The organism is Microbacterium sp. MYb66, from assembly GCF_002979435.1.
Lineage (GTDB): Bacteria > Actinomycetota > Actinomycetes > Actinomycetales > Microbacteriaceae > Microbacterium.
On the sequence record NZ_PCOV01000002.1, the window covers coordinates 678,218 to 734,175 of the forward strand.

Below are 55,958 nucleotides of genomic sequence, written 5' to 3' on the forward strand. Positions count from 1 at the left end.
GTCCGCAGCCGGTGGCGATCCTCCTGGGCGCGCACGCGGTCGGATCCGGGCTCGCGGCGTTCGGCGTGCAATACGGACTGCTGGCGCTCGAGCATCCGTCTCTGCCCGGCGCGGGTCTGCTCGCTTACGCCGGCGGCTGGGCGTTCGTCCCGGGCACGTTCCTGACCGCGATCGTGCCGCTGCTGCTCCTGCCCGGCCGGCGAGGGATGCTGCGCCGCGTGCTGGTCGGTCTGGTCGCGGTCGCCGCCGCCGTGGCGACCCTCGCCTCGATGACGCAGCAGGGCGACGGGTCTCTCGACAACCCACTCGCACCCGCATGGCCGGCGTATCAGAGCATCCTGCCGGGGACGTACGCCATCGCGGCGGCCTCGACGCTCTGCTCCTCGCTGGTGGTCGCCGGCATCCTGGCACGGCAGGCGGTACGGGCCCCCCGCGAGCAGCGGTCGCCCCTCCTCTGGCTGCTCGTCGGCCACCTCTTCCTCACCGCGTCGTACGTCGTGACGGTGCTGCCCGCCTCGCTCCAGCTCGCGGCGCCGATCTGGGTGTTCGGCACCATCGCCCCGATCGTCGGACAGATCTTCTACCCCGCCGCCGTGCTCGTGATGGGACTGCAGCACCGTCTCCGGGGCATCGACGTCGCCGTCAGCGCCGTGCTCACCACCAGCATCCTCGCCGTACTGGCCGCGGGCGGATACCTGCTCACCATCACTGCACTCGAGAGTCCCGGGCCGGCCACTCCGATCACGGTGTTCACGACCGCCGCCGTGATCGCGATCGCCCTGCTTCCCGCACGCCGTCTCATCCGCGACCGCGTCGATCGACTGGTCTACGGCGAGTCGGGAGCGCCCGAGCGCCTCGTCAACACCCTCGGTGCCGAGGTCGGCGAGATCGCGACCGGAGCCGACGGCCTGCGCGCTCTGGCGTCGGCGCTGCGGAGGACGCTGCGCCTCGGATCGGTGCACATCAGCACTCTCAGCGGGGATGCCGTGGGCGTGCTCGTCGGCTCTCCGCAGGGTGCTCCCGCCCTCTTCCCCCTCCATGCCGGGGGCGAGGACACCGAGGCGGCCGCGGTGCTCGCCGTCACCGGCTCGGACCCCGACCTGCCCGTCGGCCGCCGAGCCCGCGAGGCCATCGCCGACCTCGCCCCCGTCATCGGGGTCGTCGTGCGGCTCGCCACCGCCTCGACCGCGCTGGACGCGGCACGACGCCGGGCAGCCGATGCCCGGCACGCCGAACGACGCGCGCTGCGTCGGGAACTGCACGACGGACTCGGGCCGGCGCTCTCCGGGGCCGGCTTCTCGCTCGCCGCCGCGGCGAACCAGCTCGCACGCGGCGATCGCGCGGCCGCAGAGGCGGCGGCTGTGCGCGTCAACGAGCTGCTGGACGCGCAGACCGTCGCCCTGACCGGCCTCGCGCGCGGCGGCACGGCGGCCGTGCACGACCTCGCGGGCGACCTGGAGCGCCTGGTCGCCTCGTTCGCGGGTGCCGACAGCGGAGTGCGCCTGGTCGTCGACGGCGAGGTACGACCGGATCCTCGACGTTCCGGCATCCTGCTGCGGATGGCCTCCGAGGCGGTGCTGAACGCCGTGCGACATGCCGAGGCGACGTCGGTCGTGGTGACGCTGGGCGGCACGGACGCGATCCTGCGCGTCCGCGACGACGGGCGCGGCCTCGGCCTGCGCTCGGGTGCGGGTGTCGGGCTCGCCTCGATGCGGGAGTGGGCCGAGCAGGCCGGGCTGCAGGTGACGTGGGAGCAGCCGGCGGAGGGCGGCACGCTCGTCGTGGTGCGTGCCGCCGACCGGGTCCGCGCAGAGCGGTCCGCCTGACCCGACAGCGGGAAGACGATCACGATCGGGTGTGCGGGCGGCTCATCGGAGCGGCTCCGCATCGGATGCCGCCGGCGCAGCAGCTCCGACCGAGCGCGTCTGCGCACGGTCGCCGACCGCGACTCCGCGGCGTCCCACCAGCAGCCACAGCGCCGCGAAGGCCAGGCCGAGCCCGCCCACCGGCCCGGCGAGACCGGGCACGCCTGTGACGATGTAGCCGGCCACCACCAGGAGCACGAGTCCCGCGAGCAGGGTGCCGAGGATGCGCGAGACCGAGCGCTCGACCCACGCCATCGCGGCGAGCGCGCCCAGCGAGACGAGCACCCCGAACCACGGGATGAACGCGCCGAAGTCGGTGAGGGCGTAGAACACGAGGAGTCCCTCGTCGTCGAAGCTGCCGAACTCGGGACCTCCGTGACCGTAGAGGGCGAGCGTGCCCTTCCAGGCGTATCCGAATGTCAGGCCGGCGGCGGAGGTCACGAGTCCGGCGGAGAAGACGCGCGAGGCGACCGAGGTCTGCACCCGCTCGGTGCGCACCCGCCAGGCGCCGTGCAGCACCAGAAGACAGGCGACGGCGGCGAACCCGAGGAGGAACCCGAACCGGTTCCCGGTCGGGTCGAGGTTCGGCATGTCCTCCGCGGCGGCGATGAGCACGCCGCCGCGCTCGTAGTCGGCCTCGGTCCAGGGCCGCACGTCGAAGAGGATGGTGGCGGCGAAGCCCAAGAGGCCGGCGGCGACACCCCACAGCAGCCAGAGTCGGCCTCCGCGGGGCGCGGACGGGCGTGAGCCGCGGTCACGTGCGGCGGTGATCTGAGACATTCGTCTCTCCTGTTCTGTCGGTGCGCCCCGAACGGACGCCCGGCCACTCTCCGCGTCCGGGCGTCCCGGTTCTCAGGGGCGGCGGTCACGACTCCGCGGGAAGCTGCCGCTGGGCTGCCCGGAGGATCTCCCCGGCACCCGGGACATCGGTCCCTGCCGCCCGGGACACCGGGACGGCGAGGGTCGAGAGGCGTCGACTCCGGCGCCCGCGCCGAGTGCGCGCGCTCACAGACAAGGACTCCGCATCATGACCGCACCCGCCGTCTCCACACCGTCAGCCCTCACCGGGACGCCTCGCCCCCGTCTCTGGGCGGTGACCGGGGCCCTCGCCGCGATCGGCTCGATCGTGAGCGTCTTCCTCTCCATGTCGCTGTCGCCGGAGTACATCCGCGGCAGTGTCATCACCTCGGAGGCGATCAACGCCGGCCTCATGGACAAACGCCCGCTGCTGATCGCCTTCCACATCGCGACGCTGGCCTCGGGGCTGCTGGTCGTGATCTTCGCGGCGGGTCTGCATCGGCGGCTGCACGCGACCACGGGTCCGCAGTCGATCGCACCGCTCGTCGCCTTCGCCGGACTGCTGCTGGTCGCCGCGGCGCAGGTGCTCGGCAGCGGACTGGACACCGAGTTCCTGTTCGGCGTCGACGACACCGCGATCAACCTGCCGGGCGACATCGGCTTCTACTCGCACTGGATCGCCACCATCCCCTGGCTCTGGGCGGGTGGCGGGCTCGCAGCCCTCGCGGTCGGCGTCGCTTCGCGTGCCGGTGCCGCGCCGCGATGGATCGGGGTCACCGGCTTCGCTCTCGGCGGACTCACGCTGCTGCTCGCCCTCTCGCCCCTCCAGTACATGGCGGCCCTGCCCGGCTCGCTCTGGCTCCTCGTGACGGCGCTCGGGTTCGCTCTCGGCGACCGGCGAGCTTCGCGGATCCGCTGACCGGCAGCGGTTGACGAAGCGGCCGCCCCGGCCTAGAACAGAGCACATGACGACAGCAGGCGAGAACTGGACCAAGGCCTACGTCGAGGCGTGGGAATCGAACGACCCGGAGCACATCGGTGCGCTGTTCACCGACGACGCGCGCTACCTCACCAGTCCCGATTCCGAGCCGCGGGTCGGTCCCGCGGCGATCGTGGCCGGCTGGCTCGACGACCTCGACGAGCCGGGCACCTGGTCATTCGAGTGGAAGATCCTCCACGAGGTCGGCGACTTCGTCGTGGTCCAGGGGCGTACGGAGTATCCGGCGGAGCGCGACTACCTCAACCTCTGGATCATCCGGCTCGCTCCCGACGGACGCGCGACCGAGTTCACGGAGTGGTACATGTCGCGACCGCACGAGGGGTGACGGCACGGCCCGGTCGACCGTAAGGATTCCGTGAGGACGGCGCAGGGGGCCGTAGGGATTCCGTGAGGATCGCGTGAGGATGCCGCTTGCGGGCGTAGTGTCGCCGGACGTGTCGGACGAAAACAGGGAAAGCGCGGATGCACCGCCGCGCGCCAAGCGCATCCTCATCGGGGAGCCGCTGACGAGCCAGCAGGTCGACGACCAGCTGCTCCCGAAGCGGATGGCTCTGCCGATCTTCGCGTCGGATGCATTGAGCTCGGTGGCCTACGCCCCGCAGGAGCTCGTGATGATCCTGCTGATCGGCGGACTCACGTTCCTGTCCTTCACGCCCCTCGTCGCGATCGCCGTCGTGGTGCTGCTGATCGTGGTGGTGCTCAGCTACCGCCAGCTCATCAAGGCCTACCCGTCGGGTGGTGGCGACTACGAGGTGGCATCGAAGAACCTCGGTGAGATCCCCGGCGTGATCGTCGCGGCGGCGCTGCTGGTCGACTACGTGCTGACGGTGGCCGTCTCGGTCGCCTCCGGAGTGGACAACATCATCTCCGCGGTGCCCGGCCTCGACCCGTTCCGCGTCGAGCTGGCCGTCGGCTTCGTGATCCTGATCATCGTCGTGAACCTGCGCGGCGTGCGCGAAGCGTCGCTCGTGTTCGCGATCCCGACGTACGTCTTCATCGCCTCGGTCGGCATCATGATCGTCACCGGCCTGATCCGCACGTTCCTCGGTGACGCTCCCGTCGCCTCCAGCGCCGAGTTCTCGGTGCAGGCCGAGAGCCTCGGACAGGCGGCCGTGATCCTGCTGATCCTGCGCGCGTTCTCGAGCGGATGCTCCGCCCTCACCGGCGTCGAAGCGGTGTCGAACGGCGTTCCCGCGTTCCGCGCCCCGAAGGTGCGCAACGCCCAGTCGACCCTCGTGCTGATGGGGTCGATCGCGGCCTGCCTGTTCGCCGGGCTCACCGCACTCGCCCTGATCACCGGCGTGCACTACGCCGAGAACCCCTGCGACCTCGTCGGCTTCGACTGCACGACTCCGCAGCCCAGCCTGATGGCGCAGATCGCGGCGGCGACGTTCGGCGGCGGCAGCATCGCCTTCTTCATCGTGCAGGCTGCGACCGCCTGCGTGCTGCTGCTCGCCGCGAACACCGCCTTCAACGGCTTCCCGCTGCTGGGCGCCGTGCTCGCCCGTGACGGCTATGCACCGAAGTCGCTCAACACCCGCGGTGACCGCCTCGTGTTCTCGAACGGCATGATCCTGCTCGGCATCGCGGCGATCGCGGTGCTGGTGGTGTTCCAGGCGCGGCTGACGACCCTGATCCAGCTGTACATCATCGGCGTCTTCGTGTCGTTCTCGCTCGGGCAGATCGGCATGGTCCGGCACTGGCGGCGCGTGCTGAGGGGGCCGGTGGAGGACAAGGCGGGATCCGGGATCGACGGAGCATCCGCATCCGATCGTCGGTCGGCGAAGATCGGCCTCATCATCAACTCCGCCGGCGCGGTGATGACCGTGCTCGTGCTGCTCATCGTGACGATCACCAAGTTCACGCACGGCGCGTACCTGGTGTTCTTCGCGATCCCGATCCTCGCCTTCCTGATGCTGGGCGTGAAGCGGTACTACCGCGACGTCGAGCATGAGATCGCGATCGACGACACCACCCGGTTCGGCGCGACCGGCGACCTCGCGATCGTCCTCGTCAACCGACTGCAGAAGCCGGTCGTGAAGGCCATCGACTACGCGATCGCGGCGAAGCACGGCAAGACTCTGGCCGTACACGTCGCCGTGGCCTCCGACGATGCGGCCGCGCTGCAGAAGGACTGGGCCGACCACCTCGTGCCGATCCCGCTCGTGATCGTCGAGTCGCCGTACCGCTCGTTCGCGCAGCCGGTCACGCAGTTCATCAAGCAGTACCGCGAGAAGCACGGCTCCTCGGTCGTGACCGTGTACCTGCCGCAGTACATCGTGGGGCACTGGTGGGAGTCGTTCCTGCACAACCGCCGCGCCCGCCGCCTCGCGAATCAGCTGATGCTCGTGCACGGCGTCTCGATCACGCTCGTTCCGTGGCTGCTCGACTCGTCCGAGCTCATCTACGGTCGCCGCTCCCGCCCGCTGCCGGGTCAGGAGCGCGCAGGGCGCCCGGTGGTCGTGAGCGGACGGCGGGCGCACCGGCCGGGCGGGCCGCCGCAGGAGTAGCCGCAGGGGCGACGCCGCGCGCCCGATCCCGAATTGCCGCGAACTTTCGGGATGGGATCGGACAATACCCAGTGTGACCATCCCCGACGGCGAGATCATCCGCCGCTCCCTCGAGCAGCGCGCCGCGTTCGCCGAGCTCTACGATCGCCACGAGCGCACGGTGTACCGATACGCCGCCCGTCGGCTCGGCGTCGCCCACGCCGACGACATCGCCTCGGAGACCTTTCTCGTCGCCTTCACCCGCCGCGAGGACTTCCGCGGCGAGAACGCGCGACCGTGGCTGCTCGGCATCGCGACCAAGCTCATCCAACGGCACACGCGATTGGAAGCAAGGGCGTGGAGAGGGATGCTGGCATCCGATCTCGCCCGCGTCGACGTCGACCACTTCGACGCCGTCAACGCCCGCATCGATGCGCAGAACACCGCACGCCGTCTCGGGAAGGCGATGGCGCGGCTTCCCGCCGGAGACCGCGACACGATCCTGCTGCACACCTTCGGCGAGCTCGACTACGAGGGCATCGCCTCGGCGCTGGACGTGCCCGTCGGCACCGTCCGCTCACGACTGAACCGCGCCCGCCGCAAGCTGCGCGCCGCCATCGCACCGGCCCTCGGCCGGGAGAGAGAAGAGGACCATGGACGAGATCTCGCTCCTGCGTCGAACGCGGGATGACATCCCGGAACGGGCCCCCGACCAGGTGACGCGCGGACGGGCCGACCTCTTCCGTGCGATCGAGGATGAGTCGCCGTCAGCGACGGCGACCCGATCGCGTCGCCGTCGCCGTGGTTTCGCCTGGGCGGGGTTCTCCACCCTCGGCGCAGGGGCGCTGGCCGTGGCCCTCGTGGCAGGGAACATCCTCGGCGCCGGAGCTCCCGGCGGACCGGGCGGGGCGGATGCCGCAGCAGCGAGCGTCCTGGAATCCGCAGCCCTGGCGACACTGAAAGCCAGTGACCTCGTCGTGGGCCCCGGGCAGTACCTCCTCCTGAAGACCGATGGGGCCCACATCGCCATGAGCGCGGAGGGGGGCGACGACTTCCCCTGGTACATCTCGGGCACACACGACGAGCTGTACATCCCGGCTGATCGCGACGACGACTGGTTCTGGATCCAGTGCGAGCGCTCGGCGCTGCAGACTTTCGGACCCGAATCGGAACGGATGGCCGCGGACTACGCCGCTGCGGACGAGGACACGTTCCGCGTCGCGCCGCACGGCTCCTATTATGAGGGCGCCCCGATCGACAGTTACGACTTCGACGAGCTCCCCCGCGATCCGCAGAAGCTCCTGGAACGGATCTACGTCGAGATCGGGAGCCAGGGGCCGACACGGGAGGATGCCGCGCTCGGGTGGATCGCCGACCTGCTGCGCAACGGCACGGTCCCCGCCGATCTGCGTGCCGCCCTCTACAAGGCCGCGACCGGAATCCCCGGCGTGTCCGTCACCGAGCAGCAGGCCACCCTCAACGGCTCGACCGGGATCGCGATCGGTCGCGAGAGCAGCGACAGGCGCAGAGACCTCATCATCGATCCCGCGACCGGCCAGTACATCGGCTCCCGCGAAGTCTCGATCGATGGATTCGGCTCGGTCCCCGCCGGAACCGTCCTCTCTTCCGAGGCGGTGACCACGAGCGTCGTCGACGCCGCTCCGACCGGCCCCGCGGTATGCGCGCAGTACCGATGAGCGGCGGGAGCGGGCCTCGGAGAACGAACCGTGAACTCTCTGGCCGGAATCGGGCAATACCTGATATGACCATCCACGACGAAGCGATCTTCCGCCCCTCCCTCGACCCGGCTTCCGTCTCCCTGCCCGCGACCATCCAGGTGGATCTCACCTGGCTGTGGGCCGACCTCGAGGCGAAGCCGGAGCAGACGGGGCACCCCCGTCAGGCGTCCGCCAGCACCGAACCGAGGATGCCGGCAGCCTCGGCGAAGCGGCCGGGCTCGGCGTTCGCGTAGTTGAGACGCACGTAGGGGCCGGAAGGCTCGGCGGGGAACCACTCGGACCCCGGCGAGATGATGAGACCGCGCACCTCGCAGTCGCGGACGGTCTGCACGACGTCCGTGCCCTCGGGCAGCCGCATCCACAGGTTCAGACCGCCCGCAGGAACACTCTCGATCCGTGCCGACGGCGCATGCTCGGCCAGACTCGACATCAGCAGATCGCGACGTGCGCGCAGGTGCTCGCGGAATCCGCGCAGGTGCGTGCGCCACGCCGGCTGGGTGACCACGTCGAGCGCGGCCGCCTGCAGCAGGCCGCTCACGTACATCGACTCGGCGGCACGATCCGCGAGAATCCGATCCCGCGCCGGCCCCCGCACGATCACCGCTGCCACGCGCAGGGCGGGAGAGGCGCTCTTCGTGAGTGAGCGCAGGTACACGACATGGCCGTCGTCGTCGGATGCGGCGATCGGCCGCGGTTCGGCATCGATTCCGAGGTCGTGTGCCCAGTCGTCCTCGATCAGGAACGCGCCATGGCGCCGCACGACCTCGAGGACGGCGTCGCCGGTGGCTGCCGACCACTGCGCACCGGTCGGGTTGGCGAACGTCGGCTGCGCGTAGAACGCCCGGGCGCCGGTCTGCGCGAAGGCACGCTCGACCTCTTCCGGGTCGGGACCGTGCGGTCCCGAGGGGACCGGTACCAGGACCACCCCCGCCTGCGCGGCGGCGAGCAGCGCGCCCCAGTACGTGGGCGATTCGACCAGCAGCGGCTGTCCGGGGCCCACGACCGCGCGGAAGATCGAGCTCAGTCCGCTCTGACTGCCCGAGATGATGAGGGCGTCCCGCGCCGACGGAGGCGTCAGGCGCGCCGGCGCGGAGGAGGCGAGCTCGCTCGCGAACCAGGCCTGCAGCTCGGGGCTCCCGGCCGCCGGTGAGCGGGTCAGCGCCGCTTCGGTGCGCGCGGCCCGCGCGATCGCCTGACGCACCAGTCGATCAGGGAGCAGCTCGACCGCGGGGTATCCCGAGTGGAGTCCGATCGCGTCGGGCGCCACCGTTCGCTGTGTCGACGACAGGCCGGCAAGGCCCCCGGGCGCCGCTCCCAGTGCGGCGGTCTGCCAGCCGTAGTCCACCGACCGAGTGGTGCGGACAGCCCGGACGAAGGTCCCCGCTCCCGGCCGCGACTCCACCAGGCCGAGCCGGACCAACTGCTGCATCGCCTTCTGCACGGTCACGGGGCTCGCCCCGTATTCCGCCATGAGCGCCCGGTTCGACGGCACGCGCGACCCCGGAGATGCCGAGGCGACCCATGCGCGGACACCGGCGACGATCCGCTCACTGCTATCCTGACTCATGAAAGAACAGAGTAGCGTTATCGCGCACGTGCGGCCACTGCTATCGACGCCCGCAGGGCTCTGGTGGGGACTTCTCGGCGTCACGGCCTTCTCCTTCACGCTCCCGTTCACGCGCATCGCGGTCGGCGGCCTCTCTCCGCTGTTCATCGGCTCGGGTCGCGCGGTCGTCGCCGCCCTCCTCGCCGGAATCGCTCTCGCCGCTACTCGTCAGCGACCGCCGACGGTGACGCAGTGGCGGCGGCTCGCCGTCGTGGCCGGCGGCGTCGTGGCCGGGTTCCCGCTGCTCACCTCGTTCGCGATGACGACGACGCCGGCGAGTCACGGTGCCGTCGTGATCGGTCTGCTGCCCGCCGCGACGGCCGTCGCCGTGGTGCTCCGTACCCGCGAGCGCCCGAACCGCTCCTTCTGGGTCTTCGCGGTCCTCGGCGCCGCCGCCGCCGTGGTGTTCGCCGCGCTGCAGAACGGCGGACTCGGCGCGCTGCACGGCGCCGACCTGCTGCTGTTCGGGGCGGTGCTCGCGGCCGCGATCGGCTATGCGGAGGGAGGTCTGCTCGCCCGCGAGCTCGGTTCCTGGCAGACCGTATCCTGGGCGCTGATCGTCGCCGCTCCACTGATGGCCGCGCTGACCGTGGTGTCCGCGCTCGAGCAGCCGCCGGCCGCGACGCCGGTGCAGTGGCTCGCGTTCGCCTACCTGGCGGCGGTGAGCATGTTCCTCGGCTTCTTCGCCTGGTACCGGGGGCTCGCGATCGGTCCGATGGCGCAGGTGAGCCAGATCCAACTCGTCCAGCCCGTCATGAGCATCGCCTGGGCGGCGCTCCTGCTTCGCGAGCCGATCGGCTGGGCCACTGCCGTCGGAGGTCTCGCCGTCGTCGCCTGCGCCGCGCTCGCGGTGCGCACCCGTCTGAAAGTCCGCCCCCCGAACCGACCGACCACCCGAGAAGAGGAATCCTGATGCGCCACACGCCCCGCTACCTGATGACCGACCCCGATGAGGTCAAGCGTCTCATCCGCGGCAACCCGTGGGCGACGTTCGTCTCCCCCGTGAGCGGTGGCCTGGTCGCCTCGCACTACCCGGCACTGCTGCTCGAGGACGAAGATGACATCGTGATCGCGAGCCACTTCGGGCGGCCGGATGAGCAGCTCCACGAACTCGGTCGACACGAGGTGCTCGTGATCATCCAGGGGCCGCACGACTACGTGTCGCCGAGCCTGTATGCGCCGGGCGACCTCGTGCCGACGTGGAACCACGTGACCGCGCACCTGTACGGCATCCCCGAGATCCTGGGCGAAGAGGAGAACTACGCCATGCTCACGCGGCTGACCGACCACTTCGAGAACGGACGGGAGCACGGACGCCATCTGTCGGAGGACGAGGCGGGCACACGGCGCGCCGCGAGGGGAACCGTCGGTCTGCGGATGCGCGTCGACCGGTTCGACGCGCGCGCCAAGCTCAGCCAGAACAAGTCGCCGGAGGTGCGCGAGAACATCGCCACGCGGTTCACGGAGACGAACAGCCCGCTCGCGGCGGAGATGCGGCGGGTCGACGGGGAACGGCCGTGATCGGAACCTAGATGCGGGCCCAGCAGTACAGACGGTGGCCGGATGCTCCGGCACGACGCGCGAGGGCGGCGAGGTCGCGCGCGAACGCCGCCAGATCGGCCGGATCCGCGCCCTCGAGCTCTTCGGTCTGCGACCACGGCTCTGCCACCTCGGCCAGTCGGGCATCGTCGGCGGCGGCGAGCGCGGACGTCAGAGCATCCGTCACCGTGATGACGATCCGGTCGTAGTCTTCGCTCATCGCGAGGTTGTGTCCGGCGCGCGGGTCTTCGGTCACCTCGTCGTAGGGGGTGCCGGTGAGCAGCGCCTCGAGCGTGCCCAGCTGCACGACGGGGTCGATGCCGCCGAGCGTTCCCGCGTCGAAACCGGAGCCCGCCTCGGTCGGCCCACCCTCCACGTCGAGGACCTTCACGGCCTCTTCGTCGTTCCCGGCGGAGAAGTAGTCGTAGATCACACTCATGCAGGACATCCTGCCAGTCCGCGCCGGCCACGGTCACACGCGCGCCGGCTGTGAGCAACCCGCATGTATCCGCGCCGGGGGCGTAGGGGAACCGTGAGGATCGCGGTGCAGTGCCCCGCGCGGGAGTTGTATCGGATCCGTGCTCGACATCATCTACATCGCGCTGACTCTCGCGCTGTTCCTCCTCGTCTCCCTGGTGGCCAAGGGGGTGGAGCGGCTTTGATCGTCTTCGAGATCCTCGCCGCCGCCCTCGCGGTCGCCGCCGTCGTCTACCTCGTGGTCGCGCTCGTCGCACCGGAGAGGTTCTGATGGACGCGACAGTCTGGTTCGGCATCCTGCAGGTCACGGCCGTCGTGGTCGTGCTCGTGCTCCTCTACCGCCCCCTCGGCGACTACATCGCCCATGTCTTCATGTCGGCCCGCGACCTGCGGGTCGAGCGCGGCATCTACCGGCTGATCGGCGTCGACTCCTCGTCCGAGCAGACCTGGCGCGCCTACGCCCGCAGCGTGCTCGCGTTCTCCGTCGTCGGCGTGCTCCTCGTCTACGGTCTGCAGCGACTCCAGGCCTTCCTGCCGCAGTCGCTCGGGCTCCCGGCCGTGCCGGAGGGACTGTCCTTCAACACCGCCGCCTCTTTCGTGGCCAACACCAACTGGCAGTCGTATTCACCTGAGCAGACCATGGGCTACACCGTGCAGCTCGCCGGCCTCACGGTGCAGAACTTCGTCTCGGCGGCGGTCGGCCTCACGATCGCGATCGCCCTGATCCGCGGACTCGCCCGTCGCGGCTCGACCACGATCGGCAACTTCTGGGTGGATCTGATCCGCGGTCTCGGCCGCATCCTCCTCCCGATCGCGCTGATCGGTGCGGTCGCCCTGCTCGCCGGCGGCGTCATCCAGAACTTCGCGGGCTTCACCGACGTCACCACGGTCACCGGCGGCGCCCAGACCATTCCGGGCGGCCCCGTCGCGTCTCAGGAGGCGATCAAGCTCCTCGGCACGAACGGGGGCGGCTTCTTCAACGCCAACTCCGCGCATCCGTTCGAGAACCCGACCGGCTTCACGAACCTGCTGCAGGTGTTGCTGATCCTCGTGATCCCGTTCGCGCTCCCCCGCACGTTCGGCCGCATGGTGGGCGACCACCGCCAGGGCTACGCGATCGCCGCCGTCATGGGCACGATCTTCCTCGTCTCGACCTTCGCGCTCTCGGCGCTCGAACTGGCCGGCCGCGGCACAGCCCCCGAGCTCGCCGGAGCCGCGATGGAGGGCAAGGAGGTGCGCTTCGGCATCCTGGGCTCGACGCTGTTCGGCAGTGCCAGCACCCTCACCTCGACCGGTGCGGTCAACTCGATGCACGACTCGTACACGGCGCTCGGCGGCATGATGCCGATGCTGAACATGATGCTCGGCGAGGTCGCCCCCGGCGGCGTCGGCTCGGGCCTGTACGGCATGCTCGTGCTCGCGATCATCGCGGTGTTCGTCGGCGGGCTGCTCGTCGGACGCACCCCGGAGTATCTCGGCAAGCGGATCGGCCCGCGGGAGATCAAGCTCGCGAGCCTGTACATCCTCGTGGTGCCCGCGCTCGTGCTCGGCGGCACGGCCATGAGCTTCGCGATCCCGGGGATCCGGGATGACGTGGAGTCCACCAGCATCCTGAACCCCGGCGTGCACGGCATGAGCGAGGTGCTCTACGCCTTCACCTCGGCCGCGAACAACAACGGCTCCGCCTTCGCCGGGCTCACCGCGAACACCCCGTGGTTCAACACCGCGCTCGGTGTCGCGATGCTGCTCGGCCGGTTCCTGCCGATCGTGCTCGTGCTCGCCCTGGCCGGTTCGTTCGCCGCGCAGGAGCGGATCCCCGCCACCTCCGGCACCCTGCCCACCCACCGGCCGCAGTTCGTCGGCCTGCTCCTCGCCGTGACGGTCATCGTCACCGCACTCACCTACTTCCCCGTGCTCGCACTCGGACCCCTCGCTGAAGGACTCGTCTGACCATGACCCTCATCACCACCCCCTCCGAATCCCCCTCCGAAAGACAGGATGCTCCGGCATCCGCTCCCGCGCAGCCGCCGCGCTCCTTCGGCTGGGCGCAGCTCGTCGAGGCCCTCCCCGGGGCCCTGCGCAAGCTCAACCCGGCAGCTCTCGTCCGCAACCCGGTGATGCTCCTGGTCTGGGTCGGCGCCGTGTTCACCACCGTGCTCGCGATCGCCGAGCCGTTCCTGGGCGGCCCTGCCGACTCCGGCGGAACACCGGTGCCCGCACCTTTCACCTGGGGCATCGCGATCTGGTTGTGGCTGACCGTGCTGTTCGCGAACGTCGCCGAATCGGTCGCCGAAGGCCGCGGCAAGGCCCAGGCCGCGAGCCTGCGCAAGACCCGCACCAGCACGATGGCCCGCCGCGTGGTCGGCTACGACAAGACGACGGATGCCGCCGCCGAGCAGGCCGCGACCGCCGAGGTCTCGTCGGCCGAGCTGCAGCGCGACGACGTCGTGATAGTGACCGCGGGTGAGCTGATCCCCGGGGACGGCGACATCATCGCGGGGATCGCGACGGTCGACGAGTCGGCCATCACCGGCGAGAGCGCGCCCGTGATCCGCGAGTCGGGAGGCGACCGCAGCGCCGTCACGGGCGGCACCCGTGTGCTGTCCGACCGGATCGTGGTGCGCATCACGTCGAAGCCGGGCGAGACCTTCGTCGACCGCATGATCGCGCTCGTCGAGGGCGCCAGCCGCCAGCGCACCCCCAACGAGATCGCGCTGAACATCCTGCTCGCGAGCCTGTCGATCATCTTCGTGGTCGTGGTGCTGGCCCTGAACCCGATCGCGTCCTACGCCGCGTCGCCCGTCAGCATCCCGGTGCTCATCGCCCTGCTGGTCTGCCTGATCCCGACCACCATCGGCGCGCTGCTCTCCGCCATCGGCATCGCCGGCATGGACCGTCTCGTGCAGCGCAACGTGCTCGCGATGTCGGGGCGTGCCGTCGAGGCCGCGGGCGACGTCACCACGCTGCTGCTCGACAAGACCGGCACCATCACCCACGGCAACCGCCGTGCGCACGAGGTGCTGCCCCTTCCGGATGTCAACGGGGAGGAGCTGCTGCACGTCGCGGCGCTGTCCTCGCTCGCCGACCCCACGCCCGAGGGCGCCTCGATCGTCGAGCTGGCCGCAGCGCACGGCATCCGGGTGACCGCGCCGACCGACGCCGTGGTCGTGCCGTTCACGGCGCAGACGCGCATGTCGGGACTCGATCTGGCCGACGGTACGCAGATCCGCAAGGGCGCAGGCTCGGCGGTGCGGGCCTGGCTCGGGCTCGACAGCGACGACGGCGAGCTCACGAGCCGCACGGATGCCGTGGCCTCCAGCGGCGGAACCCCGCTCGTGGTGGCGGTGACGACGCCCGGTGCCGCGGGCCGCATCCTCGGGGTCGTGCACCTCAAGGACATCGTGAAGGACGGCCTGCGCGAGCGCTTCGAGGAGCTGCGGGCCATGGGCATCCGCACCGTCATGATCACGGGCGACAACCCGCTCACGGCGAAGGCGATCGCCGCTGAGGCCGGGGTCGACGACTTCCTGGCCGAGGCGACGCCCGAGGACAAGCTCGAGCTCATCCGCCGCGAGCAGGAGGGCGGGCGCCTGGTGGCGATGACCGGCGACGGCACGAACGATGCTCCGGCCCTCGCCCAGGCGGACGTCGGCGTCGCGATGAACACCGGCACCTCGGCCGCCAAGGAGGCCGGCAACATGGTCGACCTCGACTCCGACCCGACCAAGCTGATCGACATCGTGCGCATCGGCAAGCAACTTCTCATCACCCGCGGCGCGCTCACCACGTTCTCGCTCGCGAACGACGTGGCGAAGTACTTCGCGATCATCCCGGCGATGTTCATGGGGGTCTTCCCCGGGCTCGCCGCGCTGAACATCATGCAGCTGCACTCGCCGGCATCCGCCGTGACCAGCGCGATCATCTTCAACGCGATCGTGATCGTGTTCCTGATCCCGCTGGCCCTCCGCGGAGTGAAGTACCGCCCGGCGAGCGCTTCGCAGATCCTGCAGCGCAACCTGCTCATCTACGGTCTCGGCGGCGTGATCGCCCCGTTCCTCGGCATCAAGATCATCGACCTCGTCGTCAGCCTCATCCCGGGTTTCTGACCCGGCTCGGAAACGGAATCCAGACATGTCCTCCTCCCGCACCACCCTCCGCACGGCCGGAGTCGCCGTTCGCGCGATGCTCGTCCTCACCCTCGTGCTCGGCGTCGGCTACACCCTCCTCGTCACCGGCATCGGCCAGCTGCTGCTCCCCTGGCAGGCGAACGGCTCGCCGCTTCCCGACGACAGGGGCAGCTCGCTGATCGGCCAGTCCTTCACGGATGCCGACGGCGAAGCCCTGTCCGAGTACTTCCAGTCCCGCCCCTCCGCAGCGGGCGACGGGTACGACGGCGCGGGCTCCAGCGGCAGCAACCTCGGCCCTGAGAACCCCGACCTGATCGCAGCCATCGCCGAGCGCAAGGCCGCGATCGCGGAGCGCGAGGGCGTCGACCCGTCGCAGGTGCCGGCCGATGCGGTCACGGCGTCCGGCTCGGGCCTCGACCCGCACATCAGCGTGGCGTACGCGCTGCTGCAGGTGCCGCGCGTGGCCGAGGCGCGCGGGCTGTCGGAACAGGAGGTGCGCGACCTCGTGGAGTCTAGGATTCAAGGGCGGGATCTGGGATTCCTCGGGGCGGAGCGCATCAACGTCGCCGAACTCAACCTCGCGCTCGATGATCGGGAGGGCGAATGACCGCAGCGCCGATCCGTCGACCTCAGGGCCACTCGCGCCGAGGTCGTCTCCGCGTGCTGCTCGGGGCGGCGCCGGGCGTCGGCAAGACCTACGAGATGCTCGCCGAAGGGCGGCGCCTGCTCGACGAGGGCCACGACGTCGTGATCGCGATCGTCGAGACGCATGAGCGCGCCGCGACCCTCGCCCAGACCGTCGGCCTCCCCGAGGTGCCGCGTCGGGTCGATCTCCACCGAGGGGTGCCCCTGTCCGAGCTCGATGTCGACGGCGTTCTGGAGCGGGCGCCGGAGATCGCGCTCGTCGACGAGCTGGCGCACACCAACGCCCCGGGCTCGCGCAACGCGAAGCGCTGGCAGGACGTCGACGAGCTGCTCGACGCGGGCATCGACGTGATCACGACCGTCAACGTGCAGCACGTCGAGTCATTGAACGCCGTGGTCGAGAAGATCACCGGCATCGCGCAGCAGGAGACGATCCCGGATGCCGTGGTGCGCGCCGCCGACGAGATCGAGGTCGTCGACCTCGCCCCGCAGTCGCTGCGTGATCGGCTGTCCGCCGGGCTCGTCTACCCGGCCGAGCGGATCGATGCCGCCCTGTCGAACTACTTCCGCCTCGGCAACCTCACCGCCCTGCGCGAACTCGCCCTGCTCTGGCTCGCGGACGAGGTCGACAGCGCCCTGCGCAGCTACCGCGCCGAGCAGGGCATCGAGGGCACCTGGCAGGCGCGAGAGCGCGTGGTCGTGGCGCTGACCGGTGGCCCCGAGGGCGAGACACTGCTGCGCCGCGGCGCCCGGATCGCCGCACGCTCGGCCGGCGGCGAGCTGCTCGCCGTGCACATCTCCGCCCAGGACGGCCTTCGCGACGAGACGCCGGGAGCCCTCGCCGCACAGCGCACGCTCGTGGAATCGCTCGGCGGCTCGTATCACCAGGTCGTCGGCGACGACATCCCGGCCACCCTGGTCGAGTTCGCGCAGGGAGCCGATGCCACGCAGCTCGTCATCGGCGTCAGCCGGCGCAGTCGTCTCGCGGCCGCACTCACCGGACCCGGCATCGGCTCGGAGGTGATCCGGCGCTCCGGTGACATCGACGTGCACATCGTCACCCACGCGGCGGCGGGCGGACGGATGGTGCTGCCGCGGATGACCGGCGGGGCACTGGGCTGGCGTCGGCAGGTGCTCGGCTTCGCGGTCGCGCTGGTCTTCGGCCCGCTGCTGTCGTGGGTCATGTTCACCTACCGCAGCCCCGAGTCGATCACGGCCGAGGTGCTGGCCTACCAGCTGCTCGTGGTCGTGGTCGCCCTCATCGGCGGCATCCGACCGGCGGTGTTCGCGGCCGTGCTCTCCGGGATCACGCTCGACTTCCTCTTCGTCGCACCACTGTTCACGATCACGATCGCGCATCCGCTGCACGTGCTCGCCCTCGGGCTCTACGTCGTCATCGCGATCCTGGTCAGCCTGATCGTCGACCAGGCGGCCCGGCGCGCCCGGATCGCCCAGCGCGCCGCCGCCGAGGCCGAACTCCTCGCCGCGGTGGCCGGCAACGTGCTGCGCGGTGACAACGCCGTGCTGGCGCTGGTCAGCCGCACCCGGGAGGCGTTCGGGCTGAGCGGAGTGCGCGTGCTCGCCCCGGACGGCGAGGTGCTCGCGAGCGACGGCGAGCCCGTGGCCGACGGCCGCGCCACGACGATCCCCGTCGGCGTCGGACCCGGTGGTGGCCCCCGCGCCGTCCTGGAGCTGAACGGCGAGCCTCTCGCTGGGCCCGAGCGTCGTCTGCTGGATGCGATCGTCGCGCAGCTCGCCGCCGCGATCGAGCACACCGACCTGCGTGCCACCGCGAGCGAGGCGGAAGCCCTGGCCGAGACCGATCAGGTGCGCAGCGCCCTGCTGTCGGCCGTCAGCCACGACCTCCGACGCCCGCTCGCCTCCGCGGTCGCGGCCATCGGCGGCCTCCGCGGTGCGCACGGGCTGTCGGCATCCGACCGCGAAGAACTGCTCGCCACCGCGGACGAGAGCCTCGCGACGCTGTCGACGCTGGTCACCGATCTGCTGGATGTGAGCCGCGTGCAGGCGGGCGTGCTCGCCGTCTCCGCCTCCCGGATGGATGCCGCCGGCACCGTGCTCGCCGCCGTCGACGAGCTGGGCCTCGGGCCCTCTGACGTGGAGCTCGCACTCGACCCCGACCTGCCGCCGCTGCATGCGGACCCGGTGCTGCTGCTGCGGGTGCTGGTGAACGTGCTCGCGAACGCCCACCGTCACGCCCCCGACGGCAGCCGGGTCATCGTCTCCACGAGCGCGCTCGGCGACCGCGCCGAGATCCGCATCATCGACCGTGGCGAAGGCGTCTCCCCCGAACGGCGCGACCGCATCTTCCAGCCGTTCCAGCGCTTCGGCGACACCGACAACACGACAGGGCTCGGGCTCGGGCTCGCCCTGTCGCGCGGGTTCACCGAGGGCATGGGCGGTACCCTGACACCCGAGGACACCCCCGGTGGCGGCCTCACCATGGTCATCTCCCTGCCGCTGGCCGCAGGACTTGCCGACACGGAGGGCACGGAGTGAAGCTCCTCATCGCCGACGACGACCCGCAGATGGTGCGGGCGCTGCGGATCACTCTCGCCGCGCACGGGTACGAGGTGGTGGTGGCCTCCGACGGCGCCGCCGCGATCGCCGCTGCCGCCCAGACCCACCCCGACCTCATCATGCTCGACCTCGGCATGCCCCGGCTCGACGGCATCGAGGTGATCCAGGCGCTGCGCGGATGGACGAACGTGCCGATCATCGTGGTGTCCGGTCGCACCGGCTCGGCCGACAAGGTCGAGGCGCTCGATGCCGGCGCCGACGACTTCGTCACCAAGCCGTTCCAGGTCGACGAGCTGCTGGCCCGGCTGCGGGCGCTCTCCCGCCGGTCGGCCCCGGCGAACGGCGAGTCCGCGGTGGCCTTCGGAGATGTGGTGGTCGACCTCTCGACCAAGACCGTGACGCGCGGTGGGACGCGCGTGCACCTGACGCCGACCGAGTGGCGGATGCTGGAGCACCTGTCCCGACATCCGGGAGCCCTCGTCACCCGCCAGGATCTGCTGAAGGAGATCTGGGGCAGCGAGCAGGTCTCCGACTCGGGCTACCTGCGTCTGTACATGTCGCAGCTGCGTAAGAAGCTCGAGCAGGAGCCGGGCACCCCGGCGCACCTGCTCACCGAAGCGGGGATGGGCTATCGGCTCGTGCTCTGACCCGCTCGTGCACGGCGGCGCAGCACCGCGACGACCCCCGCCGCGACGAGCAGCACGGCGACGATGATCGCGGTGATCGCGGTCGGAGTGCTCTCGGGCTCGCCGGTGAGCCGGCCGACCGCGAGCCAGGCCAGACCCCACGCCGTCGCGAGGGCGGGGGCGATGCGCCCGGTCGCCCAGGCGGCGGCCGCCCCGATCACGAGGACGACGACGAGTACGGCGACGGCCCAGGCATCCGCGGCCTGCGCCCAGCTCTCCGGCGCGATCTGCGTCAGCCACGCGGCGGTGTTCGCGACCGTGGCGATCGTGACCCAGCCGAAGTGCAGACCGTTCGCTCCGTCGGTCAGGATGCGGTCGGCCAGGTTGCGCGCCGGGAAGCGTCCCAACACCACGATCACCCGCGCCAGCACCGCCAGCAGCAGCGCGATCACGATCACCGTGAGCCACAGCGTCAGATACCGCGCGGTCACCAGCCACAGACCGTTCAGCACCATCGAGGCCGCGATCCATCCGCCCACCGCCTGCTGCCGGGCATCCTGACGTTGCGCGGGGAGCGCCTGCCAGACCGTGTAGGCGATCAGCCCGATGTAGATCAGCGACCAGATCGAGAACGCAGGGCCGGCGGGGGCGAGGTACGAGCCCTGCGCCGAGAGCGCGCCGTCCTGCAGGTCGTCGACGGATGCTCCGCCGAACGCTCCTGCGCCGACGGCGGCCGCGATCAGCATGAACGATGCCGCGGCGATGATCAGGCTCTGACGTCCGATGCCCCTCGTGCGTGATTCCATGCTCCGCACGCTACGGGGGCGACCACCGCTCCGCATCGGCCTTGACACCCGTGAGCAGATTCGCTAACCAGGTGAGACAAATTGCGCCCAGAAGCTCAGGCGCGTGAGAACGCCGCGTCGATCAGGACCTCCGCGGCGCCGCGGGCCTGCACGGCCGCAGCGGGGTCGTTCGAGATCGCGGCCGTGCTCTGCGCACCCTCGGCGAGGATCGACAGCTGTGCGGCGAGGGCGGTCGGCGCACCGGTCTGCGCGACGAGTTCTGCCATGTACGCCTGGAACGACGCCTTGTGCGCGCGGACGATCGCGGCGACCTCGGGGTTGGTGCCACCGAGTTCCCCGAATGCGTTGATGAACGCGCAGCCGCGGAAGTCATCCGCGCAGAACCAGTTCTCGAGGTATCCGTACACGGCGAGAAGCCGGGCGCGCGGGTCGCCACCGGCCTCCGCCACCGCCCCGGACAGGCCGGCCTCCCACTCGGCGTGCTTGCGCGCGAGCACCGCGGCGACGATGTCGGTCTTGGCCGGGAACAGGGAGTAGAGCCGACGCAGCGAGACACCGGCCGCCTGGCGCAGCTCGTCCATGCCGACGGCCGCGTACCCCTTGCGGTAGTAGAGCTCTTCGGCGGCGGTGAGGATGCGCTCGCGGGCCTCGTCTTCGGTCATATCCGGAAGTCTACTTGACACGAGAACGAACGTTCTCTAGATTGAACACATCGAGCGAGAACGATCGTTCTCACCGGAACCGAAAGGATCAGGATCATGGGTTACATCACCGTCGGGAACGAGAACAGCACCCCGATCGAGCTCTACTACGAAGACCAGGGAGCGGGGCAGCCCGTCGTCCTGATCCACGGCTATCCTCTCGACGGCCACAGCTGGGAGCGCCAGACCCGCGAGCTCCTCGCCCAGGGCTACCGCGTCATCACCTACGACCGCCGGGGTTTCGGCCAGTCCTCGAAGGTGAACACCGGGTACGACTACGACACCTTCGCCGCCGACCTGAACACGGTGCTCGAGACCCTCGATCTGCGCGACGTCGTCCTGGTCGGATTCTCGATGGGCACCGGAGAGCTCGCCCGCTACGTCGCGAAGTACGGTCATGACCGCGTCGCGAAGCTCGCCTTCCTCGCCTCGCTCGAGCCCTTCCTGGTGCAGCGCGACGACAACCCGGAGGGCGTGCCGCAGGAGGTCTTCGACGGCATCGAGTCCGCCGCGAAGGGCGACCGCTTCGCGTGGTTCACCGACTTCTACGAGAACTTCTACAACCTCGACGAGAACCTCGGCTCGCGCATCAGCCAGCAGGCCGTGACGGGCAGCTGGAACGTCGCGATCGGCAGCGCGCCCGTGGCCGCCTACGCGGTCGTGTCGTCCTGGATCGAGGACTTCCGTGGTGACGTCGAAGCCGTCCGCGCCGCCGCGAAGCCCACCCTGATCCTGCACGGCACGAAGGACAACATCCTGCCGATCGACGCGACCGCCCGCCGCTTCCACCAGGCGGTGCCGGATGCCGACTACGTCGAGGTCGAAGGCGCCCCGCACGGTCTGCTCTGGACGCATGCCGACGAGGTCAACGCCGCGCTGAAGGACTTCCTCGCGAAGTAACTCCGCACGGCGACATCCGCTGCGAGCATCCGCCGCCCGCCGAGCGGACATGCGAGAACCCAGACCGGAGCGCCGCCTGCCGGCGTGTCGACACCCGACGCACCGGCCGGCGCGCGGATGGTCTGGGTTCTCGCGCGGAATCGGCGACCGTCAGCCGCGCATGGCCACGCCGCGGCGCCAGTAGCCCATGAAGGCGACCTGTCCGCGGTCGATGCCGAGGTCCTTGACCAGGTGGCGACGCAGGGTGGTGACCACGCCGCTCTCTCCCGCGATCCAGAAGTAGCGCTCGGCCGGAGCATCCGCGCTGTCGATCGCCTCACCGAGACCGGAGTAGTCCGGCGTCTCCCAGAGCAGATCCTCGCCGTCGATGTCCTTCACGCGGATCTCCTCCGCGGCGTCGGCGTCGCCCAGGTATCCGAGCACCGCCGGGATCAGGCGCAGGCCGTGCGGGTCGCCGGCATCGCGCGGCAGCCAGTGCACCTCGACGCCGGAGGGCACGTCGATGCGCAGCACGTCGGCGGGCGACGGCACCTCGATGAACGCGACGCCCCGCAGGTCTCGGGGCGCGTCTTCCAGGATGCGGGCGATCGCCGGAGCGGCCGTCTCGTCGCCGGCCAGCACGACCGATGCGGCGGTGCCCGGAGCGAACTCCGCCCCGCCGTGCGCGTCGACGTCCACGCCGCGGCGCGGACCGACCAGGTAGAGCTCCTGCCCCACCGCGGCCCGGCTCGCCCACAGCGACGCGGGCCCGGTCAGCCCCGGCTCGAGGTGCAGCACGAAGTCGACGTCCACCTCGGTCGCCCCGGCGTCATCGACGCGGAGGTCGCGCACCGAGTAGGTGCGCATGGATCCGCGCTCCTCCTCCGGCACGGCGAGGAAGGACTGCCACCAGTCGTCCGATGCCCGGTCGAGGTCGGGGAGGATGCCCGATGCCGGCGGGAAGACCAGCTTGATCCGACTGTCGAACACCTCGCCGGGGGTGCCGAACTCGCCCAGCTCGTCGCCGCCGAAGGTCACCCGCACGAACGAAGGCGAGACACGCTCGACGGCCCGCACCTCGGCGCGGGTGAGGATGTAGGTCGGACGCTCGGTCGTGGTCGTCTCAGCGGACATGGTGCCTCCCGATGGGTGTGACCATCGGCTTGCCGGAGACCGGGTCGATGGTGATCTGATTGGCGAGGCCGAAGACCTCTTCCACGAGCTCGGCGGTCACCACGTCCTGGGGGGCGCCGGTCGCGTGCACGCGGCCGTCCTTCATGGCGACCAGCTCGTCGGCGTAGCGGGCCGCGAGGTTGAGGTCGTGCAGCACCATGACGATCGTGGTGCCGCGCGAGACGCTCAGGTCGGTGAGCAGGTCGAGCACCTCGACCTGATGAGCGACGTCGAGGAAGGTCGTGGGTTCGTCCAGCAGCAGGATGTCGGTCTCCTGCGCGAGCGCCATGGCGATCCACACGCGCTGGCGCTGGCCGCCGGAGAGCTCGTCGACGCTGCGGTCGGCGAGGTCGGTGATGCCGGTCGCGTCGAGAGCATCCGCCACCACCTCGTAGTCGTGCGTGCTCCAGCGCGCGAGCATCTTCTGGTGCGGATGCCGGCCCCGGCCCACCAGGTCGGCCACCGCGATGCCCTCCGGCGCCACGGGCGACTGCGGCAGCAGTCCGAGGATGCGCGCGACCTCCTTCGTGGGACGCGCGTGCACGGACTTGCCGTCGAGCACGATCTGGCCCTCGGTCGGCGAGAGGAGGCGGGCGAGCGAGCGCAGCAGCGTCGACTTGCCGCATCCGTTCGCCCCGACGATCGTGGTGATCCGGCCCGGCGCGATGGCGAGGTCGAGTCCGTCGATGATCGTGCGGTCCCCGTAGGCGAGTGTCACCCCTTCGGCGGACAGGCTGTGCGAGACGGTCATAGCGAACCCCCGGAGCGGTTGGTGCGGATGAGCAGATAGATCAGGTACGGAGCGCCGACCACGCCGGTGATGACGCCGACGGGGTAGCGGGTGCCGAAGGCGAACTGGCCGATCAGGTCGCCGCCGAGCACGAGCACGGCCCCGACGAACGCCGAAGGCAGGAGCAGGTTGGCCCCCGGACCCGTGATGCGGGCGGCGATGGGTCCGGCCATGAACGCGACGAACGCGATGGGGCCGGTGGCCGCGGTCGCGAACGCCAGCAGAGCGACCGCGCCGAGGATGAGCAGCAGGCGGGTGGCATTCACCCGCACCCCGAGGCCGGCTGCCGAGTCGTCGCCGAGCTGGAGGGCGCCGAGCGCGCGGCCCTGCGACAGCATCAGCGGGACGATGATCGCCGCGGCGATCGCCATCGGCAGCACCCGCTCCCACGACGCGTTGTTGAGGCTTCCGGTCAGCCACTGCATCGCGGTCTGGATGTCCCAGTTGGCGGCGCGGGACAGCATGTACGAGATGACGCTCTGCAGCATCGCGGCGACGCCGATGCCGATCAGGATCAGGCGCGTGCCGGCGAAGCCGCCCTTGATCGAGAGCAGGTAGATCACGAAGGCCGTGACGATCGCGCCGCCGAGCGCGAGCACTGACACCACCGGACCGTTGAGCGACAGCACGACGATCCCGAACACCGCGGCGGCACCGGCGCCGTTCGAGATCCCGATGATGTCGGGCGAGGCGAGCGGGTTGCGCAGCATCGTCTGGAAGCAGACGCCCGCCATCCCGAACCCGAAGCCGGTGAGGATCGCCAGGATCGCGCGCGGCAGTCGGAGGTCGCCCACGGTGAAGGAGGCTCCGGGCACGGTCTCGCCGAGGATCACGCGGACGACCTCGTCGAGCGGGTAGAAGGTGTTGCCCACCATGAGGGCGACCGCGAAGAGCACGACGACGAGGGCGCCGAGGACGATCGTCGCGACCGCATGTCGACGATGGCGGGAGCGGCGCCCGGCGACGACGCGGGCGATGCGCGCGGATGCCGGCTCGTCGACCCGGTCGAGGGTGTGCTCGGTGTGCTCGGTCGTGCTCACAGCTCACGCACCTTCTGACGGCGGACGATCCAGATGAAGAACGGGGCGCCGATGACGGCGGTGATGATGCCGACCTGGATCTCCTCCGAAGACGGAGCGATCACGCGGCCGATGATGTCGCTCGCGGTCAGCAGCGCCGCGCCGGCGATGGCCGAGAACGGCAGCAGCCAGCGGTGATCAGTGCCCACGAGCATCCGGCACACGTGCGGGATGATCAGGCCGACGAAGCCGATGGGGCCGGCGATCGCGGTCGCGGCGCCGGCGAGGATCACCGCTCCGAGCGCCGAGAGCATCCGGGTGCGCAGCACGTGCTCGCCGAGCCCCTTCGCCATGTCGTCGCCGAGCGCCAGGGAGTTCATGCCGCGTGCGCTGAGGAAGCAGATGAGGGCGCCGAGCGCGAGCACCGGAGCGGTGAGCGCGATCCGCGGCCATTCCGCACCGCCCACGCCGCCGATCTGCCACGACTGGAACGTCTGCAGCAGGTCGACGCGCGGCAGCATCACCGCGCTGATCAGCGAGGCGAAGGCGGCCGAGGTGGCGGCGCCGGCGAGGGCGAGCTTGAGCGGCGTCGCGCCCCCGCGCCCGAGCGAGCCGACGGTGTAGACGAAGACGGCCGCGAGGCCGGCGCCGGCGATCGCGAAGGCCATCTGCCCGTAGGGGCTGTTCAGGCCGAAGAAGGCGATGCCGCACACGACCGCGAGCGAGGCGCCGTTCGAGACGCCGAGGATGCCGGGGTCGGCGATGGGGTTGCGGGTCACCGCCTGCATGGTCGCGCCGGACAGCGCGAGCGCGGCGCCGACGAGGAGGGCGAGGACCGTGCGGGGGATGCGCTTGACGATCGCGGCCTGGGCGATCGTGTCGGTGTGGCCGCTGAGGGCCGCCACGATGTCGTCGAACGAGACGGCGCGCACGCCGAACGAGATCGACAGGACGCTGAGGACGAGGAGCACCACGACCCCGACGAGCAGCCAGAGGGTGCGCACCAGCACCGGGCGCCGCAGGTCTGCGGCGCCCGGTGCGATGACGATTGCTGAGGTCACTGTGTGGTCACTCCGCGGATGCGGATCGGACGACTACGGAGCGAGCGGTGCAGCCAGGATCGCCAGGTAGTCGCTGAGTCCCCACGGGATCGACAGCGGCGACGGGTTGGCGGATGCCGCGATCGGCGAGGCGTCGGGGAGGATCGCGATGCGGCCCTCCGCGATCGCCGGGATCTTCGACAGCAGCGGATCGGCCTGCAGCAACGGGATGATCGACTCATCGCCGTACGTGATGAACAGGTCGACGTCGTCGAACTTCTGCGCCTCCTCGGAGCTGACCGTCAGGTAGAACTGGTCGCTGTCCTTGTTCTCCTCGACGATCGAGGGGAACGGCAGACCGAGGTCGTGGAGGTAGCCGGGACGGGTGTCGATCGCCGTGTAGTAGCCGATCTGGCTGAGGTCGGTCGGGTCGATGTAGGAGAAGAGGACCTTCTTGTCCTTGAGGACGCTGTTCGCCTCGAGCGCCGTCTCCGCATCGGCGTGCAGCTGCTCGATGAGCTCCTTGCCCTCATCCTCGAGACCCAGGGCCTTGGAGTCCATCTCGATCATGTCGTCGACCGAGGTACCCCACTGGACCTCCGGGAACGCGACGACCGGAGCGATCTTGGAGAGCGTGTCGTACTCCTCCTGGGTGAGACCGGAGTACGCGGCCAGGATCACGTCGGGCTCGGTGTCGGCGACGGCCTCGTAGTCGATGCCGTCGGTCTCGTCGAACAGCACCGGCGTCTCGGCGCCCAGTTCGTCGAGCTTCTCCTCGACCCAGGGCAGCACGCCGTTGTCGTCGTCGTCACCCCAGGTGGCCTTGCTCATCCCGACCGGAACGATACCGAGGGCCAGCGGCACCTCATGGTTCGCCCAGGCGATCGTCGCGACGCGCTCGGGCTTCTCGGTGATGGTCGTCTCGCCGTAGACGTGCTCCACCGTGACGGGGAAGGCGTCCGCGGAGGCGGGGTTGCCGCCGCCGGTCGCGGTCGACTCCGGAGCGGACGACGCGCAGGCGGAGAGGCCGACGGCGAGCGCAGCCGCCGCGCCGATGGCGAGAATTCGAGAGGTGCGCACAGGCGTTCCCTTCGGTGGTGGTGGGAGGGGGCGGCGCGAAATGCGCCCAGCCTTTGGTAAGCCTGGCCTAATCTAACACGGAGGTTAGGGCTGCCTCACTTTGGAGATTCCTATGCACGAACCGTTCGGGGACAGAAAAAACCGGCCGGATCCGTGAGGATCCGACCGGTTTCAGGAAGTCAGCGCGCGCTCAGAGAGCGCGGATGTTCGCCGCCTGCATGCCCTTGGGGCCACGCTCAGCGTCGAATTCGACCTTCTGGTTCTCGCGGAGCTCCTTGAAACCGGAGCCGGCGATAGCCGAGTAGTGGGCGAAAAGGTCGTCCGAGCCGTCATCGGGAGCGATGAAGCCGAAGCCCTTTTCCGCGTTGAACCATTTCACAGTGCCAGTGGCCATGTGTTTCTACTTTCTGTTGACTTAGCCGTTTGCACGGCCTACGCCGAGTCGGAACATCCGACACGCGCGCTCTGTCACGCTACCACGGCAGGCTGACGAGTCGCACTGAACGACGGATTCTTCTGCAGAAGCGCGGCTTCCGTGCGCGTGCTCACGCCGAGTTTGCGCAGAACGGCCGAGACGTGGACGCTCACGGTCTTCACGCTGATGAACAGTCGCTCACCGATCTGCCGGTTGCTCAGGCCCTCGGCGATCAGCTCGAGCACCTGCTTCTCTCGCGCGGTCAGCGGGTCGGTGCCGGCGGAAGGCTCGGCGGTGAGTCGGACCCCGAGACCGGCGTCGGAGGCGAATCGCGCGACCGCGGCCTGGAGCTGTGCGTTCCCCAGAGTCTCCGCGAGCGCGGCGGCCTCGGCCAGCACGGTCGATGCGGCCGCACGGTCGCCGTCGTGCACCAGCATCCGTGCCCGTTCGAGGCGGAGGACCACCCGGAAGGTGACGGGCACGTCTTCCCCGTCGGCGCGGACGAGCGCCTCGTCGACCGTGTCCGGGTGCGGGTCGAGCAGGGCGTCGAGGATCACCGACCAGGCGTCGTTCTGCAACTGCGCGGGTTGTGCGAGCCAGGCGGCTCGGATCGCGCCGGACGCCGCCGTGACGTCGGCGCCGTCGGCACGGAGTCCGGCGACGATCGCCGCTCCTTCCAGCAGTAGGCGGCGCTGGTGCAGGAGGGCGGGCTGCTCGTCCTGCAGCATCTCGAGGATCGTGTCGAGCGCGCCGCGGAAGTCGCCTTGGCTCTCGGCGACCGCGACCGTCATCATCACACGGTCGTACCAGATCTGGCGCTCCGAGACCCCGGTCTCCTCGAATGCCGGCAGCCAGTCGCGCAGCATCTCGGCGGCCTCGGCCGAGCGTCCGCGCCAGGCCAGCACCCGCACGCGGGTCATGCTCATGTACATGCGGAACACGCGCAGTGTTCCCTGGACGAAGTCGCGCGACAGCATCTCTTCCACACGCTCGATCTCGCCGAGTTCGAGCAGCGGCACGACCATGTTCTGCGCCATGATCGACCCCGAGGTGCGCTCGACGCGGAGTTCGCGGGCCCGACGCAGACCTTCTTCCGCGACCTCGACGGCCTCGCGGTAGCGACCCAGCAGCGTGAGCAGGTCGGAGTAGTTCACCCGATACCGCATCTCTGCATTCGGTCCGGCGGCGAGCTCGCGGGCCCGCTCGTACTCGCGCACCCCGGCGTCGACCTCACCCAGGTGTGCGAGCGAACCGCCGCGCACGTTCGCCGCGATCGACAGCTGATCGGTGGACGCCGCACCTGCGGCCCGGTGCTCGGCCTCGTCGGCGAGACGGATCGCCTCTTCGCGGTCGCCGGCGATCATGCGACGGCTGGCGAGCTGATTGAGCAGCTCGGCCCGGAAGACCTGGTCGTCGACGTGCTCCTCGGCGATGCTCAGCGCCTCCTGCAGCAGCGGGATCGCTCCCAGGCGCCCGAGGTTCACCAGGTAGAGCGCCTTGTTGCGCAGGAGCCGTGCGTGCAGTCGCGGGTCGACGGTCTCGGGATCGACTTCGGCCAGCGCGACGTTCGCGACGGCGAGCGCCCGTTCGCCGTCGCCCGCGTTGCGCAGGATCGACCCCAGCACGAGAAGCAGATCGAGGCGCTCGACTCGTGCGGCCTCGGCCGCGTCGGGGACGAGCGGCCACAGCTCCAGCGCCAGTTCGCCGAAGCGGGCGGCACTGGCGAACGCGTAGCGGGCCTTGGCATGGCGCATGGCGTCGGCGGCGGCGATGAGGGCTCGTCGGTCGTCTTGCGCGAGCTGCCAGTGGTACGCGAGCGCGGCGGCGTCTGCGCTGTCGGTGCCGGAACACTGCGCCTCGAGCGTCTCGGCGTAGGCGCGATGCAATCGGGCCCGCTCACCGGGGAGCAGGTCGTCGTGCACGGCCTCGCGCAGCAGGGCGTGCCGGAATCGGTAGTCGTCGTCGACCACGACCAGGATGCCGCTGCGGGTCGCCTCGCGGATCGCCTCGTCGAGACGCTGCTCGGGCAGGTCGGCGAGGCGTGTGATCAGGGGATGCGAGAGCGGCCGCTCCGCGCCGGAGACGACCTGCACCACGTGCTGCGCATCGTCGCCGAGCCTGTCGAAGCGGGCCAGCAGCAGGTCGCGGAGGCCGTCGGGGAGGGGGCCGTTCGAGCACCCCGCGATCTCCTCGATGAAGAACGGCACGCCTTCCGCCCGCTCCTGCATGCGCCCCAGCGCCGTCTCGCTCAGCGGGCTGCCGGTGATCTGCTCGGCGAGCTCGCGCACCGCGTCTTCGTCGAGCCTGCCCAGCGTCAGACGTTCGAGCAGACGCGCCCTGGTGGCCTCGCCGATGAAACGGCTCACCGCGTCTCCGCGGCGCACGTCGTCGGTGCGGCAGGTGATCAGCAGCAGGATGCGTCCGCGCCCGAGTGCCCGCAGCAGGAAGGAGAGGATGGCCAGCGTCGACTCGTCGGCCCAGTGCAGGTCTTCGACGACGAGCACCTGCGGCGCGAGCTCGGCGGCCGACTCGATCAGTGACGCGATGGCGTCGCGAAGGCGCTCGGGGCTGGTGCGCCCGCGATCGGTCGGAGCATCGACGAGCTCGGGCAGCAGCATCCCCAGGGCTTCGGCCCCGACCCCGACCGACTCGCGCACCCGATCGACGCCCATCCTCGTGACGATCGAGCGGAGGATGCCGGTGAGCGGACCGTACGGGGTGCGCGAGGCGCCGAGGTCGAGGCACCAGCCGACGTGCACATCGGCGGTCTGCTCGATTCCGGCGGCGAACTCCCGCAGCAGTCGCGACTTCCCGATCCCCGCCTCGCCCTCGACGAGCACGGCCGCAGGGACACCGTCGCGCACGCCCTCGAACAGGCGACGCACCTCGGCGAGCTCGGTCGCTCGACCGACCATCTCGGCGCTCGGGGCGGAGGGGGGCATGGATTCATCGTCCCACTCCCGACCGACATTCGGGTCGGTCGGCGCCTCGGCCCGCGACATGGCGGCGCTCACCGTGCGGGCACCGCCGTGGAGTCGCAGACGGAGGCCGTGCGCGCGGTCGACGCCGGATCGGCCGGGGCGCCGACGACACGGCGCAGCATCCTCCGGAGCGCTCCCTCGGGACGCGGCACGATCTGATCCGCGTGCTCGACGAGGAAACGGCGCTGCGCGGCGGCCCGCTCCATCTGCTCCTGCTCGAAGACGGTGATCTGGCGGCTGAGGTACGGGTGCTCGTACATGGGGTTCTCCTCGACGGTTCGCTGTATCCCTACAGTCCGCTCTGAGGCCCCCCGACGACATCGGACGGATGCCCTATCTTTCGGATGCCGGCGCCTAGGGAGGCCCCGCGCGGTCGCGCAGCAGCGTCCGGCGAGCCGAGGGACGCGACTGCGGCGGGACCAGGATCGCGAGCACCCGCACCAGCGTCGCCATCCACAGCAGCCCGAGGCCCACGACGACGGCCTCGAGCGCCGTCGCCGAGTACAGCCCGAACGGGAACCACGACACGACGGCGACGACGATGAGCAGGCCGACGCCGAGCGACGTGATCATCAGCGCACGAGGAAGCCCGGGGATCGCGGCCACGGTGGTGGCCGCAGCCGCGGCGAACAGCACGAGCGTCGCAGATGCGGCGACGTCGTGCGGGATCGGCACCCGCTGGAGCGGCAGCAGTCCGACCGCGGCGAGCGCGACGCCCGTCGCCGCCCACAGCGCCACCACCGCGGCGATGCGGCCCAGGGCGTCATCGCCGAGCATCCGGTGCAGATCCCGGCCGATGTACGAGCCGACGGTCGCGACCAGGAGCCCCGCGACGACCAGGGTGCCGTTGAAGGCCCACGATCCGGATCCGAGCTGCGAGAAGTTGGTCTCCCACCAGCGCGGGTCGGCCGCGGTGACCATCGCGAACAGCGTGCCGATCACGAGGAAGCCGAACAGGAGGGCGGCGAGATCGGCCGTGCGCAGGCCGATCGCGGCACCGAAGGCGAAGCGCCCGCCGACCGCGGAGGCGACTCCTGCCAGCAGGCCGCCGCCGACAGCACCGAGCCGCAAGCCCTCGAGTCCGGCGGCGAGGACCTCGGCGGCGAGCAGGACCCCCATCACCGTGACGGCACCGAACGCGACGGTCAGGGCGATCGTCGAGAGGTTCGACACCACGGTCTGCCAGCGCGGCATCGGGGCCGTCTCGCCACGGCGGTGCAGGAGCGTGCTCGTGAGGAACGCCGCCGCGGCGACGATTCCGGCGATCGCCGCGACCGGCATCGCGAGCGAACCCTCACCCGTGAGCGGCCGGGTGCCGCCGCCGCCTTCGAGGAGCAGGATGCCGGTCAGGGCGCCGACGACGAAGCAGAGCACGGTGGCCCAGACCGCCCTGGTCTCGGCGCGCAGCCTCGCTTCCCGCTCCATGCGCCCATGCAAGCACGCACCTCGGACAGGTGTCACCCCTTCGCGTCGACGCACCGCACTGGCGAGGGTGGGGGGTGACGCGGTGAGGCCCGGCCGCAGCGGGTGGCTGCGTCCGGGCCTCGCCGTCGGGAGCGCGCGGTCAGGCGTCGACGTCGCCGCGCCAGGAGCCGGTCTCGACTCCCCGCCCCTCGATGAACTCCTTGAAGTTGTGCAGATCCTTCTTCACGGCGTGCCCACCCGCGCCGACGAGAGACCCGAGCTTCTCGAGCAGCCCCTCCGGCGCCCAGTCGAGCTGCACGGTCACGCGTGTGGAGGTGTCGGTGAGCTTGTGGAAGGTCACCACACCCGCATGCTCGGTCTCCCCGCCGGTGCTCTTCCAGGCGACGCGCTCGTCCGGATGCTGCTCGGTGACCTCGGCGTCGAACTCGCGCGTCGCTCCGCCGACGTTCACCTTCCAGTGCGTGTGGGTGTCGTCGCTCTGCGTGATCGACTCGACCTCGTCGAGGAACTCCGGGAAGCTCTCGAACTGCGTCCACTGGTTGTACGCCGTGCGGACGGGAACGTCGACGTCGATGGTCTCGATGATCTGCACCATGGGATGCTCCTCACTGTTCGTCGTTCGTGTCGTCCCATTCAGCCCGTGTCGGCGACGATCGGCGACGGGGTTGACATCGAGGCGGGCGCACGCCGATGATCGGGCCCGCGGTGACGGCATCCGCACGACTACCGTTGACCTCATGCGCATCCCCGCCGCGATCCGCGCCTCCCAGCGCTCGCCGTTGCTGCAGGTCGTGAAGTCGGCCGCGGCGACGATCGCCGCGTGGCTCATCGCCGGATGGGTGTTCCCCGCGCAGCTGCCGGTGTTCGCCGCGATCGCCGCACTGCTGGTGGTGCAGCCCAGCGTGAACCAGTCGCTGTCGAAGGCGCTCGAGCGCAGCATCGGGGTGATCGCGGGCGTCGTGATCGCCGTCGCCCTCGGCCTGCTGCTCGGGTCGCCGAGCTGGATCGTGCTGCTCGCGATCGTCGTCGCGATGCTGGTCGCGTGGATCTTCCGAGCGTCGCCAGGCACCGGCAATCAGGTCGCGATCTCGGCGATGCTCGTCTTGGCGCTCGGTTCCTCGAGTCCCGAGTACGCGTTCGCCCGCATCGTGGAGACGCTGATCGGCGTCGTGATCGGCATCGTCGTGAACGCGCTGATCGTGCCACCGGTGCTGGTCGAGCCCGCCCGGCGTGATGTCGGGCTGCTCGGCCGCGAGCTCGCCGCGAGCCTGGATCGTCTGGCCACCGCGCTCCCCGAACCGCAGACGCCCGCCAAGCTGCAGGAGCTGATGCTCGAGGTGCGACTGCTCCGCCCCATGAAGGAGGCCGCCGACGCCTCGATCGCCGCGGGCGAGGAGTCTCTCACCCTGAATCCCCGCCGCTCGACCCACCGCGCAGACCTGCGCGAGATGCGGGCGCTGCTGGAGCGGCTCTCCCCCATCGTGACGCAGACGATCGGGATGACCCGCGCCTACTTCGACCACTACGACGACACGATCGGCGAGGAGCCCGCGGTCGCCGCGATCGCCGAGCAGCTGCGTCGGGCCGGTCACGATGTGCGTCTGGCCGTGCAGATCGCCGAGGCCTCGCCGGAGCCCGACACCGAGACCAGCACGATCCCCGCGCTCACCGCGCCGCTGGTGATCCGTCCACCGTCTTCGCAGCACTGGATCCTGATCGGCTCGCTCATGGAGGACCTCCGCCGCATCCGCGGAGAACTCGTCGACGAGGAGTGACCCCTCCTCTCCCCTCCCGTCGACCCACCCTCTCTGTGCGAGCCACCCCTGTGAGGACGCACGCAAAGGGGCGGCTCGACCACAAGGGGGTGGGTCGCGCCGAGAGCTGCCAGAGGAAACGGAGGGGTGAGTAGCCTGGGAGGCATGTCCGACATCACCGTCGCCGAAGCACTGGGGGAGCTCGCCGCACTCGAGGACCCGAAGATGCGTGCGGCCAACGAGAAGCGCGGCGACGACCATGGCATCAACCTCAGTCGGATGCGCGCGCTGGCGAAGCGGATCAAGACCGACCACGCCCTCGCGCAGGAGCTGTGGGCGACCGGTGAGACCCCGGCGCGGCTCCTGGCCCTGCTGATCTGCAGCCCTCGCGACTTCACCGCCGACGAGCTCGACGCCATGCTGCGCGAGACCCGCCCGCCGAAGGTCAACGACTGGTTCGTGAACTACGTCGCCAAGAAGACCCCGCTCGCCGAAGAGCTGCGGCGACGCTGGTTCGACGACCCGGATCCCACAGTGGCCGCGGCCGCCTGGTCGCTCACGACCGTGCGGGTGATGAAGGACCCTGACGGCCTCGACCTGCCTCACCTGCTCGACCTGATCGAGCGCGACATGAAGGATGCACCGAAGCGCCTGCAGTGGTCGATGAACGAGACCCTCGCCAACATCGGCATCTTCCACCCGGAGTACCGCGCGAGGGCGCTGGAGATCGGCGAGCGCCTGCAGGTCCTCGCCGACTACCCGACCGCGCCCGGCTGCACCTCGCCGTTCGCACCGATCTGGATCGGCGAGATCGTGCGACGCCGCGAAGGAGATCTCACGCTCTGAAGGAGAGTCCTGCACGACGTCTTCGGGCGGCGGTTCGACGAGATGGCCAGGACCCGCGACAAGTCACCGGATGCCGCCCGGCAGCTGGCCTCGCGGGCTCGACGCCACCTTCGGCAGGCTCGGGCGTCTGGCGTGTCCCTCGTCGGTTTCGCGCGACCGTGAGTAAAGTTATACACTTTAGATGTCGCGCGTGCTCTGGGGTGACCGCACCGGGCGGTCTCTGGCGCGTGCGACACGAATGGGGGAGCCACCATGGCCACGCAAGACGAACTGAACGCGCTCATCGCCGACATCGCGACCGACATCAACGGTTTCATCGGAGCATCGGTCGTCGATGTCGAATCCGGACTGCCGCTCGCCTCGCACTCGGTCCGCCCCGACTTCGACCTCGACGTCGCCAGCGCGTACAACAGCGAGATGGTCAAGAGCAAGCGGAAGACGATCGACGCGCTCCGCCTCGACGCCACCCTCGAAGACATGCTGCTGACGCTCGACACGCAGCTGCACCTGCTCAAGATGGTCGACGGCGACACGTTCATCTATCTCGCGGCCGACCGCCAGGCCACGAACCTCGCCCTCCTCCGCTCGGCTGTGAACCGCCATGTGGCGGCGCTGAACGCTTGATAGGCGAGGCCCTCGGGATCCTCGGTCTCGGGCTGGCGCACGCGGATGCGGCCGTGCCCGAGCCGGTGAGGCGCGCGCGCTGGCGTCGGGTGCATCTGCCCACCCGCTATCAGGTCATCTTCGCCGGGCCCGTCGGCGCCGGGAAGACCACCGCCGTACGTGCCCTGAGCGACGTGCCGCCCGTCGACACCGACGTGCCGATCTCCGCCGGTTCCGCCGAGTACGGCGACGGGGAGAAGACGACCACCACGGTGGGACTCGACTACGGCGCGTGGAGGCCCACGCCGGAGATCTCGGTGGCGCTCATCGGCACTCCGGGACAGGACCGCTTCGCTCCGGCGCGACGGAACGCCTCGCTGCCCGCCACACGCATCCTGCTCTGGTTGCGCGCCGACCGAGCGAGTCTCGCGGCCGACGCCGCCGAATGGATCCCGAAGTTCCGCGGCAGTGAGGACCGGCTCGTCATCGCCGTCAGCCACTGCGCGGACGACGCCGTCGACGGTGTGCGCCGAGCGCTGACCGAGACCCTGCTGCGGCACGGCATCCCCGCCGCCCGCGTCCTCGCCGCCGACGCCCGTGACCGCGAGAGCGTCATGCGAGTGGCCTGCATCGCACTCGACATTCCGGAGAGGGAGTCATGACGTCGCCCACCACCCCGCAGTTTCCTGCAGTCGCGAACGACCCCGGGCGCATGCACCCCGACATCGCCGGCAATTGGGCTCTCTGGTCGGAGGTCGTCAGCCAGTCCGCCCTCACTCGACTGCGCCATCTCGAGGCGCGCTTCCCCGAGTTGACGACGGCGGTCCTCGCGACCGCGGACGGACTCCACATCGCCTCGGTGGGCGTCGAGCGGGAGACCGGCGACCGGCTGGCGGCGATGAACGGCTCGCTGTTCGGCGTCGCCCGCGCGGAGGCCGAGATCATCTCCGGCGGCGCGGTACCGAGCCTGTCCGCCGTGGTGTCCGTCTCCATCGGAGAGAGCCAGATGTCGCTGCTCAGCTTCATCCTCGCGCCGTACGGGCAACTCCTGCTCTCCGTGTCCGCCACCGGCGCGCAGCTGGGAACCGTCATCGTGCAGGCGCGGTCGGCCGCGTACGAGCTGATCACGGCTCTGGGCCTCGCCGGATCACCGGCGTGAGTGCTCGTCGCGCCTGGCTACGCTGAGCACATGAGCACCCACATCGCCGCAGAGCCCGGTCAGATCGCCCCCATCGTCCTGTTCCCCGGCGACCCGCTGCGGGCGAAGTGGATCGCCGAGACCTTCCTCGACGACGCCGAGCTGTACACCGAGACGCGAGGGATGCTCGGCTTCACCGGCACCTGGGAGGGCCACCGCATCTCGGTGCAGGGCTCGGGCATGGGGCAGCCGTCGATGGCGATCTATGCGAACGAGCTGTTCGACTCGTACGACGTGCAGACGATCGTGCGGGTCGGGTCGTGCGGTGCCCTGACCGAGCGGGTCAAGATCCGCGACATCATCATCGCCAACGGGGCGTCGACGGATTCCGGCATCAACCGGGTGCGCTTCCACGGGCTCGACTACGCGCCGGTCGCGGACTTCGGGCTGTTGCGCGCCGCGGTCGAGGCGAGTGAGGCCGAGACCCTGGAGTCGACCGTGCACGTCGGGCAGCTGTTCTCCAGCGACCAGTTCTACAGCACCAGGCCCGAGCTCACGGAGCCGTTCGTGCAGCACGGCATCCTGGGCGTGGAGATGGAGGCGGCCGGCCTCTACACTCTCGCGGCGTACTACGGTCGGCGCGCCCTCGCGATCTGCACGGTCAGCGACCACATCGTCACGGGCGAGGAGACCACGGCGCAGGAGCGGGAACAGACCTTCGGCGACATGATCCGCATCGCCCTGCGCGCGGCGACCTCGGTCTGAGCTGTCGTTCGCTCGCATGGAGGGCGAGGAAACCCGCGGATGGGATGATCGAGGAACCATGACTTCCACTCCGCGGCTCGACCCCGCCATCGTTCCGGACGCCGCGGATCCGGATGCCGTCTACCTCGCCTTCGTCGAGTGGGCGGAATCGACGGGCATCAGCCTGTATCCCGCCCAGGACGAGGCGGTCATCGAGATCGTCTCCGGCAATAACCTGATCCTCTCCACCCCCACCGGCACCGGCAAGTCGCTCGTGGCGATCGGCGCGCATTTCAGCGCCCTCGTCGCAGGGCGCCGCAGCTACTACACCGCGCCGATCAAGGCGCTCGTGAGTGAGAAGTTCTTCGCGCTGGTCGATGTGTTCGGCGCCGAGAACGTCGGCATGGTCACGGGTGACTCCGCAGTCAACGCCGATGCGCCGATCATCTGCTGCACGGCCGAGATCCTCGCGAACCTCTCGCTGCGTCAGGGCACGGATGCCGACGTCGGCCAGGTCGTGATGGACGAGTTCCACTTCTACGCAGACCCCGACCGCGGCTGGGCGTGGCAGGTTCCGCTGCTCGAGCTGCCGCAGGCGCAGTTCATCCTGATGTCGGCGACCCTCGGCGACGTCACCGAGCTCGCCGCAGACCTCACGCGCCGCACCGGCCGCGAGACGGCCACCGTGACCGGCGTCGAACGTCCGGTGCCCCTGCACTTCTTCTACGAGACCACACCGATCCACGAGACGATCGATGACCTGCTGAACACGGGGCAGGCGCCGATCTACGTCGTGCACTTCTCGCAGGCCGCGGCCATGGAGCGCGCGCAAGCCCTGTCCAGCACGAAGGTCGCCACCCGCGAGCAGCGCGACGAGATCGCGGCGCTGATCGCCGAGTTCCGCTTCACGACCGCGTTCGGCAAGACGCTGTCGCGCTTCCTGCGCGCCGGGATCGGCGTGCACCACGCCGGGATGCTGCCGAAGTACCGGCGCCTCGTGGAGCAGCTCGCCCAGCGTGGACTGCTCCGCGTGATCTGCGGCACCGACACCCTCGGCGTCGGCATCAACGTGCCGATCCGCACGGTGCTGCTCACCGCGCTCACGAAGTTCGACGGCACCCGGATGCGACAGCTGAACGCGCGCGAGTTCCATCAGATCGCCGGCCGTGCCGGTCGTGCCGGCTATGACACCGCCGGCACCGTCGTCGCCCAGGCTCCGGAGCACGAGAGCGAGAACGTCGCGGCGGTGAAGAAGGCCGGCGACGACCCGAAGAAGAAGCGCAAGATCGTCCGCAAGAAGGCGCCCGACGGCTTCGTCTCATGGGGCGAGCCGTCGTTCCGCAAGCTCATCGATGCGGTGCCGGAGACGCTGACCTCGCACATGCAGATCACGAGCGCCATGATGCTCAACGTGATCGCCCGCGGCGGCGACGTGTTCGCCAATATGCGCGCACTGGTATACGACAACCACGAGCCGCGGAAGCGACAGCGCGAGCTCGCTCTCAGAGCCATCGGCATCTACCGCACGCTCCGCGAATCCGGGATCGTCGAGAAGACACCGGACGGCGACATCCGCCTCACGGTCGACCTGCAGCCGAACTTCGCGCTCAACCAGCCCCTGTCACCGTTCGCTCTCGCCGCTTTCGAACTGCTCGATCCCGATCCGACCGCCGGCACGGGAACCGGCTCCTACGCGCTCGACATGATCTCGATCGTGGAATCGACGCTCGACGATCCGCGCGCGGTCCTGAGCCAGCAGGAGTTCCTCGCCCGTGGCGAGGCGGTCGCCGCGATGAAGTCCGAGGGCATCGAATACGACGAGCGGATGGAGCTGCTCGAGCAGATCACGTACCCGAAGCCGCTCGACGAGCTGCTGACCGCCGCCTTCGAGACCTTCAGCGCAGCGCAGCCCTGGATCCGCGACTTCGAGCTGCACCCCAAGTCGGTGGTCCGCGACATGTACGAGCGGGCCATGTCGTTCGGGGAATATGTCGCGTACTACAAGATCGCGCGCTCCGAGGGCGTGGTCCTGCGCTACCTCTCCGACGCCTACCGCGCGGCGTCGCAGACCATACCCGAGGAGCTCAAGGACGAGGATCTTCGCGACCTCATCGAGTGGCTCGGCGAGCTGGTGCGCCAGGTCGACTCCAGCCTGCTCGACGAGTGGGAGGAGCTGATCGCCGGTGTCGACAACGGACGCTTCGACCCGCACGCCCCCGATGAGCCGATCGTCCCGCCCGCACCCAAGCGGCTCACGAGCAACATCCGCGCGTTCCGCATCCTGGTCCGCAACGAGCTCTTCCGACGGGTGCAGCTCGCGGCGCGGGAAGACGTCGACGGGCTCGCGGAGCTCGATCCCGATTTCGGCGCCGACGCCTGGTCCGACGCGCTCGACGGGTACTTCGCCGACCACGACGACATCCTCACCGGCGCCGATGCCCGCAGCTCGAAGCTGCTGATCCTCACCGAGGGTCCCACCTCGTGGACGGCGCGGCAGATCTTCGACGACCCCGCCGGCGACCACGACTGGGGCGTCTCCGCGACGATCGACCTCGCCGCCTCCGACGAGGCGGGTCAGGCCGTGGTCACGGTGACCGGAGTCGATCGGCTGTAACCGCGCTCGTCATCGGCACAGCCCCCTCCGGCTTGACGCCGACCACCCGACCGAACCGCCCCAGCGTCTCGCGGCGGTGCGAGGCCGCGATGACCGTGCCCTCGAAGCCTTCGAGCACGTCGGAGATGATGCGCTCCGACTCGGCATCCAGGCTCGCGGTGATCTCGTCGACGATGAGCACCCGCGGCTCGCGGCACAGTGCCCGAGCCAGGGCCAGCCGTGCGCGCTGGCCGCCGGACAGCCGCACCCCGTGCTCGCCGAGCTCGTCGTCGAGGGTGATCCAGCCGTCGGCGCCGACCCGTGTGAGCACTCCGCGCAACTGCTCGTCGCTGCGGGCGCCGACACCGCGCACGAGGTTGTCGCGCACGGTGCCGTGGAAGAGGCGCGCATCCTGCTCCACCGCGGCGACGGTCCGGCGAAGGTCGTCATCGCGGATACGGCCCAGCGGGTACGCGACCCCCGCCGCATCGACGAGGGCGACCGTGCCGGCCGAAGGGTCCCACAGTCGCGCCGCGAGCGCGATCACCGTGCTCTTGCCTGCGCCGGACGCCCCCGCGAGTCCGATGTGCTCGCCGGGGTCGACGTCGATCGACCACCCGCGCAGCACCTCCGTGCGGTCATCGTAGGAGAACGCGACCCTCTCGAAGCGCACACCGAGCGGACCGGACGGCAGCGGGAGCGGACGATCGACCGGCGCGACGACCGGGGGACGGTGCAGAGCCGCGCCCACGCGATCCGCACTGGCGATCAGCGGATGCAGCTCCGACACGGTGTGTGCGGCATCCGCCACCGCGGCCACCCCGGCGACGGCGAGGGCGATCACCGCGGGGAGCAGCGCCGCCCGTGCGGCGTCGACCGCGCCACCGACCGTGCCACCGAGAACGGAGGCGGCGATCACCCCGATCACGACCGCGGTGAGGAGCAGCTCGCGCGTCCCGTCGACGAGATGCGCGGTCGCCTCCCGGCGGCGGGTGATGCGCGCCGACCGTCGAGTCCCATCGATCGCCTCGCGCACGATCCGGCTCTGCAGCCCGAAGGCGAGGATCTCGCGCAGCGCTCCGAGGGCATCGACCAGCCGCTCGGACTGCTCCTCGCGCTCCCGCTGCTCGCGCACACCGATCCGCCGCGCCGGGCCCGCTCCGGCCCAGGCGGTAAGCGCGACCGAGACCGCTCCTCCCAGCATCACGAGCCCGGCCGCGGGCATCACGAGGAACGCGCAGACCAGGGCTCCGACGAAGAGCGTGAGCGCTGCTCCGATCTGCGCCACCGTATGGGCGTAGAAGAACTCCAGCTTCTCGATGTCGGTCATCGCGACCGAAGCCGCGCGCCCGGAGTGCTCGCGACGGCGGCCGGGGACGCTGCGCGAGTACGCGTCGAAGAGCGCCATCCGCAGCCGGGCGAGCACTCGGTACGCGAGGGCGTGCGACACGTCCATCTCGCGCCAGGTGAGGAACGTGCGCAGCAGCACGAGGCCTCCGAGCGTGAACCACCAGACGGGCGGCGGCCACGTGCCGTGCACGACGGCCCCGCCGACGCCGAGCGCGGTGAGCACCCCGAGGGCGGCGAGCGCACACAGACTCGTGGTGGCGATCAGGTAGCTGCCGACGATGCGCCGCCATTCGGGTCGCAGCGGGGGAAGCAGCCGAGCGAGGACCCCCGCGGACGAGGTCATGAGGCGTCCTTCACGAGCGTTCCCTCGCGGAGCACCCGTACGTCGGCGACCCTGGCGAGAGCCTCGGGGCGATGGCTGATCATGAGCACGATCTTCTCTGCGGCGACGCGTTCGAGCGTCTCGGCGACGGTGTGTGCGCTGCGGTCGTCGAGGGCGCTGGTCGGCTCGTCGACGAGCAGGACGGGCCGCTGGGCGAGCAGCGCTCTGGCGAGGGCCAAGCGCTGCCGCTGCCCTCCCGACAGGCTCGTCCCCGCCTCCGTCACCATCGCGTCGAAGCCTCCGGGGATCGCCCGGATCTCGTCGAGCACACCGGCCGCGGCGCACGCATCTTCCAGCGCCTCCTGCCCGGCATCGAACAGATCGACGTTGTCCCTGATGGTCCCGGCGAACAGGACGGGGCGCTGGGAGACCACGGCGACATCGCGGGGACGGAGAGGGTGTCCGTCGAGCTCGACCGTTCCCGCTGTGGGCGGCAGGAAGCCGAGGATCAGGTCGAAGAGCGTGGATTTGCCCGCACCGGACGGCCCGGCGATCGCGTGCACCTCGCCGCGGCCGGCATGAAGGTCGACACCGCGCAGGACGTCGTGATCGGTGCCGGGGTACCGGTACGAGAGGCCCGAGATGCGGAGCGCGTCTGCGCCGGTCGCCCGGTCCGCCTCGAGTTCCTCGGCTGGCTCGATCTCCGCCGCTGCCGGCACCGGCCGGTGGAAGGCACCGAGAGCCGCCAACCCGGGAACCGCCGTGAGCCCGAGGAACCCGGCATGCCAGTGCCGGGAGAGCTCGCGGACAGGGCGGAACGTCTCCGAAGAGAGCAGGAGCAGCGCGTAGACCTCGATGGCCGGCGGCTGCCCGGTCATGACGGACACGACCGCCAGCCCGGCGGCGATCACCACTCCCGCCTGCACGGCGAAGTCGGTGATCGCCGTCTCCGCGAGCGACGACCGCATGACGCGTTCCGTGGCCACGCGCAGCGCCTCCGACCTCGCCTGCAAGCGCGCACGCGTCGCGGGGACATCGCCCAGCGCGCGCAGCGTCGACATCCCCCGGAGCGCCTCGAGCAGGTCGCCGCTGAGCGCCTCATAGGTGTCCCAGTGCGCGAACCCGCGTCGGGCGAGCATCCGCTTCCAGGCCAAGGGGCCCAGCACCGCGAGCAGGATCCCCCCGGCGACGCACAGCGCGATCACGGGCGACAGCACCGCCACGAGGCACACCGCGATCAGGCTGCCGACCGCGAGCTGCGCCACCGCAGGGATGTACTTCGACACGTACGCGTCCGTGCCGTCGATGCCGTCCCCGAGCGCAAGCTGGGTCGAGCCGTCGCGGAGGCGGGCATCGTGCAGTCGTTCGGGCACCAGTGCCGCGGCGACGGCCGCACCCCGCAGGTCTTCCCTGACCCGCCCTCCGAGGCGCGCGGCGGCGTCGCCCTGCACCAGCGTCAGCAGCATCCGCATCACCCCGATCGCGAGGATCGCGCCGATGCCGGCCATCGCGCCGGCCGCGTCGCCGCGCACGAAGGCGGCGAGAGACCACGCGAGGGCGAGCGCCTGCAGGAGGTGCGTCGCGAACACGAGGAGAAGGAGCAGGATGCTCAGGGAAAGGAGCCAGGGGTGCCGTCGCGCTTCGCGCCACAGCTCGGGGACGATCATCATCGTGCACCTCCGGGGGAGTCGAGGAAGGCGACCGCGTGGATGATCCATCGGTCGCCGGTGGAAGTGAAGCCGGAGACCGGGCGCGCGCGCCTGTCTCCGGTGAGCGCGGCCTCGTACCCGAGGCGCGCTGCGGCGAGATGGGCGCTCCAGAGCGCGGCTCCGACGATCGTCGAAGGCGCTGCGGTCGACACGGACCAGGACCGCACAGCGGTCGCCCCGCGCACCCAAGCCTGGCCGGAGGCACGTGCGATGCGCTCGACCTCGGTCGTCGGTGAGCCCCCGATGCGGTCGGCGAACTCCGCGACGGCAGGCGAGCGTCGAGTGCCGAGAGCCTGCAGAGCAGCCGCATCCGGCGCCGGGACGTGCGGGATCTCGACGGCGGCGAGCGGGATCTCCGGCGCGAGTCCTCGGCGGATCCAGGCCTCGGCATCCGCCGCCCGGGGAACCCCGAGCATCTCGCGCAGCCGATTCGAGGGGCCGACCTGCACCGGTCCGGCCTGCTCCCCCAGCAGGAATCGCACGGCGGCGACCGCGTAGGCCGCATCCGCGATCCACAGGGGCCAGGCCCGATGCCGGTAGCGGCCGAAGGACCGCCCCGGCAGCACGGTGAACACCACGCGCGCGATGCCGTCGTCCGACCCGGGCGCCGGCCATCCCTCCGCCCGGTCGGATGCGAGGTCACGACGACGGAAGACCCCCTCCTCCCCGTCGACCGTCCATCGCACACCGGTCTCGTCGATCAGATGCGTCTGCACCGGATAACACGCCCCGGCAGAGGGGACGGGCCGTCGACGGATGCGCGTGGCCGAGCCGTCGGCACCCCGGTGGTGATCCCCCGGGTGCCACAGGGCATCGACGAGCTCTGACACCCCGCGGTGAGGTTCGTCCGCCACGGCGCCGGCCCGATCCCAGGCGTTCGCGCGCGGCCCCGGCGGCAGGGGTCCTGCGGGCATGCGCGAGGTCAGCGCCTCGACGAGCGGGGCAGGAAGGCCGCGACTCTCGCGGCGTGTGCGATCCATGACGGCCCTCACATGTGCGGAGCCGGGAGGAGCGTGAAGTCCTCGGGGCCGCCGGTCCAGGTGGTGCGCCAGCCGCGCTCCTCGGCCGCCTCTCGGAACCGTGGCATTCCGAGGTACGAGAACGCCGCCGGGGCGTTGGGCACGAGTCCGGTCACGATCGAACGCACCACGCGCAGGTCGGTGCGTCGCACGTCGGAGGTCGTGAGGTCGCGGGTCAGGACGCGGTGACCTCGCGCGCGTAGGCGCCTGTACACCTCGTCCATCGTCACCGGACTCACCGCACTCAGCGGGAACACGCCCTGCGCAGGTGCGTGGAACCGGCGTGCTTCGCCGTGCACGGCCGGGTCGAGCCACACCTGCACGTGCGCGCCGAGGTCGATCACGTTTTCGAACTGCGGCCCGGCCGCGGCGAGGTAGTCGGCGTCCGGACGGAAGTCGAGAGTGAGGCCCGTCGCCATCAGCCCCGCGGCGACGGCGCGGAACACCCATCCGTCGGCGGTCGTGCATCCCTGCGTGTAGATCCAGGTGTGCACCGCTTCGAGCACGGCCTTCCGCGCGGCACGTGCCGGGTCGAGGGCGGCCGAGAATCCGGCGGCGTAGAGTCCGCGATCCTCGTCGTGCACGAGCGCGCCGATCGCCGGCGCGAACTCCGAGGGCATCGCCACCAGCCAGACGCGCAGACTGCTCCCGCGCAGGTCGTCCAGGAGGCCGGGGACCGTGGCCGGATCGATGCCGAACGTCGGTCCGTCGAGGTGCCACCACAGCTCGAGCGCATCCCGCTCGATCACCTCGATCACCCCGCGGTCGCGGGCGTCGTCGAAGCCAGCACCCGTCGCGATGCCGGCGTAGTTCAGGTGATGCGTCCGCGGCAGCGAGCGGAACCGGGACTGCCGCCAGTTCAGGTGCACGAGAGAATCCGGCACCCACACCGAGCCGCCGTCGAGCTCGTCGCAGCGCGCCCAGAGCGTCGGCCTGGAGGGGAGCAGACGCTGATACGCGAAGCCCGGGCGTGCGAGCTGCCAGTCGGCGAAGCGCGGCAGAGCGGACTCGGCGATGACGGTCTCGCCCTCCGCACGCAGCTCGTCCGCAGTGCCGACGCGGAGCACGTCGCGAGGCAGCACGTCGGGCAGCCAGTTCCCGCAGTACCGCTCCACGCCCTCGCCGATCGCGGCGATGCGGGCCTGCGCAGGGTCGCCGAACGATGTGCCGAGCGAGACCCGATCGGCCGGCCACTCGCCGAGGACCCGGGCGTCGGCCACGGATGCCGTCAAGGCCAGGTAACGGTCCGGAGCGCCGACCGGATGCGGTACCTCCCGCACCGACCGGATGATGCCGGCCTCGGCATCGACCAGCGCCTCGGCCGACAGCGTCGCACGCGTCGTGGCGCGGTCCGGGGTGTCGTGCAGGGTCATGCTGTCCTCTCGTACCGCCAGCGGCCGGTCTCCGGCTCGAAGGCGGATCTGGTGCGACGGCTCCGTCCCGGGGCAGGTGCGGGGATCGCGGGTGCGGGGATCGCGGACTCCGTGGTCGGCAGTCCGGTCTCGGCGAGCCAGGAGTCGAGCACGCCGCCGATGCCGCCCGCACTGCGCAGCCGGGAGCGGATCTCCTCGTCGTCGATGTCCGCGGCCAGTCGATGTCCCCACGGACCGTCGACCAGGTGGACGGGCCCCTGCCAGGCGACCGCGAGCCGACCGGCATCCGTGAAGAAGAAGTCGTGATCGCCGCGGATCAGCAGCAACGGCGCGCGGAGCACTCCGTAGGCGCGGTCCAGATCGACCGCCGGAGCGGACCACAGGCGTCGCCATCCGGACAGGACCTCGGACGACCAGCCCCACTCGTCGGCGGCCCGATGCACGCCCACAGCGGCCGCCCGCTGGACGCGGGCCGCGAGCTGCTCGTCGGACAGCGGTGGCAGGGAACGCGGTCCACGACCGTGCTGGTGCCACCACCCGATCCGGTCGCGTAGCTGGGGACGCCCGTTCTCGTCCCACGCGGTCTCGGCGAGCCCGAGCGCCGGGACCAGGAGCACCAAGGCGTCGACGTCGACGGCCCTGGCGGCTTCGAGCGCGGCGTGCGCGGCATACGAACCGCCGGACACCACGAGCGGCAGCCCGGGATTCTCGGCCCTGACCTCCTCGACCACTGCACGTCCGTCGCTGCGTTCCGCGAGGTACGGGTGCCATTCCCCGTCGGAGGAGTGACGCCCGCGCACGTCATGGATCACGCACCGGTAGCCCCGCCCGACCCAGGCGCGTGCGGTGTCGCCGTGGCGCCAGGCGCCGTAGGGCGTGCGGATGACCACGACCCCCCGAGGCTCCGCGGGCTCCCAGACCCAGCCGCGCAGCAGGGCACCGTCCTCCGCGACGACGGTATGGGGGCGGGCGTCGCGCGGCGGCGTCATCGGTTCACCCGGCGCGGAGCCGCGGGGAAGGGGAGCACCGTGTGCTCGCTGACGGAACCGCTCGCGGGCACGACCTTCCAGAGCGTCGTGCGCAGCCGGTCGAGTTCCGCGCCGCCCTGTGCCCAGGCGAGGATGACGTGCAGCAGCCGGGCGAGCACGAGCACCCTGGTCGCACCGTCGACGGGACCGGGGGTGAGCGGCCCCGCCTGCTGCCAGGCTTCGGTCGATGCGGGCGCGCTGCTCGCGGCCACCCGCCGCGCAGCCACCTGCACGGAGGTGGGGTCGCTCGGGTCGAGAGCGATCGGATCGATCAGCACGATCTCGCCCTCACGGTGCACCCGGAGCCACGCGATCCCCCGCCCCGGAAGCCGATCGAGCTCGGACCAGCGGCGACGGCCGGGCGCATCCTCGGCGTAGGCGACCACGAGCGCGGCGTCCTCGGGCGGTTCTGACGCCGGGTCCGCGACGGTGACCTGTGCGCCCCAGGCTGCGAGCACGCGTTCGAGCTCGCCGACGAGCGGGTCCGTTCCGAGGAGGCACACGTCGCGGCGCTCCTCCGGCCAGCGACGAAGAGAGTCCGCGGACTCGCGCTCCTGCACCTCGAGAATCAGGCGGTCGAGGGAGGACGAGCGCCCGTCGACACCTCTCTCGAGAGCATCGAGCAGCTCAGTGGGCGGCGCGTCGACGAGGGCGAATCGCCCGGTGCGCAGACGGGTCCGGAGGCGGCCGTCTGCGCCGATGACGAGATGCGCCCCGGAGTCGGGGAGCGGCAGGATACGGGGTTCGGAAGTCATGGATTCTCTCGGTGAGGGGCCCGACCGGACGCGAACGCCCGGCCGGGCCGGAGTGCGCTCGAAAGCGCGACGGAAGGATCCGCGATCAGTCGAACGGGTTCTCGACCAGGGCGTTCGAGTGCGATGCCGACAGGTGCGCCAGCTGCTCGGACTCTTCGATCTCGGCGAGGATCTGCTTTTCCATTTCATGCTCCTTCTCTGAGGTTTCCGACCCGCGGGGTGCGGGGCGGAGTCCACGGTGCGTGAACACTCACGACCCTAAATGATAATGATTCTCAATATCTACTAGGATCGCTGACATGTCCTTCTCCACACCCCTCCTCGCCGCCGATCACCGGGCCGGAGTCGTCTATGAGATCCGTGACGGCTCCCGGCGTGTCGCCGTCGCCGACAGCTGGCTGGCCGAGCACGCCGGCTTCCTGCGGCTTCCCGCCGGAGCTCCCGGGCGATGGGCGTTCGCAGACGACCGCGGTGGCGCCCTCGTCGTCGGCGATGCGGACTCCGTGCGGCGCATCCCGATCGCCATCCCCGCCGAGCACCTCGCCTGCGATGCCACCGGACGCCACGTGGTCGTCACCACCGGTCTGGGGATGAACGCGGAGCCGTGGAGCGACGTCGTCTCGGTCGTCGATATCGCCTCCGACGCCTCGGCGCGGTTCCGCGTGCGCACCGGCGAGCCCGGAGTCGTGATCGCTCCGGATCAGGTCTCCGGCGAGCCGACGATCGTGCTCCGCCATCGCGAACCCGGTGCCGTCGAAGCGCTGCCCCTCACGGCGGCGCTCGAAGTCGGACCGCACGCTCCGGTCCTTCGCGGGCCCCTCCTCGACGACCTCGCCCCCGACGGCCACGGCGAGGTGATGGATCCGGCATCCGGCATCGTCGGCATCGCCTCGAGCCGTGGCCTGGAGCGCTTCGTCGTCGATGCAGGCGCGCCCCGGGCCCTCGGTATCGTGCCGTGGCCCGCCGAGGGGCGAGCCTATTACCTGCGCCTCACCGGCGACGACCGTCGAGCCACCGGCATCGTGCGCGGCGGACCGGCCGCCCCCGGATCGTGGCCGGACTGGACCAACACGTTCGTCGAGATCGACCTCGCTTCCGGGGCATCCCGCACCGTGCCGCTGCCGCCGGGACTCGCCTTCCGGTTCGCCCTCGCCGCGGGTGTCGCGGCGATCGCCGTCATCCATCCCGACGGAGATGTCGTGATCCGGATCGATCGGGAGGACGCGTGCATCTCTCGGATCACCCCGGTCCCGGCGATGACGCACCCGCCCCGCGCAGGGGTCATGCCCTGGGACGGCGTCGACGGTCGCGCAGCGCAGCGCCGATCCATCGCGATCGATCCCCGCACCGGAACGATCGCGGTCACCAGCGGCGGCGACGGCACGATCCTCCTCCTCGACGACGACGGCGACATCTCGACGATCACCCTGCCCACCCCGCTCGACGAGGGGGGACACCTGCTGTGGGCCGGCGACGACGAGCGCATCGACGATCTGGTGGGCCGATGAGCGCTCATCGATCCGCGCTCGATGATGCCCTCGCACGCGCGGAGCGCCACGGTCGACCGGGCCTTCCCGTCGGGGGATTCGTCCTGGGTCGAGCGGACGACCGTTCCCGTCGCGGCATCCACCGCCTGGACGGCACGACCGTGATCGAGCCGGATGGGCACCTCCATCGGATCTTCCCGTCGCCCGACCGTCGACGCATCGCCGTCGAGTGGGCCCCCACCGCCGACGAGAACGCCATCCTCGGCATCGTCGACGTCGTCGCCGGCGCTCTGCGACTGCACCCCGACATCCGCCTGCGCTACGACACCGTGCTCTGGGCGCCCGACTCGCGGAGCCTCGACGTCGTCGCGAGCCGTGACGGGATGGTCGTGACCCTGGACCTCGAGCATGAGGAGCAGCGCGCGGTCGCTCTGGAACCCGATGTACGACTGCGACTGTTCCCGGGTGGGGCGGACGGTCTGCGCGCCCTCGGATCGCGTTCCCGCGGCACGACACTGACCGACCGCGCCACCGGAGCATCGCTGGGACGGTGGCCGGCGCTCCTGCGCGCCTTCCCGCTCGGCACCGGCGTGCTGGTGTGGCACGACCGCGGGCTCGATGCCGTGCCGAACGTCGATGCCGGGAAAGACGATGCCGGGAAAGACGGGGCACTCTGGCGCTGGCACGATCCCGACGCGCTGATCGTCGATGTCGCGGTGCAGGACGACCGCGTCGTCGTCCTCGCCGTCGCCGACGGGCGCAGCGTGCTCATCGACCTGGTCGACGGTGTCGAGGTCGCGCGCATCGAGGCCGCGTCGAGCCCCTCCGATGCGCTGACCACCACGATGATCGGCGTCGACGACGGCGTGCTGCGTCTCGGCGTCGAGGGCCCGCTCACTCCCCCTCGCCTCCTGGAGCGCGCGCACCAGTGGACCATGGTGGTGCCGGCCGCTGCCGTACGGCCCCTCGGCACGACCGTCCGCCACGACATCCGCGCCGACGACGGCGTGATCCTGACCGTCCACGTGACCTCTCCCCCGGGAACGGAGGGTCCGCTGCCGCTGATCCTGACCTGCTACGGCGGGTTCGGCGTGCCGCACCTTCCGCTCTTCGAGCCGACCGTGCCCGCCTGGGTCGAATGTGGCGGAGCGTACGCCGTCGCGCAGCTCCGCGGGGGTGGCGAGCGCGGAGATGCCTGGCGCGAGGCGGGCCGCGGCAGGAGCAAGCACCGCACGATCGCCGACCTCGCCGACATCGCGCGCGGACTCGTCGAGGCCGGGATCACGCGACCCGACCTCCTCGTCCTCGCCGGGGCCTCTCTGGGCGGGGTGGTCGCGGCCGGGTGCGCGATCGCGCACCCGGAGCTGTGCGCGGGGTTCGTCACCACCGCCGCCCCCCTCGATCTGCTCGGCCTGGACGATCACCCGCTCGGAACACGCTGGCGCGCGGAGTTCGGCGATGACGGCACCCCCGAATCACGCCCTCGCCTCCGCACCCTGTCTCCTCTGACGCGGGCCGAAGCGCTCCCGGCCGGCACCCTGATCCCCTCCTACCTGGGCATCGTGCTCAGCGAGGACACCAGAGTGCTCGCTCGCGACACGCACCGGATGGTCGAGGCACTGCGACGGGCCGGCGGCTCTGCCCGTCTCTGGACGGCGACGGGGGCAGGGCACGGGGCGAACGAGTCCGCCGCACTGCACGAGCTGGGTCTCACGGTGCTGGACTTCGCAGCCGAGCTCACGATCGAGTTCGCCGCTGAGCTCACGACGGGAGGCGCCCGATGAGCGAATCGACCGGAGCCCTCACCGAGACGAACGCACGGCGCACCCCCGCCCTCCGCATCCCGCTTCTTCGTCGTCGCACCGGCGGACGACCCGGCTTCCGACGGATGCTGCCCGTCGGCCCGACCGTGACGACGATCGCCGTGCTCGCGGTGCTCGTCCTCGTGCTCTCCGCCGCGACCGGACCTGTCGCGGTGTCGCCCCTCGACGCCGCGAAGATCGTGGTGGGCCATCTGATCTCCGGCATGCCCTGGATGTCCGACGGCACTCTCACACCGTTGCAGGATCAGGCCGTGTGGCAGTTCCGGGTGCCGCGGTCGCTCCTGGCCGCGCTCTCGGGCGCAGGGCTCGCTCTCGCCGGCGCGATGATGCAGGCGGTCGTGCGCAACCCGCTCGCCGAGCCGTACATCCTCGGCGTCTCCTCCGGCGCGAGTGTGGGCGCCGTGCTGGTGATCGTGTCCGGCGGTGCCACGTTCCTCGGTCTCACCATGAGCGGGGCGGCGTTCGTGGGCGCGATGGTCGCCTGCATCCTCGTGGCCATGCTCGCGCGCATCCGCGGGGAGCTGTCCCCGACCCGGATGATCCTCGCCGGCGTCGCGCTGGGGGCGCTGTTGAGCGCGGTGACCAGTTATCTCACACTCACCACCGACGCCCAGAACGTCGTCAGCGTCATGTTCTTCCTGCTCGGCAGCGTGTCGGCCGCCGACATGTCGTCGCTGCTGATCCCCGCGGTCGCACTCGCCATCGCCTGCACCGCGGTCTGCGGACTCTCCCGGTTGATGAACGCCCTGCTCGCCGGGGACGAGTCCGCGATGGCGGTCGGCGTGCGCACGACCCGGCTGCGCGGGCTGCTGCTCGTGCTCGCCTCTCTCCTGACCGGGGCGATCGTGGCCGTGAGCGGCGGCATCGGCTTCGTCGGCCTCGTCGTCCCGCACATGGCGAGACTCCTGGTCGGCTCGGACCATCGGCGGATGCTGCCGATAACGGTCCTCGGCGGCGCACTGTTCCTCATGGTCGCCGACCTGCTGGCCCGCACCGTCGCGATGCCGACCGAGATCCCCCTCGGTATCCTCACCGCCTTCGTCGGGGCTCCCTTCTTCCTGTGGCTGATGCGCAGCGGCGGCGAGCGAGCGGGGTTCGACCGATGAGCGTGCTGTTCGACGGCGTGAGCGTCGCTCGCGGCGGCCGCACCGTGCTGCACGGGATCGAGCTCGAAGTCGGTGCCGGGCGCATCGTCGGACTTCTCGGGCCGAACGGCAGCGGCAAATCCACCCTCCTGCGCGCGCTCTTCACCGGCCAGCGCCCACTCGACGGTCGCGTCCTGATCGATGGCGCGGATGTGTCGCAGCTGGCCCCGCGCACCCTCGCCCGCACCGTGTCGGTCATGCTGCAGGACGCCCCGTCCGAGTTCGACCTGACCGTACGGGAGACGGTGCTCGTCGGCCGCTCGCCGCATCGCCCGCCCTTCAGCCGGGATACTCCGGAGGATCAGCGCATCGTCGACGAGGCGCTGCGCACTGCCGACGTGCACGATCTCGGCGACCGCCTGGTGCGGTCGCTCTCGGGTGGTCAGCGCCAACGCGTGATGCTCGCCCGCGCGCTCGCCCAGAGCGGCGAGATCCTCGTGCTGGACGAGCCGACCAACCACCTCGACATCGCCCACCAACTCGACCTGATGCGCGTCGTGAGCGGACTCGGGACGACCGTGATCGCAGCACTGCACGACCTCAACATCGCCGCGGCGTTCTGCGACGACGTCGCCGTGCTCGACGCGGGTCGGCTCGTGGCTTTCGGCGCACCCGACACGGTGCTCACGCCCGAACTCGTCGATGAGGTCTTCCACGTCACCGCCCGCATCGCCATCGAGGTCGACACCGGGGCGAGGGCGATGACCTTCCACCCGCGACAGCCCGTCGGCGACTGATCAACCGGCACCCGAATCCATACCCCTCACCCCTCAATCGAAGGAGAAGAAGAATGACACCCCGTACCCGAGCCACCCGTCTGCTGGCCGCCGTCACCGTCGGTCTGGGCGCGATCGCCCTCACCGCGTGCGGCGGTGGGGTCTCGACCGGAACGGCACCCGCCGCCTCCGGTGAGGTGATCACGATCGAGAACTGCGGCCGCACGGTCGAGATCCCGTCCACGCCGACCGCCGTCGTCGGGATGCACCCCTCGCAGACCGAGCTGCTGCTGCGTCTCGGTCTCGCCGACTCGCTCGCCGGTCAAGCCCAGGCCACGACGCAGAAGCTGCCGTCCGACGTCGCAGACCTCGCCACTGACGTGCCGGTCATCGGCGGCGACGCCCCGCCGAGCCGCGAGGAGCTCCTCGCCGTCGAGCCTGACTTCGTCTACTCGCCCACGACATACGAGTTCACCGCCGAGCAGGGCTTCGCCAGCATCGAGCAGCTCGCAGACGCCGGGGTCGCCGCGTACACCGCGACCGGCGGCTGCTTCGACCGTCGCATGGAGGGTACGGTCGACGATCTCTTCACCGACCTGGAGAACCTCGGCGCGATCTTCCACGTCGAGGACGAGGCTGCTGATCTGATCGCGTCGTCTCAGGCCGAGCTGACCGCCGTCGACAAGGCGGTCGACGGGCAGGATCGTCCCCGCGTCGCACAGGTCTTCATCGAAGGAACCACCCTCACCGCGATCGGCGCGGGGATCGAGTACGACATCCTGCAGCGCGCCGGTGCCGACAACGTCTTCACGCCCGACGACCCCGCGTTCGCCGACTTCTTCGCCGCCGAGATCACCCCGGAATCCCTCGCCGCCGAAGCACCCGACGCGCTCGTCTTCGCGGTGTCGGACCCGGCGCACGAGGCCGCGATCCGCTCCTACCTCGCAGCGACCTTCCCCGACATGCCTGCCGTGCGCGAGGGCCGACTGATCGCGGTCCCCTCGACCGACCTGTTCCCCGGCACGCTCGGCAACGTCTCAGCTGTCCGGCTGATCGCCGAGGGGCTCTACCCCGACACCGTCTTCGACTGATCCGCGTCGGCGAGCGCTGAGCCCCGGGGACCTCGATCTCCGGGGCGCAGGCCCCTCCGAGCTCGTCGTCACGCCTGCATGACCGCGAGCACGTTGCCCGCCGGGTCGCGGAACCACGCGATGTCCGGGCCCTGACCGTTGCCGCGGACGATGCCGCGGGAGTCGGAGGGGAACTCGTCGTCGCCGTAGATCTTGGTCTGCACTCCGCGCTCGATGAGCTCGTCCACCGCGGCGTCGACGTCGGCCACCGGGAAGTTCAGGATCGTGAAGCTCGCCGGGGTGTGGTTCGGCTTCGCGTAGATGAGGATCGATCCGCCGCTCGCGAGTCGCAGGTCGAGGAACCCCATCGCATTGACCTCGACGTCGAGGCCGAGGGTCGTGCCGTAGAAATCTTTCGCGGCGTCGATGTCGTCGACGCTGAAACCGCTGAACGCGTTATCCGCTGTGAAGGCCGCCATGTCTCCATGGTCCGCCGTCACCCGCCGATTGTCGAGACCCCTTCGCAGGTGCACGGCGGAGGACGCGATCGGTCAGCTGCAGCGGATCGAACAGCGCCCCGAGCCCGCCGCGCACCAGCAGCGTGTGCGCGCCCAGACAGACTCCGATCACGATCGCCGTCAGCACGACGGGGGCGATGGCCTCGAGCACCGGTGTCGTCCTCCACCCGGCAGCGCGCAGCCCCGCCTCGATCAACGCGAGAGGCATCATGTGGAGCACATAGATCGGGAGGGTCCGCCGTCCGATCCAGCGCAGCGGACGAGCGACGACCTCCGCCTTCCGATCGACGAGCGCCGAGGCGGCGACTCCGAACGCCACAGCGACCAGTGCGAGGGCCGGCCAGACACCGGGCACGAGACGGATGCCGAGCATCGACACGAGCGCGAGCGCACCGACGTACACGCCGCCGAGCAGCAGCGTCGCCCGCAGCCGAGGCCGTCCCGCGAAGCGCTCGACGGCCGCACGCAGACGGAGGCCGGCGAGGAAGAAGAACAGGTTCTGCACCAGCTGCCACAGGTTGCCGAGATCGGGGAGGAGACCGGCACCGGCGACCGCCGCGATCGCGAAGGCGACCGACAGCACCACAGCGGTCGGGACCCCGCGGGTCAGGCGTCCGACCACCAGGTACACCGCGAGCGCGAGCAGATACCAGAGGTTGGTCGGGCTGATCGTGAGCTGGGCGAGCAGTTCCCATCCGCTGGTCGCCCGCGCCGTGTCGAAGTCGGGCGTCAGCGCGAGCACGAACGTCTGGATGAGCACCCAGACGAGATACAGCAGGGCGAGCCGCGAGGCCCTCCGTCGCCAGGAGGCGCGCTCGGGGTCGAGCACCGCCCGCGCCGCGAACACTCCGGAGACCAGGAAGAACAGCGGGATGCGCAGGGGCAGCAGCTGCGCGTTGAGCGTCACCCAGACGTCCGTCACCGGCCCCGCACCATCGGCATCGATCGCGACCTTCGTGACCACGTGCCACAGCACCACGAGGATGATGCAGACCCCCTTCGCGACGTCCGGCCATCCGACGCGCGGTGCGGGAGCCGCAGTCACGATGCCGCGCGCACGAGACGCGCCACCAGGTCGACGTAGGTCACCCCTGCCGCCGCGAACATCCGCGGCACCTGCGATGCGGCCGTCAGTCCCGGCATCGTGTTGACCTCGTTCAGCACCGGCCCCTGTTCGGTGAGGAAGAAGTCCATCCGCGCGACCCCGTCGCACCCGAGCGCATCGAACACGGCGATGGCGGCGCGCCTGAGCGCGGCGGTCTCGGCCCCGTCGAGCTGTGCCGGGACCGTGAACCGCGCGCTGCCGTCGTACTTCGCTGCGGTGTCGAAGAGGCCGGTCGCGTGGATCTCCAGCGGCGGCGCCGCCCACCGGATGCCGCCCTTCTCGCGCAGCACCGCCACGTCGATCTCGCGTCCCCGCACGACCTCCTCGACCAGGATCCGCCGGTCGAAGCGCGCCGCCTCGCGCAGCGCCGCGAGCATCTCCCCCTCCTCGGTCACCAGGCTCACCCCGTGACTGGAGCCGGCCGACACCGGCTTCACCACCACCTCCCGCTCGAACTCCACGTCGCCGATGTCCTCGGCCGCGACCAGGCGCCCCCGGGCCGTGCCGAGACCCACGGCACCCGCCACCAGCTTGGTGGTCCACTTGTCCATACCGATCGCTCCGGCGCGCAGTCCCGACCCCACCACGCGCACTCCGGCGAGCGCACACAGGGCCGCGAGCGCCCCGTCCTCTCCGAGCGCGCCGTGCACCGCGGGGAAGACGACGTCGGTGCGCGTCAGCAGCGGAAGCGCGAGCGCGAGCGACTCGGCGACCGAGCCTCCGTTCGGACGGCCGTCGACGCGCCAGATCCCGTCACGATCGATGGTCGCGCACGTGACATCGTGATCGCCCATCCGCAGCGCGGCGGCGACGGCGGCCGCGGAGGCCAGCGACACCTCGTGCTCGGCGTTCTGTCCGCCGCCGATGACCAGCACCTTCGTGGTCATGCGACACCCCTCTGCACTCGTGTTCCGATTCCGGTGACGATGGTGTGCGGAATGGTTCCCGCCCACCGCGCCCACTCCTGCACCGACGGCACGGCTCCTCCCTCGGGCCCGAACACGGTCGCGACCGTGCCGCGCGGAAACAGCACCGCGCCGGTGTCGACCACGATCTGATCCATCGACACCCGCCCGACGAGCGGATGCCGTATCCCCCCGAT

Annotated in this window: 53 protein-coding genes (1 of these 53 cut by a window edge); 27 read left to right on the forward strand and 26 right to left on the reverse strand. The window is 70.7% G+C overall.

The window, feature by feature from the left end; all coding sequences use genetic code 11:
• A protein-coding gene (locus CQ045_RS18790; RefSeq protein ID WP_105722026.1) for a sensor histidine kinase crosses the window boundary here: on the forward strand, nt 1-1,826 show its 3' portion. Its footprint begins 232 nt before the window's first position; the window shows 1,826 of its 2,058 coding nt (coding positions 233-2,058); the start codon falls outside the window, past its left edge; its stop codon occupies nt 1,824-1,826.
• A gap of 42 nt (nt 1,827-1,868) precedes the next feature.
• Here the strand turns inward: CQ045_RS18790 and CQ045_RS07050 are convergent, their stop codons facing one another.
• The gene (locus CQ045_RS07050) at nt 1,869-2,645 is read right to left on the reverse strand and encodes a hypothetical protein (protein ID WP_105722028.1); all 777 of its coding nucleotides are present in this window, start codon (nt 2,643-2,645) and stop codon (nt 1,869-1,871) included.
• Between the two features lie 247 nt (nt 2,646-2,892).
• On the opposite strand from CQ045_RS07050, the gene CQ045_RS07055 reads away from it, so the two are divergent.
• From CQ045_RS07055 to CQ045_RS07075, 5 genes are all read left to right on the forward strand, one after another.
• Nucleotides 2,893-3,582: a hypothetical protein gene (locus tag CQ045_RS07055; protein ID WP_105722030.1), complete on the forward strand. Its 690-nt coding sequence runs from the start codon at nt 2,893-2,895 to the stop codon at nt 3,580-3,582.
• 46 nt (nt 3,583-3,628) lie between these two features.
• Nucleotides 3,629-3,988, forward strand: a complete 360-nt coding sequence (locus CQ045_RS07060) for a nuclear transport factor 2 family protein (RefSeq protein ID WP_105722032.1) — start codon at nt 3,629-3,631, stop codon at nt 3,986-3,988.
• A 79-nt stretch (nt 3,989-4,067) separates the two neighbouring features.
• Entirely contained in the window at nt 4,068-6,173 is a 2,106-nt protein-coding gene (locus tag CQ045_RS07065) for an APC family permease (protein WP_258130989.1), read from the forward strand.
• A gap of 73 nt (nt 6,174-6,246) precedes the next feature.
• Complete coding sequence (locus CQ045_RS07070; protein ID WP_258130981.1) at nt 6,247-6,843, forward strand: RNA polymerase sigma factor; 597 nt, start codon at nt 6,247-6,249, stop codon at nt 6,841-6,843.
• Nucleotides 6,806-7,849, forward strand: coding sequence for a CU044_5270 family protein (locus tag CQ045_RS07075; RefSeq protein ID WP_105722036.1), 1,044 nt, complete (start codon nt 6,806-6,808; stop codon nt 7,847-7,849). Before CQ045_RS07070 ends, CQ045_RS07075 begins: the two co-directional genes overlap by 38 nt.
• A gap of 202 nt (nt 7,850-8,051) precedes the next feature.
• Here the strand turns inward: CQ045_RS07075 and CQ045_RS07085 are convergent, their stop codons facing one another.
• A complete protein-coding gene (locus tag CQ045_RS07085; protein WP_105722040.1) occupies nt 8,052-9,458 on the reverse strand; it encodes a PLP-dependent aminotransferase family protein in 1,407 nt (468 codons plus the stop codon).
• Here CQ045_RS07085 and CQ045_RS07090 point away from each other — a divergent pair.
• Entirely contained in the window at nt 9,457-10,410 is a 954-nt protein-coding gene (locus CQ045_RS07090) for a DMT family transporter (protein WP_105722042.1), read from the forward strand. The two genes, CQ045_RS07085 and CQ045_RS07090, sit on opposite strands and share 2 nt — an antisense overlap.
• The gene (locus CQ045_RS07095; RefSeq protein WP_105722044.1) at nt 10,410-11,018 is read left to right on the forward strand and encodes an FMN-binding negative transcriptional regulator; all 609 of its coding nucleotides are present in this window, start codon (nt 10,410-10,412) and stop codon (nt 11,016-11,018) included. The genes CQ045_RS07090 and CQ045_RS07095 overlap by 1 nt, the downstream gene beginning before the upstream one ends.
• Before the next feature lie 7 nt (nt 11,019-11,025).
• Here CQ045_RS07095 and CQ045_RS07100 read toward each other — a convergent pair whose 3' ends face one another.
• Nucleotides 11,026-11,475, reverse strand: a complete 450-nt coding sequence (locus CQ045_RS07100; protein WP_105722046.1) for a hypothetical protein — start codon at nt 11,473-11,475, stop codon at nt 11,026-11,028.
• A gap of 219 nt (nt 11,476-11,694) precedes the next feature.
• Here CQ045_RS07100 and CQ045_RS07105 point away from each other — a divergent pair, with 219 nt between their 5' ends.
• The 6 genes from CQ045_RS07105 to CQ045_RS07130 are packed head-to-tail and all read left to right on the forward strand — an operon-like array spanning nt 11,695 to nt 19,470.
• Nucleotides 11,695-11,784, forward strand: a complete 90-nt coding sequence (locus CQ045_RS07105) for a potassium-transporting ATPase subunit F (protein WP_017201862.1) — start codon at nt 11,695-11,697, stop codon at nt 11,782-11,784.
• Nucleotides 11,784-13,463, forward strand: a complete 1,680-nt coding sequence (kdpA, locus tag CQ045_RS07110) for a potassium-transporting ATPase subunit KdpA (protein WP_105722048.1) — start codon at nt 11,784-11,786, stop codon at nt 13,461-13,463. Before CQ045_RS07105 ends, kdpA begins: the two co-directional genes overlap by 1 nt.
• A gap of 2 nt (nt 13,464-13,465) precedes the next feature.
• Complete coding sequence (kdpB, locus tag CQ045_RS07115) at nt 13,466-15,619, forward strand: potassium-transporting ATPase subunit KdpB (protein WP_105722050.1); 2,154 nt, start codon at nt 13,466-13,468, stop codon at nt 15,617-15,619.
• Nucleotides 15,620-15,644: 25 nt separating this feature from the next.
• Nucleotides 15,645-16,247 (forward strand): potassium-transporting ATPase subunit KdpC, encoded by a 603-nt coding sequence (gene kdpC, locus CQ045_RS07120; protein WP_105722052.1) that lies wholly within the window; start codon nt 15,645-15,647, stop codon nt 16,245-16,247.
• On the forward strand, nt 16,244-18,802 hold the full coding sequence (locus CQ045_RS07125) for an ATP-binding protein (protein ID WP_105722054.1): 2,559 nt from the start codon (nt 16,244-16,246) through the stop codon (nt 18,800-18,802). Before kdpC ends, CQ045_RS07125 begins: the two co-directional genes overlap by 4 nt.
• Complete coding sequence (locus CQ045_RS07130; RefSeq protein WP_105722056.1) at nt 18,799-19,470, forward strand: response regulator; 672 nt, start codon at nt 18,799-18,801, stop codon at nt 19,468-19,470. The genes CQ045_RS07125 and CQ045_RS07130 overlap by 4 nt, the downstream gene beginning before the upstream one ends.
• Here CQ045_RS07130 and CQ045_RS07135 read toward each other — a convergent pair.
• Entirely contained in the window at nt 19,452-20,255 is an 804-nt protein-coding gene (locus CQ045_RS07135; RefSeq protein WP_105722058.1) for a tryptophan-rich sensory protein, read from the reverse strand. The two genes, CQ045_RS07130 and CQ045_RS07135, sit on opposite strands and share 19 nt — an antisense overlap.
• Before the next feature lie 95 nt (nt 20,256-20,350).
• Nucleotides 20,351-20,917, reverse strand: a complete 567-nt coding sequence (locus CQ045_RS07140; protein ID WP_105722060.1) for a TetR/AcrR family transcriptional regulator — start codon at nt 20,915-20,917, stop codon at nt 20,351-20,353.
• Between the two features lie 96 nt (nt 20,918-21,013).
• Here CQ045_RS07140 and CQ045_RS07145 point away from each other — a divergent pair, with 96 nt between their 5' ends.
• Nucleotides 21,014-21,856: an alpha/beta fold hydrolase gene (locus CQ045_RS07145; RefSeq protein ID WP_105722062.1), complete on the forward strand. Its 843-nt coding sequence runs from the start codon at nt 21,014-21,016 to the stop codon at nt 21,854-21,856.
• Nucleotides 21,857-22,006: 150 nt separating this feature from the next.
• Here CQ045_RS07145 and CQ045_RS07150 read toward each other — a convergent pair whose 3' ends face one another.
• From CQ045_RS07150 to CQ045_RS07190, 10 genes are all read right to left on the reverse strand, one after another.
• Nucleotides 22,007-22,969: a siderophore-interacting protein gene (locus CQ045_RS07150; protein WP_105722064.1), complete on the reverse strand. Its 963-nt coding sequence runs from the start codon at nt 22,967-22,969 to the stop codon at nt 22,007-22,009.
• On the reverse strand, nt 22,959-23,759 hold the full coding sequence (locus tag CQ045_RS07155; protein WP_105722066.1) for an ABC transporter ATP-binding protein: 801 nt from the start codon (nt 23,757-23,759) through the stop codon (nt 22,959-22,961). The genes CQ045_RS07150 and CQ045_RS07155 overlap by 11 nt, the downstream gene beginning before the upstream one ends.
• On the reverse strand, nt 23,756-24,838 hold the full coding sequence (locus tag CQ045_RS07160; RefSeq protein ID WP_105722068.1) for an iron chelate uptake ABC transporter family permease subunit: 1,083 nt from the start codon (nt 24,836-24,838) through the stop codon (nt 23,756-23,758). The genes CQ045_RS07155 and CQ045_RS07160 overlap by 4 nt, the downstream gene beginning before the upstream one ends.
• On the reverse strand, nt 24,835-25,878 hold the full coding sequence (locus CQ045_RS07165) for an iron ABC transporter permease (RefSeq protein ID WP_105722070.1): 1,044 nt from the start codon (nt 25,876-25,878) through the stop codon (nt 24,835-24,837). Before CQ045_RS07165 ends, CQ045_RS07160 begins: the two co-directional genes overlap by 4 nt.
• Nucleotides 25,879-25,911: 33 nt before the next feature.
• On the reverse strand, nt 25,912-26,937 hold the full coding sequence (locus tag CQ045_RS07170; protein ID WP_105722072.1) for an iron-siderophore ABC transporter substrate-binding protein: 1,026 nt from the start codon (nt 26,935-26,937) through the stop codon (nt 25,912-25,914).
• A 190-nt stretch (nt 26,938-27,127) separates the two neighbouring features.
• A complete protein-coding gene (locus tag CQ045_RS07175; RefSeq protein WP_017831237.1) occupies nt 27,128-27,331 on the reverse strand; it encodes a cold-shock protein in 204 nt (67 codons plus the stop codon).
• A 74-nt stretch (nt 27,332-27,405) separates the two neighbouring features.
• Entirely contained in the window at nt 27,406-30,294 is a 2,889-nt protein-coding gene (locus CQ045_RS19105; RefSeq protein WP_181156471.1) for a LuxR family transcriptional regulator, read from the reverse strand.
• Nucleotides 30,295-30,362: 68 nt separating this feature from the next.
• Nucleotides 30,363-30,593, reverse strand: coding sequence for a hypothetical protein (locus CQ045_RS18795; protein WP_181156472.1), 231 nt, complete (start codon nt 30,591-30,593; stop codon nt 30,363-30,365).
• 94 nt (nt 30,594-30,687) lie between these two features.
• Nucleotides 30,688-31,758 (reverse strand): DUF998 domain-containing protein, encoded by a 1,071-nt coding sequence (locus CQ045_RS07185; RefSeq protein ID WP_258130982.1) that lies wholly within the window; start codon nt 31,756-31,758, stop codon nt 30,688-30,690.
• Nucleotides 31,759-31,897: 139 nt separating this feature from the next.
• A complete protein-coding gene (locus CQ045_RS07190; RefSeq protein ID WP_105722076.1) occupies nt 31,898-32,353 on the reverse strand; it encodes an SRPBCC family protein in 456 nt (151 codons plus the stop codon).
• Between the two features lie 142 nt (nt 32,354-32,495).
• On the opposite strand from CQ045_RS07190, the gene CQ045_RS07195 reads away from it, so the two are divergent.
• The 7 genes from CQ045_RS07195 (at nt 32,496) to CQ045_RS07230 (ending at nt 39,457) form a co-directional block, all read left to right on the forward strand.
• On the forward strand, nt 32,496-33,533 hold the full coding sequence (locus CQ045_RS07195; RefSeq protein ID WP_105722078.1) for an aromatic acid exporter family protein: 1,038 nt from the start codon (nt 32,496-32,498) through the stop codon (nt 33,531-33,533).
• Between the two features lie 144 nt (nt 33,534-33,677).
• Nucleotides 33,678-34,358: a DNA alkylation repair protein gene (locus tag CQ045_RS07200; protein ID WP_105722080.1), complete on the forward strand. Its 681-nt coding sequence runs from the start codon at nt 33,678-33,680 to the stop codon at nt 34,356-34,358.
• A 252-nt stretch (nt 34,359-34,610) separates the two neighbouring features.
• Entirely contained in the window at nt 34,611-34,982 is a 372-nt protein-coding gene (locus tag CQ045_RS07210; RefSeq protein WP_105722082.1) for a hypothetical protein, read from the forward strand.
• Between the two features lie 53 nt (nt 34,983-35,035).
• The gene (locus CQ045_RS07215) at nt 35,036-35,623 is read left to right on the forward strand and encodes a hypothetical protein (RefSeq protein ID WP_146115198.1); all 588 of its coding nucleotides are present in this window, start codon (nt 35,036-35,038) and stop codon (nt 35,621-35,623) included.
• Complete coding sequence (locus CQ045_RS07220) at nt 35,620-36,120, forward strand: roadblock/LC7 domain-containing protein (protein ID WP_105722086.1); 501 nt, start codon at nt 35,620-35,622, stop codon at nt 36,118-36,120. Before CQ045_RS07215 ends, CQ045_RS07220 begins: the two co-directional genes overlap by 4 nt.
• Nucleotides 36,121-36,150: 30 nt before the next feature.
• Nucleotides 36,151-36,864 (forward strand): purine-nucleoside phosphorylase, encoded by a 714-nt coding sequence (gene deoD, locus CQ045_RS07225; protein WP_105722228.1) that lies wholly within the window; start codon nt 36,151-36,153, stop codon nt 36,862-36,864.
• A 58-nt stretch (nt 36,865-36,922) separates the two neighbouring features.
• The gene (locus CQ045_RS07230; protein ID WP_105722088.1) at nt 36,923-39,457 is read left to right on the forward strand and encodes an RNA helicase; all 2,535 of its coding nucleotides are present in this window, start codon (nt 36,923-36,925) and stop codon (nt 39,455-39,457) included.
• On the opposite strand, the gene CQ045_RS07235 is transcribed toward CQ045_RS07230, so the two are convergent.
• The 7 genes from CQ045_RS07235 to amiA form a co-directional block, all read right to left on the reverse strand.
• Nucleotides 39,429-41,129, reverse strand: a complete 1,701-nt coding sequence (locus CQ045_RS07235; RefSeq protein WP_105722090.1) for an ABC transporter ATP-binding protein — start codon at nt 41,127-41,129, stop codon at nt 39,429-39,431. The genes CQ045_RS07230 and CQ045_RS07235 overlap by 29 nt on opposite strands.
• Entirely contained in the window at nt 41,126-42,778 is a 1,653-nt protein-coding gene (locus CQ045_RS07240) for an ATP-binding cassette domain-containing protein (protein ID WP_181156473.1), read from the reverse strand. Before CQ045_RS07240 ends, CQ045_RS07235 begins: the two co-directional genes overlap by 4 nt.
• Nucleotides 42,775-43,797, reverse strand: a complete 1,023-nt coding sequence (locus CQ045_RS07245; RefSeq protein ID WP_105722092.1) for a hypothetical protein — start codon at nt 43,795-43,797, stop codon at nt 42,775-42,777. Before CQ045_RS07245 ends, CQ045_RS07240 begins: the two co-directional genes overlap by 4 nt.
• Nucleotides 43,798-43,805: 8 nt before the next feature.
• Nucleotides 43,806-45,209, reverse strand: coding sequence for a YcaO-like family protein (locus tag CQ045_RS07250; protein WP_105722094.1), 1,404 nt, complete (start codon nt 45,207-45,209; stop codon nt 43,806-43,808).
• The gene (locus tag CQ045_RS07255) at nt 45,206-46,198 is read right to left on the reverse strand and encodes a CocE/NonD family hydrolase (protein ID WP_105722096.1); all 993 of its coding nucleotides are present in this window, start codon (nt 46,196-46,198) and stop codon (nt 45,206-45,208) included. The genes CQ045_RS07250 and CQ045_RS07255 overlap by 4 nt, the downstream gene beginning before the upstream one ends.
• Entirely contained in the window at nt 46,195-46,992 is a 798-nt protein-coding gene (locus CQ045_RS07260; protein WP_105722098.1) for a hypothetical protein, read from the reverse strand. Before CQ045_RS07260 ends, CQ045_RS07255 begins: the two co-directional genes overlap by 4 nt.
• A gap of 85 nt (nt 46,993-47,077) precedes the next feature.
• Nucleotides 47,078-47,176 carry a streptamidine family RiPP gene (amiA, locus tag CQ045_RS19035; RefSeq protein WP_017831216.1) on the reverse strand — a complete coding sequence of 33 codons (99 nt, stop codon included), beginning with the start codon at nt 47,174-47,176 and terminating at the stop codon, nt 47,078-47,080.
• A gap of 115 nt (nt 47,177-47,291) precedes the next feature.
• Here amiA and CQ045_RS07265 point away from each other — a divergent pair, with 115 nt between their 5' ends.
• The 5 genes from CQ045_RS07265 to CQ045_RS07285 are packed head-to-tail and all read left to right on the forward strand — an operon-like array spanning nt 47,292 to nt 53,254.
• A complete protein-coding gene (locus CQ045_RS07265; protein WP_105722100.1) occupies nt 47,292-48,500 on the forward strand; it encodes a hypothetical protein in 1,209 nt (402 codons plus the stop codon).
• Complete coding sequence (locus CQ045_RS07270; protein WP_105722102.1) at nt 48,497-50,263, forward strand: prolyl oligopeptidase family serine peptidase; 1,767 nt, start codon at nt 48,497-48,499, stop codon at nt 50,261-50,263. Before CQ045_RS07265 ends, CQ045_RS07270 begins: the two co-directional genes overlap by 4 nt.
• A complete protein-coding gene (locus CQ045_RS07275) occupies nt 50,260-51,408 on the forward strand; it encodes an iron ABC transporter permease (protein WP_258130984.1) in 1,149 nt (382 codons plus the stop codon). Before CQ045_RS07270 ends, CQ045_RS07275 begins: the two co-directional genes overlap by 4 nt.
• Complete coding sequence (locus CQ045_RS07280; RefSeq protein ID WP_105722104.1) at nt 51,405-52,184, forward strand: ABC transporter ATP-binding protein; 780 nt, start codon at nt 51,405-51,407, stop codon at nt 52,182-52,184. The genes CQ045_RS07275 and CQ045_RS07280 overlap by 4 nt, the downstream gene beginning before the upstream one ends.
• Nucleotides 52,185-52,237: 53 nt before the next feature.
• Entirely contained in the window at nt 52,238-53,254 is a 1,017-nt protein-coding gene (locus CQ045_RS07285; protein WP_105722106.1) for an ABC transporter substrate-binding protein, read from the forward strand.
• 68 nt (nt 53,255-53,322) lie between these two features.
• On the opposite strand, the gene CQ045_RS07290 is transcribed toward CQ045_RS07285, so the two are convergent.
• The 4 genes from CQ045_RS07290 to CQ045_RS07305 form a co-directional block, all read right to left on the reverse strand.
• Nucleotides 53,323-53,712: a VOC family protein gene (locus tag CQ045_RS07290; protein WP_105722108.1), complete on the reverse strand. Its 390-nt coding sequence runs from the start codon at nt 53,710-53,712 to the stop codon at nt 53,323-53,325.
• Entirely contained in the window at nt 53,690-54,796 is a 1,107-nt protein-coding gene (locus CQ045_RS07295) for an acyltransferase family protein (protein WP_181156474.1), read from the reverse strand. The genes CQ045_RS07290 and CQ045_RS07295 overlap by 23 nt, the downstream gene beginning before the upstream one ends.
• Complete coding sequence (locus CQ045_RS07300) at nt 54,793-55,743, reverse strand: D-alanine--D-alanine ligase (protein WP_105722112.1); 951 nt, start codon at nt 55,741-55,743, stop codon at nt 54,793-54,795. The genes CQ045_RS07295 and CQ045_RS07300 overlap by 4 nt, the downstream gene beginning before the upstream one ends.
• Nucleotides 55,740-55,958, reverse strand: a 219-nt coding sequence (locus tag CQ045_RS07305) for an alanine racemase C-terminal domain-containing protein (RefSeq protein WP_308737010.1), incomplete at its 5' end; no start/stop codon positions are given. The genes CQ045_RS07300 and CQ045_RS07305, both read right to left, overlap by 4 nt.

Coding starts and splice junctions, on each gene's coding strand:
- CQ045_RS07050 (WP_105722028.1), bottom strand. CDS start 2,645: ATGTCTCAGATCACCGCCGCACGTGACCGCGGCTCACGCCCGTCCGCG.
- CQ045_RS07055 (WP_105722030.1), top strand. CDS start 2,893: ATGACCGCACCCGCCGTCTCCACACCGTCAGCCCTCACCGGGACGCCT.
- CQ045_RS07060 (WP_105722032.1), top strand. CDS start 3,629: ATGACGACAGCAGGCGAGAACTGGACCAAGGCCTACGTCGAGGCGTGG.
- CQ045_RS07065 (WP_258130989.1), top strand. CDS start 4,068: ATGCCGCTTGCGGGCGTAGTGTCGCCGGACGTGTCGGACGAAAACAGG.
- CQ045_RS07075 (WP_105722036.1), top strand. CDS start 6,806: ATGGACGAGATCTCGCTCCTGCGTCGAACGCGGGATGACATCCCGGAA.
- CQ045_RS07090 (WP_105722042.1), top strand. CDS start 9,457: ATGAAAGAACAGAGTAGCGTTATCGCGCACGTGCGGCCACTGCTATCG.
- CQ045_RS07085 (WP_105722040.1), bottom strand. CDS start 9,458: ATGAGTCAGGATAGCAGTGAGCGGATCGTCGCCGGTGTCCGCGCATGG.
- CQ045_RS07095 (WP_105722044.1), top strand. CDS start 10,410: ATGCGCCACACGCCCCGCTACCTGATGACCGACCCCGATGAGGTCAAG.
- CQ045_RS07100 (WP_105722046.1), bottom strand. CDS start 11,475: ATGAGTGTGATCTACGACTACTTCTCCGCCGGGAACGACGAAGAGGCC.
- kdpA (WP_105722048.1), top strand. CDS start 11,784: ATGGACGCGACAGTCTGGTTCGGCATCCTGCAGGTCACGGCCGTCGTG.
- kdpB (WP_105722050.1), top strand. CDS start 13,466: ATGACCCTCATCACCACCCCCTCCGAATCCCCCTCCGAAAGACAGGAT.
- kdpC (WP_105722052.1), top strand. CDS start 15,645: ATGTCCTCCTCCCGCACCACCCTCCGCACGGCCGGAGTCGCCGTTCGC.
- CQ045_RS07125 (WP_105722054.1), top strand. CDS start 16,244: ATGACCGCAGCGCCGATCCGTCGACCTCAGGGCCACTCGCGCCGAGGT.
- CQ045_RS07135 (WP_105722058.1), bottom strand. CDS start 20,255: ATGGAATCACGCACGAGGGGCATCGGACGTCAGAGCCTGATCATCGCC.
- CQ045_RS07140 (WP_105722060.1), bottom strand. CDS start 20,917: ATGACCGAAGACGAGGCCCGCGAGCGCATCCTCACCGCCGCCGAAGAG.
- CQ045_RS07145 (WP_105722062.1), top strand. CDS start 21,014: ATGGGTTACATCACCGTCGGGAACGAGAACAGCACCCCGATCGAGCTC.
- CQ045_RS07150 (WP_105722064.1), bottom strand. CDS start 22,969: ATGTCCGCTGAGACGACCACGACCGAGCGTCCGACCTACATCCTCACC.
- CQ045_RS07155 (WP_105722066.1), bottom strand. CDS start 23,759: ATGACCGTCTCGCACAGCCTGTCCGCCGAAGGGGTGACACTCGCCTAC.
- CQ045_RS07175 (WP_017831237.1), bottom strand. CDS start 27,331: ATGGCCACTGGCACTGTGAAATGGTTCAACGCGGAAAAGGGCTTCGGC.
- CQ045_RS19105 (WP_181156471.1), bottom strand. CDS start 30,294: ATGCCCCCCTCCGCCCCGAGCGCCGAGATGGTCGGTCGAGCGACCGAG.
- CQ045_RS18795 (WP_181156472.1), bottom strand. CDS start 30,593: ATGTACGAGCACCCGTACCTCAGCCGCCAGATCACCGTCTTCGAGCAG.
- CQ045_RS07185 (WP_258130982.1), bottom strand. CDS start 31,758: ATGGAGCGGGAAGCGAGGCTGCGCGCCGAGACCAGGGCGGTCTGGGCC.
- CQ045_RS07190 (WP_105722076.1), bottom strand. CDS start 32,353: ATGGTGCAGATCATCGAGACCATCGACGTCGACGTTCCCGTCCGCACG.
- CQ045_RS07195 (WP_105722078.1), top strand. CDS start 32,496: ATGCGCATCCCCGCCGCGATCCGCGCCTCCCAGCGCTCGCCGTTGCTG.
- CQ045_RS07200 (WP_105722080.1), top strand. CDS start 33,678: ATGTCCGACATCACCGTCGCCGAAGCACTGGGGGAGCTCGCCGCACTC.
- CQ045_RS07210 (WP_105722082.1), top strand. CDS start 34,611: ATGGCCACGCAAGACGAACTGAACGCGCTCATCGCCGACATCGCGACC.
- CQ045_RS07220 (WP_105722086.1), top strand. CDS start 35,620: ATGACGTCGCCCACCACCCCGCAGTTTCCTGCAGTCGCGAACGACCCC.
- deoD (WP_105722228.1), top strand. CDS start 36,151: ATGAGCACCCACATCGCCGCAGAGCCCGGTCAGATCGCCCCCATCGTC.
- CQ045_RS07230 (WP_105722088.1), top strand. CDS start 36,923: ATGACTTCCACTCCGCGGCTCGACCCCGCCATCGTTCCGGACGCCGCG.
- CQ045_RS07235 (WP_105722090.1), bottom strand. CDS start 41,129: ATGACCTCGTCCGCGGGGGTCCTCGCTCGGCTGCTTCCCCCGCTGCGA.
- CQ045_RS07240 (WP_181156473.1), bottom strand. CDS start 42,778: ATGATGATCGTCCCCGAGCTGTGGCGCGAAGCGCGACGGCACCCCTGG.
- CQ045_RS07245 (WP_105722092.1), bottom strand. CDS start 43,797: ATGGATCGCACACGCCGCGAGAGTCGCGGCCTTCCTGCCCCGCTCGTC.
- CQ045_RS07250 (WP_105722094.1), bottom strand. CDS start 45,209: ATGACCCTGCACGACACCCCGGACCGCGCCACGACGCGTGCGACGCTG.
- CQ045_RS07255 (WP_105722096.1), bottom strand. CDS start 46,198: ATGACGCCGCCGCGCGACGCCCGCCCCCATACCGTCGTCGCGGAGGAC.
- CQ045_RS07260 (WP_105722098.1), bottom strand. CDS start 46,992: ATGACTTCCGAACCCCGTATCCTGCCGCTCCCCGACTCCGGGGCGCAT.
- amiA (WP_017831216.1), bottom strand. CDS start 47,176: ATGGAAAAGCAGATCCTCGCCGAGATCGAAGAGTCCGAGCAGCTGGCG.
- CQ045_RS07265 (WP_105722100.1), top strand. CDS start 47,292: ATGTCCTTCTCCACACCCCTCCTCGCCGCCGATCACCGGGCCGGAGTC.
- CQ045_RS07270 (WP_105722102.1), top strand. CDS start 48,497: ATGAGCGCTCATCGATCCGCGCTCGATGATGCCCTCGCACGCGCGGAG.
- CQ045_RS07275 (WP_258130984.1), top strand. CDS start 50,260: ATGAGCGAATCGACCGGAGCCCTCACCGAGACGAACGCACGGCGCACC.
- CQ045_RS07280 (WP_105722104.1), top strand. CDS start 51,405: ATGAGCGTGCTGTTCGACGGCGTGAGCGTCGCTCGCGGCGGCCGCACC.
- CQ045_RS07285 (WP_105722106.1), top strand. CDS start 52,238: ATGACACCCCGTACCCGAGCCACCCGTCTGCTGGCCGCCGTCACCGTC.
- CQ045_RS07290 (WP_105722108.1), bottom strand. CDS start 53,712: ATGGCGGCCTTCACAGCGGATAACGCGTTCAGCGGTTTCAGCGTCGAC.
- CQ045_RS07300 (WP_105722112.1), bottom strand. CDS start 55,743: ATGACCACGAAGGTGCTGGTCATCGGCGGCGGACAGAACGCCGAGCAC.